This window comes from Pseudoalteromonas sp. SWXJZ10B (assembly GCF_015864475.1).
Classification (GTDB): domain Bacteria; phylum Pseudomonadota; class Gammaproteobacteria; order Enterobacterales; family Alteromonadaceae; genus Pseudoalteromonas; species Pseudoalteromonas arctica.
Window position 1 is genome coordinate 1 of sequence record NZ_JADYXD010000020.1, and the last position, 57,671, is coordinate 57,671.

General features: G+C 39.1%; 53 protein-coding genes, 1 other RNA gene, 1 pseudogene and 1 other annotated feature. Of the genes and pseudogenes, 29 read left to right on the forward strand and 26 right to left on the reverse strand.

Translation table 11 applies throughout. The annotated features are described in order from the left end of the window. Positions 1 to 287: 287 nt before the first annotated feature. The 5 genes from rpsP to tyrA all read left to right on the forward strand — a co-directional run bounded on the left by rpsP (position 288) and on the right by tyrA (position 3,647). Entirely contained in the window at positions 288 to 536 is a 249-nt protein-coding gene (gene rpsP / locus I6F54_RS15605; RefSeq protein WP_002962192.1) for a 30S ribosomal protein S16, read from the forward strand. Between the two features lie 17 nt (positions 537 to 553). Continuing rightward, on the forward strand, positions 554 to 1,090 hold the full coding sequence (rimM, locus tag I6F54_RS15610; protein WP_010554631.1) for a ribosome maturation factor RimM: 537 nt from the start codon (positions 554 to 556) through the stop codon (positions 1,088 to 1,090). Beyond that, positions 1,090 to 1,857 (forward strand): tRNA (guanosine(37)-N1)-methyltransferase TrmD, encoded by a 768-nt coding sequence (gene trmD / locus I6F54_RS15615; protein WP_007581405.1) that lies wholly within the window; start codon positions 1,090 to 1,092, stop codon positions 1,855 to 1,857. Before rimM ends, trmD begins: the two co-directional genes overlap by 1 nt. A 33-nt stretch (positions 1,858 to 1,890) precedes the next feature. Then, positions 1,891 to 2,250 (forward strand): 50S ribosomal protein L19, encoded by a 360-nt coding sequence (gene rplS / locus I6F54_RS15620; protein WP_007581406.1) that lies wholly within the window; start codon positions 1,891 to 1,893, stop codon positions 2,248 to 2,250. Between the two features lie 263 nt (positions 2,251 to 2,513). Further along, positions 2,514 to 3,647, forward strand: a complete 1,134-nt coding sequence (gene tyrA, locus I6F54_RS15625) for a bifunctional chorismate mutase/prephenate dehydrogenase (RefSeq protein ID WP_165729153.1) — start codon at positions 2,514 to 2,516, stop codon at positions 3,645 to 3,647. 127 nt (positions 3,648 to 3,774) lie between these two features. Here tyrA and I6F54_RS15630 read toward each other — a convergent pair whose 3' ends face one another. Further along, positions 3,775 to 4,932, reverse strand: coding sequence for a chorismate mutase (locus tag I6F54_RS15630; RefSeq protein WP_007581410.1), 1,158 nt, complete (start codon positions 4,930 to 4,932; stop codon positions 3,775 to 3,777). Positions 4,933 to 4,976: 44 nt separating this feature from the next. Beyond that, positions 4,977 to 5,094, reverse strand: a sequence feature (Phe leader region). Positions 5,095 to 5,286: 192 nt separating this feature from the next. On the opposite strand from I6F54_RS15630, the gene I6F54_RS15635 reads away from it, so the two are divergent. Continuing rightward, positions 5,287 to 8,301, forward strand: coding sequence for a bifunctional diguanylate cyclase/phosphodiesterase (locus tag I6F54_RS15635; protein WP_021032079.1), 3,015 nt, complete (start codon positions 5,287 to 5,289; stop codon positions 8,299 to 8,301). A 12-nt stretch (positions 8,302 to 8,313) separates the two neighbouring features. Here I6F54_RS15635 and I6F54_RS15640 read toward each other — a convergent pair whose 3' ends face one another. Next, entirely contained in the window at positions 8,314 to 8,643 is a 330-nt protein-coding gene (locus tag I6F54_RS15640) for a translation initiation factor (protein WP_007581414.1), read from the reverse strand. 135 nt (positions 8,644 to 8,778) lie between these two features. Between I6F54_RS15640 and I6F54_RS15645 the strand changes: the two genes are divergently transcribed. The 4 genes from I6F54_RS15645 (at position 8,779) to I6F54_RS15660 (ending at position 12,720) form a co-directional block, all read left to right on the forward strand. Then, a complete protein-coding gene (locus tag I6F54_RS15645) occupies positions 8,779 to 9,084 on the forward strand; it encodes an STAS domain-containing protein (protein ID WP_002962948.1) in 306 nt (101 codons plus the stop codon). Then, entirely contained in the window at positions 9,084 to 10,733 is a 1,650-nt protein-coding gene (locus tag I6F54_RS15650; RefSeq protein ID WP_197142205.1) for a SpoIIE family protein phosphatase, read from the forward strand. Before I6F54_RS15645 ends, I6F54_RS15650 begins: the two co-directional genes overlap by 1 nt. A 56-nt stretch (positions 10,734 to 10,789) precedes the next feature. Beyond that, entirely contained in the window at positions 10,790 to 11,449 is a 660-nt protein-coding gene (locus I6F54_RS15655; protein WP_197142213.1) for a GAF domain-containing protein, read from the forward strand. Positions 11,450 to 11,529: 80 nt separating this feature from the next. Further along, a complete protein-coding gene (locus I6F54_RS15660; protein ID WP_197142214.1) occupies positions 11,530 to 12,720 on the forward strand; it encodes an amino acid aminotransferase in 1,191 nt (396 codons plus the stop codon). 84 nt (positions 12,721 to 12,804) lie between these two features. On the opposite strand, the gene I6F54_RS15665 is transcribed toward I6F54_RS15660, so the two are convergent. Further along, the gene (locus tag I6F54_RS15665) at positions 12,805 to 14,007 is read right to left on the reverse strand and encodes an aromatic amino acid transport family protein (protein WP_197142216.1); all 1,203 of its coding nucleotides are present in this window, start codon (positions 14,005 to 14,007) and stop codon (positions 12,805 to 12,807) included. Positions 14,008 to 14,222: 215 nt separating this feature from the next. Here I6F54_RS15665 and I6F54_RS15670 point away from each other — a divergent pair, with 215 nt between their 5' ends. Further along, positions 14,223 to 15,104, forward strand: coding sequence for a DMT family transporter (locus I6F54_RS15670; RefSeq protein ID WP_165729159.1), 882 nt, complete (start codon positions 14,223 to 14,225; stop codon positions 15,102 to 15,104). A gap of 16 nt (positions 15,105 to 15,120) precedes the next feature. Here I6F54_RS15670 and I6F54_RS15675 read toward each other — a convergent pair whose 3' ends face one another. After that, positions 15,121 to 15,999 carry a flagellar protein MotY gene (locus I6F54_RS15675; protein ID WP_007581990.1) on the reverse strand — a complete coding sequence of 293 codons (879 nt, stop codon included), beginning with the start codon at positions 15,997 to 15,999 and terminating at the stop codon, positions 15,121 to 15,123. Between the two features lie 202 nt (positions 16,000 to 16,201). Between I6F54_RS15675 and rnt the strand changes: the two genes are divergently transcribed. Then, positions 16,202 to 16,900, forward strand: a complete 699-nt coding sequence (rnt, locus tag I6F54_RS15680) for a ribonuclease T (protein ID WP_197142219.1) — start codon at positions 16,202 to 16,204, stop codon at positions 16,898 to 16,900. Here the strand turns inward: rnt and I6F54_RS15685 are convergent. Then, entirely contained in the window at positions 16,884 to 18,509 is a 1,626-nt protein-coding gene (locus I6F54_RS15685; protein ID WP_197142221.1) for a DUF342 domain-containing protein, read from the reverse strand. The genes rnt and I6F54_RS15685 overlap by 17 nt on opposite strands. Before the next feature lie 264 nt (positions 18,510 to 18,773). Here I6F54_RS15685 and ssrA point away from each other — a divergent pair. From ssrA to I6F54_RS15700, 3 genes and pseudogenes are all read left to right on the forward strand, one after another. After that, positions 18,774 to 19,130: a transfer-messenger RNA gene (ssrA, locus tag I6F54_RS15690) on the forward strand. Between the two features lie 180 nt (positions 19,131 to 19,310). Continuing rightward, positions 19,311 to 19,502, forward strand: a pseudogene (locus I6F54_RS15695) (tyrosine-type recombinase/integrase); the annotation flags it as partial. Then, a complete protein-coding gene (locus tag I6F54_RS15700) occupies positions 19,499 to 20,200 on the forward strand; it encodes a hypothetical protein (protein WP_165729162.1) in 702 nt (233 codons plus the stop codon). The pseudogene I6F54_RS15695 and the gene I6F54_RS15700, both read left to right, overlap by 4 nt. Positions 20,201 to 20,577: 377 nt before the next feature. On the opposite strand, the gene I6F54_RS15705 is transcribed toward I6F54_RS15700, so the two are convergent. From I6F54_RS15705 to I6F54_RS15715, 3 genes are all read right to left on the reverse strand, one after another. Then, a complete protein-coding gene (locus tag I6F54_RS15705) occupies positions 20,578 to 21,669 on the reverse strand; it encodes a hypothetical protein (RefSeq protein ID WP_331461809.1) in 1,092 nt (363 codons plus the stop codon). A gap of 156 nt (positions 21,670 to 21,825) precedes the next feature. Beyond that, entirely contained in the window at positions 21,826 to 22,122 is a 297-nt protein-coding gene (locus I6F54_RS15710; RefSeq protein WP_007581994.1) for a hypothetical protein, read from the reverse strand. A gap of 35 nt (positions 22,123 to 22,157) precedes the next feature. Beyond that, on the reverse strand, positions 22,158 to 23,162 hold the full coding sequence (locus I6F54_RS15715; RefSeq protein WP_197142225.1) for a YHYH protein: 1,005 nt from the start codon (positions 23,160 to 23,162) through the stop codon (positions 22,158 to 22,160). A 180-nt stretch (positions 23,163 to 23,342) separates the two neighbouring features. Here I6F54_RS15715 and I6F54_RS15720 point away from each other — a divergent pair, with 180 nt between their 5' ends. After that, entirely contained in the window at positions 23,343 to 24,101 is a 759-nt protein-coding gene (locus I6F54_RS15720; protein ID WP_197142227.1) for a sulfite exporter TauE/SafE family protein, read from the forward strand. A gap of 179 nt (positions 24,102 to 24,280) precedes the next feature. Here the strand turns inward: I6F54_RS15720 and I6F54_RS15725 are convergent, their stop codons facing one another. The 3 genes from I6F54_RS15725 to mnmC all read right to left on the reverse strand — a co-directional run bounded on the left by I6F54_RS15725 (position 24,281) and on the right by mnmC (position 27,499). Further along, complete coding sequence (locus tag I6F54_RS15725) at positions 24,281 to 24,916, reverse strand: NAD(P)-binding oxidoreductase (protein WP_007581997.1); 636 nt, start codon at positions 24,914 to 24,916, stop codon at positions 24,281 to 24,283. A gap of 182 nt (positions 24,917 to 25,098) precedes the next feature. Beyond that, positions 25,099 to 25,422 carry a hypothetical protein gene (locus I6F54_RS15730; RefSeq protein WP_197142229.1) on the reverse strand — a complete coding sequence of 108 codons (324 nt, stop codon included), beginning with the start codon at positions 25,420 to 25,422 and terminating at the stop codon, positions 25,099 to 25,101. Between the two features lie 67 nt (positions 25,423 to 25,489). After that, on the reverse strand, positions 25,490 to 27,499 hold the full coding sequence (gene mnmC / locus I6F54_RS15735) for a bifunctional tRNA (5-methylaminomethyl-2-thiouridine)(34)-methyltransferase MnmD/FAD-dependent 5-carboxymethylaminomethyl-2-thiouridine(34) oxidoreductase MnmC (RefSeq protein WP_197142232.1): 2,010 nt from the start codon (positions 27,497 to 27,499) through the stop codon (positions 25,490 to 25,492). 178 nt (positions 27,500 to 27,677) lie between these two features. On the opposite strand from mnmC, the gene fabB reads away from it, so the two are divergent. Beyond that, positions 27,678 to 28,889, forward strand: a complete 1,212-nt coding sequence (gene fabB, locus I6F54_RS15740) for a beta-ketoacyl-ACP synthase I (protein ID WP_166419201.1) — start codon at positions 27,678 to 27,680, stop codon at positions 28,887 to 28,889. 103 nt (positions 28,890 to 28,992) lie between these two features. On the opposite strand, the gene I6F54_RS15745 is transcribed toward fabB, so the two are convergent. Continuing rightward, on the reverse strand, positions 28,993 to 29,358 hold the full coding sequence (locus I6F54_RS15745; protein WP_008169794.1) for a hypothetical protein: 366 nt from the start codon (positions 29,356 to 29,358) through the stop codon (positions 28,993 to 28,995). Between the two features lie 51 nt (positions 29,359 to 29,409). On the opposite strand from I6F54_RS15745, the gene I6F54_RS15750 reads away from it, so the two are divergent. Then, entirely contained in the window at positions 29,410 to 29,952 is a 543-nt protein-coding gene (locus I6F54_RS15750) for a GNAT family N-acetyltransferase (protein ID WP_197142235.1), read from the forward strand. A gap of 92 nt (positions 29,953 to 30,044) precedes the next feature. Beyond that, a complete protein-coding gene (gene ggt, locus I6F54_RS15755; RefSeq protein WP_197142237.1) occupies positions 30,045 to 31,718 on the forward strand; it encodes a gamma-glutamyltransferase in 1,674 nt (557 codons plus the stop codon). Between the two features lie 48 nt (positions 31,719 to 31,766). Here the strand turns inward: ggt and I6F54_RS15760 are convergent, their stop codons facing one another. The 9 genes from I6F54_RS15760 to I6F54_RS15800 form a co-directional block, all read right to left on the reverse strand. After that, the gene (locus I6F54_RS15760) at positions 31,767 to 32,627 is read right to left on the reverse strand and encodes a Tim44 domain-containing protein (protein WP_197142239.1); all 861 of its coding nucleotides are present in this window, start codon (positions 32,625 to 32,627) and stop codon (positions 31,767 to 31,769) included. Between the two features lie 164 nt (positions 32,628 to 32,791). Beyond that, positions 32,792 to 33,544: a DUF3379 family protein gene (locus I6F54_RS15765; protein WP_007582005.1), complete on the reverse strand. Its 753-nt coding sequence runs from the start codon at positions 33,542 to 33,544 to the stop codon at positions 32,792 to 32,794. Continuing rightward, positions 33,544 to 34,101, reverse strand: coding sequence for a sigma-70 family RNA polymerase sigma factor (locus I6F54_RS15770; RefSeq protein WP_032827217.1), 558 nt, complete (start codon positions 34,099 to 34,101; stop codon positions 33,544 to 33,546). The genes I6F54_RS15765 and I6F54_RS15770 overlap by 1 nt, the downstream gene beginning before the upstream one ends. 61 nt (positions 34,102 to 34,162) lie before the next feature. After that, entirely contained in the window at positions 34,163 to 35,821 is a 1,659-nt protein-coding gene (locus I6F54_RS15775) for a BatD family protein (RefSeq protein ID WP_165741875.1), read from the reverse strand. Next, a complete protein-coding gene (locus tag I6F54_RS15780) occupies positions 35,815 to 37,770 on the reverse strand; it encodes a VWA domain-containing protein (protein WP_197142241.1) in 1,956 nt (651 codons plus the stop codon). Before I6F54_RS15780 ends, I6F54_RS15775 begins: the two co-directional genes overlap by 7 nt. Then, positions 37,770 to 38,756 (reverse strand): vWA domain-containing protein, encoded by a 987-nt coding sequence (locus I6F54_RS15785; RefSeq protein WP_165729175.1) that lies wholly within the window; start codon positions 38,754 to 38,756, stop codon positions 37,770 to 37,772. Before I6F54_RS15785 ends, I6F54_RS15780 begins: the two co-directional genes overlap by 1 nt. After that, positions 38,749 to 39,183, reverse strand: a complete 435-nt coding sequence (locus I6F54_RS15790; protein ID WP_165729176.1) for a DUF4381 domain-containing protein — start codon at positions 39,181 to 39,183, stop codon at positions 38,749 to 38,751. Before I6F54_RS15790 ends, I6F54_RS15785 begins: the two co-directional genes overlap by 8 nt. Positions 39,184 to 39,185: 2 nt before the next feature. After that, positions 39,186 to 40,130 carry a DUF58 domain-containing protein gene (locus I6F54_RS15795; protein ID WP_010554656.1) on the reverse strand — a complete coding sequence of 315 codons (945 nt, stop codon included), beginning with the start codon at positions 40,128 to 40,130 and terminating at the stop codon, positions 39,186 to 39,188. Between the two features lie 3 nt (positions 40,131 to 40,133). Continuing rightward, positions 40,134 to 41,090, reverse strand: coding sequence for an AAA family ATPase (locus I6F54_RS15800; protein ID WP_004335627.1), 957 nt, complete (start codon positions 41,088 to 41,090; stop codon positions 40,134 to 40,136). A 306-nt stretch (positions 41,091 to 41,396) separates the two neighbouring features. On the opposite strand from I6F54_RS15800, the gene fadI reads away from it, so the two are divergent. The 3 genes from fadI to I6F54_RS15815 all read left to right on the forward strand — a co-directional run bounded on the left by fadI (position 41,397) and on the right by I6F54_RS15815 (position 45,497). Further along, positions 41,397 to 42,707: an acetyl-CoA C-acyltransferase FadI gene (gene fadI, locus I6F54_RS15805; RefSeq protein WP_004335629.1), complete on the forward strand. Its 1,311-nt coding sequence runs from the start codon at positions 41,397 to 41,399 to the stop codon at positions 42,705 to 42,707. Then, on the forward strand, positions 42,707 to 44,914 hold the full coding sequence (gene fadJ, locus I6F54_RS15810; protein ID WP_165729177.1) for a fatty acid oxidation complex subunit alpha FadJ: 2,208 nt from the start codon (positions 42,707 to 42,709) through the stop codon (positions 44,912 to 44,914). Before fadI ends, fadJ begins: the two co-directional genes overlap by 1 nt. Before the next feature lie 73 nt (positions 44,915 to 44,987). Then, positions 44,988 to 45,497 (forward strand): GNAT family N-acetyltransferase, encoded by a 510-nt coding sequence (locus I6F54_RS15815; RefSeq protein WP_007580595.1) that lies wholly within the window; start codon positions 44,988 to 44,990, stop codon positions 45,495 to 45,497. Positions 45,498 to 45,533: 36 nt separating this feature from the next. Here I6F54_RS15815 and I6F54_RS15820 read toward each other — a convergent pair whose 3' ends face one another. Continuing rightward, positions 45,534 to 45,920 (reverse strand): MmcQ/YjbR family DNA-binding protein, encoded by a 387-nt coding sequence (locus I6F54_RS15820; RefSeq protein WP_007580596.1) that lies wholly within the window; start codon positions 45,918 to 45,920, stop codon positions 45,534 to 45,536. 194 nt (positions 45,921 to 46,114) lie between these two features. Here I6F54_RS15820 and efpL point away from each other — a divergent pair, with 194 nt between their 5' ends. Beyond that, positions 46,115 to 46,687, forward strand: a complete 573-nt coding sequence (gene efpL, locus I6F54_RS15825; RefSeq protein WP_007580599.1) for an elongation factor P-like protein EfpL — start codon at positions 46,115 to 46,117, stop codon at positions 46,685 to 46,687. 142 nt (positions 46,688 to 46,829) lie between these two features. After that, entirely contained in the window at positions 46,830 to 47,024 is a 195-nt protein-coding gene (locus I6F54_RS15830) for a hypothetical protein (RefSeq protein ID WP_007580601.1), read from the forward strand. Here the strand turns inward: I6F54_RS15830 and I6F54_RS15835 are convergent. Together I6F54_RS15835 and I6F54_RS15840 are read right to left on the reverse strand one after the other, a co-directional pair. Beyond that, positions 47,021 to 49,273, reverse strand: coding sequence for a sensor domain-containing protein (locus I6F54_RS15835; RefSeq protein ID WP_007580604.1), 2,253 nt, complete (start codon positions 49,271 to 49,273; stop codon positions 47,021 to 47,023). The genes I6F54_RS15830 and I6F54_RS15835 overlap by 4 nt on opposite strands. A 54-nt stretch (positions 49,274 to 49,327) precedes the next feature. Beyond that, a complete protein-coding gene (locus I6F54_RS15840; RefSeq protein ID WP_165729178.1) occupies positions 49,328 to 52,051 on the reverse strand; it encodes an insulinase family protein in 2,724 nt (907 codons plus the stop codon). Between the two features lie 192 nt (positions 52,052 to 52,243). Here I6F54_RS15840 and sixA point away from each other — a divergent pair, with 192 nt between their 5' ends. The 3 genes from sixA to I6F54_RS15855 are packed head-to-tail and all read left to right on the forward strand — an operon-like array spanning position 52,244 to position 53,838. Beyond that, entirely contained in the window at positions 52,244 to 52,714 is a 471-nt protein-coding gene (gene sixA, locus I6F54_RS15845) for a phosphohistidine phosphatase SixA (RefSeq protein WP_165729179.1), read from the forward strand. A 24-nt stretch (positions 52,715 to 52,738) separates the two neighbouring features. After that, positions 52,739 to 53,092, forward strand: a complete 354-nt coding sequence (locus I6F54_RS15850; protein ID WP_165729180.1) for a RidA family protein — start codon at positions 52,739 to 52,741, stop codon at positions 53,090 to 53,092. Positions 53,093 to 53,100: 8 nt separating this feature from the next. Continuing rightward, positions 53,101 to 53,838 carry an SDR family oxidoreductase gene (locus I6F54_RS15855; RefSeq protein ID WP_165729182.1) on the forward strand — a complete coding sequence of 246 codons (738 nt, stop codon included), beginning with the start codon at positions 53,101 to 53,103 and terminating at the stop codon, positions 53,836 to 53,838. Between the two features lies 1 nt (position 53,839). On the opposite strand, the gene I6F54_RS15860 is transcribed toward I6F54_RS15855, so the two are convergent. Then, the gene (locus I6F54_RS15860) at positions 53,840 to 54,769 is read right to left on the reverse strand and encodes an AEC family transporter (RefSeq protein WP_007580614.1); all 930 of its coding nucleotides are present in this window, start codon (positions 54,767 to 54,769) and stop codon (positions 53,840 to 53,842) included. Between the two features lie 27 nt (positions 54,770 to 54,796). Then, positions 54,797 to 55,354 (reverse strand): endonuclease SmrB, encoded by a 558-nt coding sequence (gene smrB, locus I6F54_RS15865; protein ID WP_007377742.1) that lies wholly within the window; start codon positions 55,352 to 55,354, stop codon positions 54,797 to 54,799. Positions 55,355 to 55,506: 152 nt separating this feature from the next. Here smrB and prmB point away from each other — a divergent pair, with 152 nt between their 5' ends. Next, positions 55,507 to 56,442, forward strand: a complete 936-nt coding sequence (prmB, locus tag I6F54_RS15870) for a 50S ribosomal protein L3 N(5)-glutamine methyltransferase (protein WP_165725676.1) — start codon at positions 55,507 to 55,509, stop codon at positions 56,440 to 56,442. Positions 56,443 to 56,506: 64 nt separating this feature from the next. Continuing rightward, positions 56,507 to 57,604 (forward strand): chorismate synthase, encoded by a 1,098-nt coding sequence (aroC, locus tag I6F54_RS15875; protein ID WP_008138551.1) that lies wholly within the window; start codon positions 56,507 to 56,509, stop codon positions 57,602 to 57,604. The last annotated feature ends 67 nt before the right edge of the window (positions 57,605 to 57,671 follow it).

Below are 57,671 nucleotides of genomic sequence, written 5' to 3' on the forward strand. Positions count from 1 at the left end.
AGTTAGTTTCCTAACTACGGATTTTGCATGATCGTTTGGATCGGTCAACCGGTCATTTTCTTAACTGATCGGCATTAAGCAAATAGCTCCTTTTTTGTTGAATAAATTATGCATGTAATACACCTTTAACTCTTATTTGTCGTTGAGATCACGGTTTAACCTACTAAACTGCCTTTTTGGTTCACTTCTTACTTGCGTTATTGCCAAAAACTCGTACAATTCCCCAGCTCCCCATTCTGGGGAGTAAATCTTATTAATGAAAACAGTCAATCTTTATAGAGGACGGTATGGTAACTATTCGTTTGCAACGTGGTGGCGCTAAAAAACGCCCTTTCTATCAAATTGTGGTTGCGGATAGCCGTTTCTCGCGTGACGGTCGCTTCATCGAGAAAGTAGGCTTTTTTAACCCAATTGCTTCAGGTCAAGAAGAAAAAATTCGTTTAGATTTACCACGTGTTGAACACTGGGTAGGTCAGGGCGCATCTCTTTCAGATCGCGTAGCTAAGTTAGTAAAAGACGCTCGTAAAGCGGCTTAATAGGCGTAAGTGTAACCATGAGTCAAGAGAACACCTCATCAATAATTGTCGTAGGAAAGCTCGGTGCCCCATATGGTATAAAGGGCTGGCTTAAGGTACATTCATTTACTGATGATCCCGTAGGGATCTTCGATTTCAGCCCGTGGTTGATAGGGCAGCAAGGTAAATGGCAGTCCTTAGAAGTGGTCGACTGGCGTCGCCACAACAAAGGCTTTATCGCTAAATTTGCGCAGGTAAACGACCGAGACGAAGCAATGGCTTATACCCATGCTGAAATCTCAATGGATGCAGCGCATTTACCAGAACTCCCGCAAGGTGAGTTCTATTGGCGAGATCTCATTGGCATGTCTGTTGTAACCGATAAAGGTTATAGCTTAGGCATTGTTGATGACCTGATGGAGACAGGGTCAAATGACGTACTGGTTGTTAAAGCAAACAGTAAAGACGCATTTGGTCAAGCTGAGCGTTTGATTCCTTTTTTAACTGATTCAGTTATTAAAGAAGTTAAATACGACGCAAGAGAAATTACCGTAGACTGGGATCCTGGTTTTTAATGACGCAAACTAGTTCATTATGGGTAGGGGTGATAAGCCTTTTTCCAGACATGTTTGACGCTATTACAGACCAAGGTGTTACCGGTCGCGCAGTAAAAAATGGCTTAATTGATTTTAACTGCTGGAATCCGCGAGACTACGCTTTAGATAAGCATAGAACCGTAGATGACCGTCCTTACGGGGGCGGACCTGGTATGTTAATGATGGTTGAGCCATTAAAAAAAGCGATTGCCGAAGCTAAAAAAGCAGCTGGTGATGGTGCTAAAGTAATTTATATGTCCCCGCAAGGGCGCAAACTTGATCAGCAAGGTGCTAGCGAACTCGCTAACTCTAAAAAACTGATTTTGATTGCCGGTCGCTATGAAGGTATAGATGAGAGAATAATAGAATCATATGTTGACGAAGAATGGTCAATTGGTGATTTTATTTTGAGTGGTGGTGAACTACCTGCCATGACATTAATTGACGCAGTAGCGCGATTAGTGCCAGGTGTGTTAGGTCATAACCAGTCAGCGGAACAAGATTCATTTTCGGATGGCTTGTTAGATTGTCCACACTATACACGACCAGAAACATTGGACGACAAACAGGTTCCTGCTGTATTACTCAGTGGTAACCACCAAGAGATAGCAAAATGGCGGCTTATGCAGTCATTAGGCAGAACTTGGTTACGACGTCCTGACTTGTTGCATAACCTAGCTCTGACTGAGGAGCAAGCGGTATTACTCGCGAAATTTCAGCAAGAGTACCAAAAAGCTTGTGGCTAGAAGACAGTTACACCTAGGAAAGTGAGAAACATAATGGCAAAAGTAAACCAAAATATTATTAAAGCGCTTGAAGATGAGCAGCTTAAAACAGACGTACCTGCATTTGGCCCTGGTGATACAGTGGTTGTACAGGTAAAAGTAAAAGAAGGTGCTAAAGAGCGTCTACAGGCCTTTGAAGGTGTTGTAATCGCTAAGCGTAATCGTGGTCTTCACTCAGCATTCACAGTTCGTAAAATCTCGAACGGTGAAGGCGTTGAGCGTGTATTCCAAACGCACAGCCCTCTTATTGATAGCGTAACAGTTAAGCGTCGCGGTGCAGTTCGCCGTGCTAAGCTTTACTATCTACGTGAGCGTTCTGGTAAATCTGCACGTATTAGAGAAAAACTTAACTAATACGCGCTGTTTATCAACGCAAAAAAACGGGTTGCATCCTTCGGGTTGCAACCCGTTTTGGTTTTAGAATATTATTTTCTCAATTCTCAATTCTCAATTCTCAATTCTCAATTCTCAATTCTCAATTCTCAATTCCTCATTAGTAAAATTTCCTCTTTAGCCTTTTCTCAGTTAGCTGATCCTGTTAGTATTTATCGTATTGATTAGTTTACTTTTATGTAAATTTATATTTACGTTATTTGGTTTTTTAAGGTGGGACGAACGTGGCTGACATAAGTGATTTAGCACAGCTAAGAGAAGGTATAGATGAATGCGATGCACAACTTGTTGCTTTACTCGCTAAACGTAATGGTATTACGCAAAAAATTGGTGAGATAAAACAACAAACAGGCGCGCCTTTACATGCACCTGTCCGTGAAGCAGAGCTATTAGCGGCAAGACGACAAGAAGCAATAAATCAAAATGTAAGCCCAGATCTCGTTGAAGATATACTAAGACGCATGATGCGAGAAGCCTATCAAAACCAACAAGCAAAACTTGCATGCGCAGCGCCAGAGCTTTCGCCAATTGTGATTGTGGGTGGTCAAGGTGCCATGGGCCAGTTATTTGCACAGCAGTTTATTCGCTCAGGTTACGAAGTTAAAATTTTAGATAAAGATCAGCAAAACGATGCTAAAAGTATTTTAAAAGGTGCCAAGCTGGTAATGATTAGCGTACCTATTAATGCATTGGACGCTGTCGTTGCTAAGTTACCTAAACTAGATGAAGACTGTTTACTAGTTGATATTACATCGGTAAAGCAATCGCCTATTAAAGCACTAAAAGCTGCGCACAGTGGCCCTGTGGTTGGTTTACATCCTATGTTTGGGCCTGATATATCACACTGGGTAAAACAAACAGTTGTTGTATGTGAAGGGCGAGAACACCAAGCGGCAAAAGGTTTGTTACAGCAGTTACAAGTATGGGGTTGTCAGCTTGTTGAGCTTGATGCTAAAAAGCATGATGAAGCAATGCAAATTATTCAGGTAATGCGCCATTTAACGACATTTGTGTACGGACAATTTCTAGCAAAACAAAGTCATACACTAGAAGAATTACGTAGCTGCTCGTCACCTATATATCAATTAGAACTGATGATGGTAGGGCGTTTATTTGCGCAGTCGCCTGAGCTTTACTCAGATATTATGCTAGCACAATTTGATGATGTAGAAACCTTACTTGCACAGTACCAAGATACCTTCGCAAGTACATTAGCAAAATTAAAAGCGGGAGATAAAGCAGCGCTTATTGATTCTTTTGCTGAGGCTAAAGTTTACTTTTCTGACTCGACAGAACACTTTTTAACGCAAAGCAGGAGCTTATTAAATAAAGCGAATGATTCAAAAGTTTTAGATTAATATTTGTTATACCGTTTGCTTAAGTATGGGGATTTAATTCGTTAAATTGCTAAAATATTTATGCAGACTGGTACTAGTTAACGAAAAAGGGCCGATATCGGCCCTTTTTGATTTGTAAAATTGCTTATTAAGTATTTACGCTTACTGCCTGTAGTGACTCGCTTTGGTAGCATCCTAAAATACGTACATATTGGGTGTGCTCTTTAAGTTCTTCTAGCGCTTCTTTTACTTGGCTTTCAGCTAAGTTTGCTTCTAGGTCAACATAAAAAACTTCTTCCCACGGATTGCCCGGAGTAGGGCGAGATTCAAGTTTTACTAAATTAATCTTATGCTGCTTAAAAATCATTAACGCATCGGCTAGTGAGCCCGCTTGTTGTTTTGTCGACATGATCAAACTAGTTTTAGTTGGAATTTGGTTAGACACTTGTAGAGGCTTACGTGCAACAACAATAAAGCGGCTATGGTTTTCGCTTTGATTAGCTAGGTTTGATTTAATAACCTCAAGCCCTACGTTTTTCCCCGCTTGTGCAGAGCCAATTGCAGCACTGTATGGTGTGTTCAGAGCTGATTGTAGCGCGCTTGATGTTGAGTCACATGTTTCGTGTTGTAAATCACCTAAGCCCTGTAAAAAGCGGCTGCACTGCGCAAATGGTTGTGGGTGTGCAAATATTTTTGTTAGTTGACTAAGTTCAGTATCGGGGTTGGCGAGTAAGCAATGCTCTACACTGTGAGTTACTTCTCCAACAATAGACACTTGCGCGTGCTGTAATAAGTCAAACACCTCGTTAATACTGCCAGAGCTTGTGTTTTCAATGGGTAATAAACCAAAATCAGCTTGGCCGTTTTCTACTTTACCTGTTATTTCGTCAAACGATGTACAGCCAATTTCAACTAATTTACCCGGGCGGCGGCTAAAATATTTATGGCATGCTAGTTGGCTATAAGAACCCTGACCACCTAAGTAAGTTACACGGTGTGTTTCACTAAGGGCATCTGGATTCAGATTTTTTTGTAACATTGCTTGTTGGTGTAAAACAGAGTCTTCCAAAATAGTTTGAAAAACATTATTCACGTAGTAAGCATCTAAACCTAGTGATTTACCATAACCAATCAGTTTCTCTAAAAGTGCGAGTTCACGTGCTTCATCGCGAATTGGCTTGTTGTTAGCAATTTTATACTCAACCACACCGTGGCTAATACGACGACGTTTAGCTAATAACACGAGTAAATCGGAGTCTATTTCATTTATATCGTGTCTTAGTGCATTTAATACATCATTTGTCATTTTGGTATCCTCATTCCAAAAGTAGGCTGTTATTACACAGCAAAAACAAAAAAGCCTCCCGGTTGGGAGGCTTTACTATTCGATTGATTTTATCTCACAAACAGGGAAGCCTCTTCTATATAAAGAAGCTAAAAAACGAAAAAAAAGTGCGAGAGATAAATATATTCATACAGTTAATGTATGGAGAGTTGCTAACAATGTCAATAAAGATCTAAATAAGCTTAGAGTACTATTTATTTCCCTATATTAGTTTTTATAGAAAGTTTACAAATAATTTATAAATATGAATGCGGATCTGGTATATTTCGTTAACTGGTTCAAATAATAACAATTATTAATAATTAAGGTTGACCCGTGGTTTACAGACGCCCTCCATCGCGTTTTGGATTGAATTCTTTAAGTGTAAAACTATCGCTACTCATATCCGCTATTTGCTTAATAGCTGGGGTATGTGCGGCTGCCTTAATGCTTAAATCTGAAGAGAAACAACTCGTTTTTGAAGAACACGAAGTTTTAAAAAGCTCGACAGATTTATTAGTGAAGCAATTTAATGAGCGCATTAAAACAAAAGTAAATATTGCTCAGCAAGCTAATAACGTAGTAACACAACAACTTTTTCAACCCAATTCACCAATTAATTTAAGCAATAAATCACAGTTACAATTTAATAGTGACGGTACGATTCGAAGTGCCTCTGCTGATGGTTTATCAGCAGCATTTTTACCACAGCAAAATTACTCTCCTTTTTATAAACGCCTATTTAATGATTCTGAGATGCTGTGGCGTATAATTTCTCCTACACTGGTACACGACTTTTTTAACTTTTATCTAATAACAGATGATGATTTTATTCGTGTTTCTCCTCCAAATTGGGCATTAAACGCACCTGCCGACTTTAGAGCAACGAATGGCTCAACCTATAAATCGATTAAAAGCACGCTTGAAACAGTAAGAGAGCCTGCATGGTCAAAAGTCTATTACGATACAGTATGGCGCAAATGGGTTATTAGCTTACTAGTGCCAGTTTATGTCGATAATGAGTTTTTAGGTGTGACGGGGAGCGATATTTCCCTCAACAAACTTATTTCGTTTTTACCTGTTGGTGATAAAGAAAAACACCTACTTGTGTTTGATAGTAAAGGGCAATTGTTAGCACACCCAGATCTAAATCCGACCTTACTAGCCGACTATGGTAGTGATAATAAAGCACTCGCTACTAATGAATTTGTAAACCCAGCGCTGCAGTCGATTATTGACGATGTAATTGCGGTGAAGTTACCTGAATACGCAAATTCGTTTGAAAAAAATGACGAAGCTCATATTATCAATATTCGTAAGATTGATGACTTAGATTGGTACATAGGGGTATATAAAAAGCGTTCATCTACGTTATCTGCATTACAAGATTTAAAACTGAAGTTTTTTGGTCTCTTTATTTTATACGCAATATTAGTTGCCTTATTGCTGCATCAAGCGCTTTATCAACTAGTCCTTCGCCGTTTACATACTTTGGTTTATGCAGTTACAAGTTTTGGCAAAGGTCAATTAACTACAGAATTCCCACCAGAAAACAAAGACGAAATTGGCACGCTTAATGGCTCATTTAGAGACATGACGGTAGAAATTCGCAAACTTATCGATGGCTTAAACCAGAGAATTACAGAAAAAGAAATTGCTGAAAAAGCAGCTAACCGTTTATCTAAAGCGGTAGCATTCTCGGGCACTGGTGTTGTGATCACCGATGAGAATTTTGTAATTGAATACGTAAATCCAAAAATGCTCGAAATGACAGGCTACCCAGAAAGTCATTTTAATAGAGCACCATTACTTAATATTATTGCCTCAGAAATGTCTATTTTAGTTGAAGATATAGACATAGATTTACGCAGCCGTAATTACTGGCGCGGTGATACATTAATTCAAGGCTTGAATAAAGAGCCAATTTGGGTGTCTTTAAGTGTTTCGCCAATTCGTGAAGAGGGCGGTGAAATAACCAGCTATGTAGCATCTGCACAAGATATTTCGTTTGTAAAAGAAAGCCAGCGTAAAATGGAGCAGCTTGCTTACTTTGACACCCTTACGGGCCTTGCCAACAGAACGTTTTTTAGAATGCAATTGCGTAAATCAATGGCATTAGCAGAACGTGGGCACTATGCATTTGCATTGTTTTACTTTGATTTAGACGAATTTAAACGTATTAACGATACATTAGGTCACGATGCCGGCGATCAATTATTAATTGAAGTGGCAAACAGACTTAAAAAACGTTTACGAGCCGAGGACACCATAGCGCGCTTAGGTGGTGATGAATTTGCAGTATTACTCAGTGGTATAGAAAGCCAAGCTCACGCGACTGATGTTGCCAATACAATTCAAAAAACACTGAATGTGCCTATAAAACTAGGTAGTAATGAAGTTATTGTGAGCGCGAGTATTGGTATTACAATGGCTCCGTACGATAGCCTAGAAGAAGATCAGTTATTAAAACATGCTGACTTAGCTATGTATGAGGCAAAAGCAAAAGGGCGTAATACATTCCATTTTTATAGCCAAGAATTGAACGCAGCTGCTAATGAGCGTTTATTTATTGAAAATGAGCTACGTATAGGACTAAAAGAAAAACAGTTTGTAGTTTACTACCAACCTCAAGTTGATAGTCGTACTCATCAGGTCATTGGCTATGAAGCGTTATTAAGATGGTTCCACCCAACTGAAGGCGCAATCCCTCCAGATAAATTTATTCCTATTGCAGAAGCGACAGGCCTTATAGTTGAATTAGGCGAATGGGTGCTTCAAGAGTCTTGTGATTTTGCCGTAAGATTAACAAAGCAAGGCTTAGAAAATAATATATCGATAAACTTATCGGCTCGCCAGTTCAAAGACTCAAGCTTAGTCTCAACACTGAGTAAAATGATAATTAGGACGGGTGTTTCGGCTAAGCGCCTTCACTTAGAGCTGACTGAAAGTATGCTAATGGGAAATGTAGAAGCTGCAATTACACAACTCCACGAGCTTAAAGCCTTAGGTATATCTATTTCTATTGATGATTTTGGTACTGGCTATTCGTCACTCAGTTACTTAAAACGATTCCCGGTTGATATATTGAAAATTGACCGTTCATTTGTAAAAGATATCCCTGAGGATACAAATGATATGGAAATTACTGCCGCTATTATTGCCATGGCGCAAAAGTTAAAGCTAGACGTGGTCGCAGAAGGGGTTGAGACAATAGAGCAGATGCAGTTTTTACAAAATAATAATTGCTTCATTGTACAAGGCTATTATTTTAGTAAACCAATTGCTGAGCACGAACTACCAAAATTGTATGAAAGGTTAAATGAACTCTCAAATAGCGAAGTAAGTAGTTAATAAAATTGCGGGTTAACCACCCGCAATTTTAACTTTAAATTTTAACGCTTCTAAAATGGCTTTTAGTTTATCGCGGTCATCACCTTGCACTTCAATAATGCCTTCTTTTACTGCGCCGCCTTGGCCCATTTTGCTTTTTATAGTTTTAGCTAACTTTTTCAAATCATGATCTTTTGGATCAATGCCTACAACTAACATTACGCCTTTGCCTTTACGTCCTTTTGTTTGACGCTCAATGCGAATAAAACCATCTTTAAAAAGCTTAGCTTCTAACTCTTTTTCTGGTTTTGGCTGGTCAATGCGCCCCGTACTTGTTGAATATACTAAGTGACTATCACTCATACCTTACCTTTATGGATAAAAATTAATTAAATATTGGCGTAAATGATAGCAAATTTGAAGTTGTGTGTTTTTCTTTTTGCTAAATACTTTTAACAGGTTATATTTAGTTCAAAGGAAATATTATTGGAGTTTAATATGAGTTTAACTAAGAATGAATCAGTCGATGGCACTACATTAACAATACAAATCAAAGGTAAATTTGACTTTAATTTAGTGCAATCTTTTCGCCAAGCTTATGCCCAAATGAGCGAAAAAACAGTAAAGGTTATTATCGATTTAAGAGAGACTGACTACATGGATAGCTCAGCACTTGGCATGTTACTTAACATGAAAAAAACAATTGATAGCCAAGTGAAAACTATCGAAATAAGCAATTGCCAACCACAGCTTAGAAAAATTCTACAAATTTCACGTTTTGATAAAAAGTTTGATATTAGCTAATGATACATGTGTTAATTGTAGATGATCAGGCGCTCAATCGCATTTTACTAAGTAAAATGCTTGAGCAAGAGGGTTATGAAATATCAGTGGCTTATAACGGGCTAGATGCACTTAATGTACTTAAAAGAGAGCAAATAGACGTTGTTTTACTTGATGTTTTAATGCCTGTAATGGATGGTTTTGAAGCTGCTGAAAAAATAAAGCAGCAGTATAGTGAAGTTTACTTACCGATTATTTTTATAACCTCCTTAGAAGATCAAGCAAGTTTTGAGCGCTGCCTCGAAGTGGGTGGCGATGACTTTATTCATAAACCATTTGAAAAAGTTATTCTGCATGCAAAAATTAAAGCACATATTCGCACCAGAGAGCTGAGTAAAAAAGCAAACCAACAAAAGAAATTGCTTGAATATCATCATAATCAAATTGAACGTGAACACGAAATAATTGAGCATATTTTTAATAACTCATTAGAAAACCAAGGTAAGTTTAAAGAGTATTTAGATTTTAATTTATCACCGGCCTCTATGTTTAACGGCGATATGTTTTTAGTAGCGCAAAGCCCAATCGGTAATTTGTATTGCATGTTGGGAGATTTTACGGGTCACGGCCTTGCAGCAGCTATTGGTGCATTACCAACTTCTCGTGTTTTTTATACTATGGTACAAAAAGGCATGGCGGTTAACGATATTGCCTGTGAGCTAAATACACTACTGTACAACCTACTACCTGGGCATATGTTTTGTGCTGCAACCATTATAGAGCTTAGTGCATCAGGTAAAAGTGTTTCTGCATGGATGGGCGGCTTACCCGATGCCTACCTAATAGATAAAGACGGTAATGTAAAACAAACATTAGAATCACAGCATATGGCGCTAGGGATTTTAGATGAACAAGAATTTGAATATGAAGTTATTCATTTTGAAACAAATAGTAATACTCGCCTTGTATTAGCGACCGACGGAATTATAGAAACAGCAAACAAAAAAGATATATTTTTTGGGGAAGAACGTTTTTTGCAAACCTTAAAAAGTAAGTCGATGATTAGTAGTGAAGATATAGTTGCTAACGTTACTGAGTTTGCAGATGGTACTAAACAACAAGACGATTTAAGCATTGTTTTACTAAACTGCCTGCCTTTAATTCCTGAGGAGCAAGAGCGAGAAGCATTTTCTACTTTAGCTTTTAATTTATCTTTGAGTTTAAACTCAGAACAAATAAAAAAAACAGACCCCGTTTACGACGTCGTTAATATTTTGAGCAGTGTTGAGGGATTAAATGCCCATCGTTCTAATATATTTTTACTGTTGTCTGAGGCTTATAATAACGCGCTTGATCATGGTGTATTAGGGCTTAACTCCGAAATTAAAAAACAAGAAGATGGTTTTTTTCGATATTACGAATTAAGAGAAGCAGCTCTGGCTAAACTTACCGATGCCATGATTATTATTGATATGCGCTATTGCCCCGACACACTCAGTTTATATTTTATTATTTGTGATTCAGGCCGAGGGTTTAGTAGTAAGCAAGATGAGTTGTCAAAGGTTAATAATGAATTTGGCAGAGGCGTGTCTTTATTAGAAGAAATAGCCGAAAAAGTTACTTATAACGCCAGTGGTAACCAAGTTGAAATGTGCTACAAGTTGAGCTAGCTCTGTAAAAATATCCATGCTATTATTCTCGAAACTTTAGATGTATGGATGGCCAAATGATTTCTTCTTACCTAAAACAAGCACAATTAAGTGCTAATCCTACTTTGATTGCAACAGAGCTTGAAAAGCTTGATCTGCATCTTACAAACTCAACTTTACCTGATGTGCGTTGGGAGTATCAAATACCTGAGCTTGGCGAGGGCGGAGCGTGTAGTTTATTTGGTTACTTACAAGATGAGCCATTCAAATTAACTGACTATCTTAAAGGTGATGAGCAAACACAACTTAAGTTAGCTAATTTACAAAGTATTGTAAGCTACATCGAACAGCAAACAGGCGTTGATTGGTATGGTATTTATCAATCAACTAATACAAGTGAAGGTAAGCAACTGTTAAAATTAGCTTATCATGGTGCGCCTAGTCGCCCGTTGTTTCCTTTAACGCAAGCATTTGCAGCAGGGAGTAATAACGTACAAGTTGCGCTATCTCATCAAGGTCGCATTATTAATAACGTTGAAGCGTATTTATCACAAGGCGGTGAATACTACACATGCGATCCTAAAGTTAAGTCAGAAACTTGTTTACCTTTATTCAACGCAAAAAATGAATGTGTTGGTATTGTAGATGCAGAAGCCTTTAAAAATGATTTTTTTGATGAAAAGACGCTTGCCGTTTTAATTGCATGTTGTATTAAAATTCCTCACTTTCTAGCGTAAATAACGCTAGTCAATATGATGTGCTTTTATGTTAAGCTTAGCTTAACAGCTAACCCCTAAATAACGATAAGAGATAGCCAATGTTCTCAGTATTAAAACCATTACCAACAGATCCTATTCTTGGCCTTATGGCGGCCTATAAACAAGATACAAACCCTAATAAAATTGATTTAGGTGTAGGTGTCTACAAAGATGAGCAAGGCAATACACCGGTTCTTAAAGCGGTAAAAAAAGCTGAAGCGTTTCGTCTTGAAAACGAAATGAGCAAATCTTATATTGGTTTAGCGGGTAATTTAGATTACTGCCAAAAAATGGAGCAGTTACTATTAGGCGAGCATCAAGCATTGCTAGCAAATCGCGTACGTACTGCGCAAGCGCCAGGTGGTACGGGTGCACTTCGTGTTGCAGCTGAATTTATTAAGCGTTGTAATACAGACGCGACTGTTTGGGTAACTAACCCAACATGGGCTAACCACATTAGCTTGTTTGAAGCTGCAGGCTTAACAGTAAAAGAATACCCATATTACGATTACGAAAATAAAGATTTACTGTTTGATGAAATGATCAACACACTTAAACAAGTGCCTAAAGGCGATGTGGTTTTACTACATGCATGTTGTCATAACCCAAGCGGTATGGATTTAAGCGAAACACAGTGGAACACGGTTGCTGAACTTGCAAAAGAAGTTGGCTTTACACCACTTGTTGATATTGCATACCAAGGCTTTGGTGCTTCACTTGAAGAAGATGCACGCGGCTTACGTATTTTAGCTGATGCAGTAGAAGAGCTAATTATTTGTTCTTCATGTTCTAAAAACTTTGGCTTATACCGCGAGCGTATTGGTGCATGTTCACTAATTGCAAAAGACAGCGCAGCAGCTGATATTTCAAACTCTGTAATGCTAAGCGTTGTGCGTAGTATTTACTCAATGCCGCCAGCGCATGGTGCCGATATTGTTAATACTATTTTAAGCAGTACTGAGCTTACACAATTGTGGCACTCTGAGCTTGATGAAATGCGTAGCCGCATAAATGGCTTACGTAGCTTAATTAAAGAAAGCTTAGCAACGAAAGATATTGCGCAAGACTTCTCATTTATTGAGCGCCAAAACGGTATGTTTTCTTTCTTAGGTATTAACAAAGAGCAAATTGCTCGCCTACAAAAAGAGTACGGCATTTACATTGTTGGCTCTAGCCGCGTAAATGTTGCAGGTGTTAGTCATTCAAATATTGAATACTTTTCAAATGCTGTAGCTGACGTTTTTAAATAAACGCAGTTAATATAAAAAACCGCACATCATTTCTAATGATGTGCGGTTTTTTATTATCTAAATTTAAACAATTAGCAGCAATCTTTAACCGATAGCAGGAATAAGCCCCGCCATTTGCATAAACTGCGCAGCAATAATAGTTATGCCACATATAGCTGCTATACCAAGCCCAACATTCCCGCTTTTAACTTGGTAGCCTGTTTTATTTGATGTTGTACGCTGTTTATAAACCATTGCTACAGGCAAAAATATTGCCAGGACGACAAGTGCTATCGCAGCGTACCCTAAAGCCATAATAAAGCCTTGAGGATAAAATAATGCAAAGCCAAGTGGCGGAATAAACGTAATTAAGGCCGTTTTAATTCGGTCTGTTTTATTGTCACCCTTTTTAAATGCATCAGCAAAAAAATCGAATAACCCTAAACTTACCCCTAAAAACGATGTCGCAAGTGCTAAATCAGCAAATAACTTAACGGCGGTTGCCACACTTGGGTTATGCGCAATACTAGCCACGCTAGATACAAACCCATTAAGACCTTGGCTGTTGAGTAAATCAGTTTGACTCATAATACCTTGGCTAAGTAGTTGCCAAAAAATATAAATAACTAAAGGTAGGGCGGCTCCAGCAATCATTACTTTGCGCAGTACTTTTATTTCTACACCAACATATTTAACAATAGAAGGGATAGAGCCATGAAAACCAAACGAAGTAAATATAACCGGTATAGCCGAAAGGATTAATCCTTGCTCTACGGGCATCTCTAATAAGTGTCTACCTTGTACATAAGGGGTAAGCATGTAAAACAAACTAGCTAATACAATAATTTTTATTGTAAATAACACTCTATTTAGTTTATCTACCTTGCTAGTGCCTAGTGTTACCACACTTGCAATAATAATAGCGAGGATCACAGAGCCAAACTGTGGGGCTATATCTACATCAAAGCCTATATTTATACGCGCTTGAAGTTGTGCACCACCACCTGCAATATAAGCAGCGCATAAAGCGTAAAATAAAAAAACCATCGAAAAATTCGCGATGTATTGTCCGCGTTTTCCAAGCCATAATTTAGCCAATGTATTTAATGTTGCATCGCGTGGTGCATATTGGTGTAGCTCTAACATGAGTAGTGCGGTGTAGGTCATTAATAACCAGCTAGCAATTATTAATGCAAGTGCAGTACTAAACCCAAGCCCAGCAGAGGCAATTGGCAATGCCAACATACCCGCACCAATAGTGGTGCCTGCAACAATTAACATGCTTCCAGTTGTTTTATTTTTAAGCACTTAATTACCTTAATTATTATTAATATTGATGCACCATATAACTAGTTGCTCAAATCTCAAATAGTTTTGTAATAAAAGAGCGGTATAAAAATGTAACTTACAATTTACAACTGTATTTATTAAGGGCTTTAGCGTTTAAAAAGTACAAAAACACGGTGGTGAGCGTATAATTTATTCTTTGTTTTATTCATTCATATAAAGCGTAAGGATGGCACGTGCCAGTTAAAGTATCGTATTTTTTAATGGTTCTTATATGGTCTACTACACCACTGGGTATAGTGTGGAGTAGTGACACTGTATCGCCAACACTTGCAGTGTTAATGCGGATGCTGGTGGGGTTATTGTTAGGCGGCTTAATTGTTGCTATTACAAATATTAGAGTGCCTTGGAGTAAAAACGCATGCCTACTTTACTTTTATTCGAGTATAGGTATTTTTGGTGGCATGTTACTAAGCTATATGGCAGCTAAAACAGTGCCTTCTGGTATTATTTCGCTTATGTTTGGCCTTGCACCTATTTTGTCGGGATTGCTTGCTCAACAGCTATTAAATGAGCCTAAATTTAGCCCGATTAAATTAGTTGCGTTAGCGTGCGCCTTAATTGGCTTATATTTTGTTAGTTATAACCAAGTACAAAACTCGCAAACTCAAGGGCTTGGGTTACTTTATGTGTTTATGGCGGTCTGCTTTTTTAGTTTAAGTGGTGTGATGATCAAGCGCGTACAGATTGCGATTCATCCAATGGCAACAACATTTGGTGCCTTAGTTTTTGTAACTCCACTCTTTTTTATTGCGTGGTGGTTATTAGACGGTGAATTGCATATACAAAACTGGAGTGCAAAATCATTGTGGGCTATTGGTTATCTAGGAATATTTGGATCTTTAGTAGGGGCTTTGGCGTATTTTCATGTACTGCAAAACCTAAATGCGAGTACGGTATCACTTACTACTCTTATAACTCCTAGCTTTGCGCTAGGTTTGGGAGCTTGGCTAAACAATGAGTCACTAAGCCAAGAGTTAATAATTGGTGCGGTTATTATTTTAATTAGTCTGGGCTTTTTTCAATTTGGTGATAAATTTTTAAAGCGAAAAAAGTAAACACAAATTAGCTTTACTACATTTTTTCTATTTGAATAATCAAACGACGGTTTTTGTCTCGGCTTAAAATATTATCGTTATTATCAACAAAACGTTTTTCACCTAAACCGGTTGTTTGTACTTTGGCTTCATCAACACCCAAGCTCACCATGTAATCTTTTATAGTTTTGGCGCGCTTGCGCGATAAATCTAAGTTATTCCAGCGTCCGCCATAGCTATCAGTGTATGAGTCAATACTAATGGACTCTATGCTTGCATCATTTTTTAAATACTCAGCAATTTTATCAAGACGTTGTTGCGACGATTTAGTTAATTTACTGCTGTTTGATTGATAGTTCATTACAGTAAACGAAATATCTTCAAAGCTGTACGGGAGTAGCTCATCACGGCATTGTAAAAAAGCCCAGTAAGCTTGTTTAAAGTTTACGCTCGATATACCAACGGCAATTTTATCGGCACTGTTTTGCCAGTCTTGATAATAAAAAGTAGGGTAGTAGCCTTTTTCAAGCTCGGTAAGCATTTCCCATGCGGTTTTATTGCCTAGCTCGCCATCAAACTTTTTAAGTAATTTCATGTTTGCAATATCGCGAGCGGGCAATCCTGCACGCCATGTAGGTGGCACTGCTTTTAAACCTGCAATTGCGTAGTTATCTGGGCGTACAACCATATCTAAATTAAATGTTAAGTTTTTATTTTTACTTGCTGAAGCTTTAAAAATAGCTTCGCCGTAATAAGGAACTTCATGATTTAATTGGCATTGTAAGCGCGTTGTTTTAACGACTTCCCAGTTGGAGTTGTCTTGGGTTGCTGTGTATTGGCGCATAGCAGCTTGCGAGTGAGTACTGTAAAGCACCGCACTTATACTAAGGCTAATAAATAACAACTTATACTTCATGGTGCTCTCCAGCTATCCGGGAATGCCAATAATTTGGCAAATTTATGACTGCAATGATTAGTTTGTTCTCTGTATAACTAACCTATAAGTTAAAGCAAGTTATGTGCCTACAATTTTAAAGCAATAAATACTTAAATCCCCTAGCCTAGGGGGCATCAATTTTGACATAATAGTCAGCTTACACGTATAAACAAAGAAGACTATGGCAAATACTGAGCAAACACCTTTCGCAAAACGCTTTCGTGGATTTTTTCCTGTTGTTATTGATGTTGAAACTGCAGGTTTTAACAAAGAAACAGACGCCTTACTAGAAATAGCAGCCTCTGTTTTAAAAATGGATGACGAAGGATTGCTCAGCATAGATCATACTGTTCATTTTCATGTTCAGCCATTCGAAGGCGCTAATATAGAACAAGCCGCCATCGACTTTAATGGTATAGACCCGTTTTCACCATTACGTGGCGCAGTACCTGAAGATGAAGTAATTAAAGAAATATGTAAAGTAGTACGCAAAGCGCAAAAGGCTGCTGGGTGCCAACGCTCAGTTATTGTGGCGCATAATGCCGCATTCGATCATGGCTTTTTAAATGCAGCAATAGAGCGTAATAACATTAAGCGTACGCCATTTCACCCGTTTGTAAGCTTCGATACAACGTCTTTAGCAGGTTTAGCGTTAGGGCAAACTGTATTAGCAAAAGCATGTAGAGCGGCTGGTATCGAGTTTGATAACAGCCAAGCGCATTCAGCGCTTTACGACACAGAACGTACAGCTGAGCTTTATTGTTTAATAGTAAACCGCTGGCAGCAATTAGGTGGTTGGCCATTAGCGCCGCTAGATGATTGCGACGCTGAAACTGAAACTGAAACAAAAAATGACGAAGACGCTAAAACGTCTGAGTAATTTTACCCTCAGTTAGCTTAACTAGGTGGGGCGGGTAAATACGCGAAAATTGTTTAGAATCTTTCGCTATTTTAAGCTCCACACCAGGGTGCATTAATTCGTTTACTTTTAAACGGCTACTGGCAAGTAATTGCGTTATTTTTTGCTTAATAAGTAGTTTTTGACGATTAATATGGGCAGAGCGTATTTTTATATGTTGTTCATTTTCAGTTATCTTATTCATGAATTGCTGGCGCTGAGCTGCCCCCGCAATTTTACTCGCTTTTTCACGAGCTTGTTGTAAAGCCGCTACTTTGGTTGCAAGTACTTTTTCAAAATCGGTTATTTGTGTTTGCTTTTGGCGAAGCTCAAACCAGAGCTGTGCTAAAAATACGCGCGTTTTAGTACCGGCTGGCGCGCCTAGTTCACCTGTTTCAATGCGCATAGCATCTAAAATATTACCGCCAATAATTTTACCTCGCGGGTCATTTGCTTTGCCTACACGTATTAATCGCCTAGCACTCAAATCACAATGCAGAGTTTGGCGTTCAATAAATAAATCTTGTTCGGATTTAATGTCGCAGTACTGGGCATAACCAATCGAAATAGTTCGCTGAGCGGTTATACAGCACGTAAATGCTTCCTCGCCTTCACGTTTTCGGCCAATTGCGCCAAGCATAATGGTTACCGCACTTTTACTTTCAACAGTTCCTGATTCTACAAAACCAAGTACCGTAATATCACCATTGGCTTTTACACGCATGCCGTCTTTAATATCGCCAGTAATAATTACGCTACCATCAAAATCAACATGGCCTGTACTTACATCTACGTTATCAAAGCATAAAACGTCATCTACACGCATACCACGGGGTAGGGCAACGGGCACACCTTTGCAGTCGGCAATAAGCATATTAGGATTATTAGGATCTACTTTTGTACCTTCGAAAGGCTGGAGTTGGTGATCTTTACCTGGTTTTGCACTAATTGAATCGCCAAATACCGTATAGCCTTCTTCTCCAGGGGTCGCTGCAATACGCTGCATTAAGGGAGTGCCAGGTTTTACGGTGATAATAGCGCCAAGGTTTTTCATATCAACCTTACCGCCTTCTTTAGCTTGTGGGCTGAGTACTCGGTCTTGAGCTGTTGAGCATAAACGCACAAATTTAGCATCGCTGCCTTCTTTTGGATTGCGCCCATGTGCAATTATGGCACTGTAAGAGCTTCCTGCTGGTTGCTCAAACTGCTGGCCTAAAAAGGTATCAAGCGCACGAGGACTTATTCCTTTTTTAACACCTGCATCAGCAAGTGCTTTTTGCGCGCCTTCCATAGACAAAAGTGCGCCACCTTTAGCGGTAGTTAATGTTGCTTCTGCGACCATATTTTTTTCATCAATATTAATGACAAGCGACGCATCTACAGCTTTAGCAACTACAAGCGATACTTCCTGATAATTTTTAGTTGGCGCAAAAAGCTTTCCAATATTGGCAATTACAACTTCGTACTCACTAAACTCAGATTGCTCTAGCATTTGCGTTAACTGAGTACTCGTAACAGGAAAACCACTATCAATAGGATGACTTACTAAAGAGACAAACCCTGTACTTTTATCAAATGAAAAAACCGACATTTATAAATTCCTTAAATTATGCCTGTTATTATTTTTATTTTTTTACAACTAAAGGTTTAGAAATGACAAAAACCTTAACTCCTTATTTGAACACAGGTTAAACACATTGTTAAGTAAATGTTTATATAGGCTTGCACAAACTAAATTTTGGTTACTTAATGCGCGATTGGCACATGCAATTAAAATAAAGCGTTACTAGGCCTTGAGTATCAGTACTTTACTCAGTTATACTGTTTGCACGCTCTGAATTGAGTTACTAATTCAGGGGCTGATTAGGATTCGACGGAATTCAAGAAGCCCAAGGTGCATGTCGAGGTGCGGTTTGCCTCGTTAAACAGCCGCAACCTAAAGTAATCGCAAACGACGATAACTACTCTCTAGCAGCTTAGGCTGGCTAGCGCTCCTTCCATGTATTCTTGTGGACTGGATTTTGGAGTGTCACCCTAACACCTGATCGCGACGGAAACCCTGGCCGGGGTTGAAGCGCTAAAACTAAGCGGCCTCGCCTTTATTTACCGTGTTTGTCCGGGACTTAAAGGTTAATTAAATGACAATACTAAACATGTAGTACCGACGGTCGAGGCTTTTCGGACGGGGGTTCAAATCCCCCCAGCTCCACCAATAAAGGTTTTTGAAATCGTTATTCGAAAACCATAAGAAACCCGCAAATTTGTTAATCCAAATTTGCGGGTTTTTTTATGCTTATAATTTAATTATTAATGATCGTTTAACGTTTGTAGCAACTAAGCTTTAGCTGTTATTTCAGCGTCTTACAGTACAGTAAATAAAACAGATATTAATCTGCCAAACGGGCAGTTTAGCCATGTATTAAGGCATACCTTTACGAGTCACTTTATGATGAACGCAGGTAATATTTTAGTCTTGCAACAAATACTGGGTCATGCAAAGATTGAACAAACTATGGTTTACGCTCATTTTGCGCCAAGCCATTTAGAGGATGCTATTAGATTAGGCCCAAGGATTTGTGGATGAGTGATGATAAAGTATTTATTAGGTACGAAAAAGAAATTGATGATTGCTATGATGAGCATGACCATTATTTAAAATATAGAAGTGGAATTGACGAGAGTGAGTTAAAAAATTCAGAAGCATCTGATAAAGCTATATTAACAATTTCAAGCGTAGCAATAGGTCTTTTGTTTAACTACAGTAAAAATTATAGTTCTATTGATAACCATATCAATAACTTATTATTGATATGTGGTTGGTTTTTTATAGCCGGCTCAATGACATTAGTAATAATTAGCATGTATTTTAGTGGGGTAATGCTATCAAGAAATAGAAAAAGAATTGACTCAATTTTAAGAGAAAGATCGAACTTGATTAGAAAATTATATGAATATGAAGAAGTCGGAAAAGAAAGCAATTTTAAAATAAAGAAAGTAAAATTAGATAAAATCAAATTTAAAGAACCAAAAGTTTTGGGTTTTTTTACAAGAATATTCCACTATAGTTCGCCAATTTTTTTGATTATAGGAATCTTATTAGTAGGAATCTACTTCGCGTTCAATTTAAGTGAATCTAGCAAAACAAATGGTCAAGTAAAACCTACATTAAACAAAGTTATAAATACAATTCATACTATTAATAAAGAGGAAGTAAATAATGGAAGAACAAGATCGGAGAATACAAACACCACCACCACCTCCTCCTCCAAGGAAACCAAATAAACAAAATAATCAAAAAGGAAATAGCAATGTCAGATAAAAGCCAAAATCCTGTTGAAAGAAGCAAAAGTAGTGTGCCACCACCACCACCACCAAGAATGCCGCCTCCTCGAAAAGAGAGTAAATAATTTGTCCAATTTATGTCGATAAATAAAAGTTAAAGTAAGTCTCGACTAGATTACAGTAGAATCTAATATCTCCTTTTTAACTAAATTTTTGTTTTTAATAGGTTGTTTTTCGATTTAACTTTGTGGACGGGGCTCCCCCCTCCCAGCTCCACCAATAAAGGTTTTCGAACTCGTTATTCGAAAACCATAAGAAGCCCGCAAATTTGTTAATCCAAATTTGCGGGTTTTTTTATGGAATTTATAAAATAAAGTTTAAGAATGTCTTATAGCGCGTAGCTTCATTTTTATTGCAATCACAAACAGGCTAAATAACGACAGCATACTTATTAACAACGTTAGGTTAAGTATGGGGTTACTTGGCTCATCGGTGGTGACAGGAGAGTTGTTTGTAGTTTGCGAGTTTTGATGTTGCCTAATATAGCTTTGGCTGATCCAATCTACCGCGTTTATCCATTGTACTTTGGCGGGATCAGTATTGTTTAGCATCCCTATTGCGTGCTTATCGTTATCTAAGCTTTTTGAAAGTTGTATCAGTTGCTGCCAAAATTCATTTTTAGGGCCTAGGTCGTCTATTTCTTGTAGGTGCTGTTGTAATTTATCACCCCCCATCGTTTTTATATCAGCTTGTCCTGTACTTTGCGCGTAGCTATTTATTAGTGATGAAAAGCGACTAAAGTACTCATTACTTTTTTGCTGTGTAGGGTTAGCTGTTTGATCGTTTGTTACTTTTTGTGTTGGTTGATTTAGGCTATTTTGATCAATCAAATATTGTTTATAGTTTTGGTAACTTAAGTTGTTTGTAGTTGTGTTATTTAGAGTGTCAAAGTTGTTTTTAAGTGCATTAACACTGATCACTACACCTACTAAGGTAATAATACAAAGTGCGCAATAGCAAAAGTACAATGCGCTTTTTAAAGTGTTACGCAGTAGTTTATATTTATTATAACTTTGCTTAATAGCTGCAGCTGTATTTGGGGCTTCGTCTGTATCTAGGCGTTCGTTTTGTATTGAGGTACTTTTGTCGTTAGTACTTTCACTAATGTGTTTATCTGTATTTTTACTGTGCTCAGTGAGTGCTATTTGATTATTTTGAGATTGAGAGATTACAGTAATGAGTTGAGGTTCTACTTTAGTAATCAAACCTAGCTTTTTAAGTGAGGATTCTGTTTTAACAGCATCAATACTCGATAAGTCTTTTTTTAAAGCGTAAGCTTTTCCATCAAATAACTGAATAACAATATTATGAGGAATATTAAGAAGTTGGCTGAGTTGTTCTTGGGCAGAGGTAAGGTCAGTATTTTGATATAACTGACCATTAAAAACAATTTTAAATGTAGCGCTCACGTTAGTACCTTGCTTGTGTAATTCCATTTTTGGAATTTTATTTTTATTATTTAATACACAAAGCTAACTTAACAGATAAAGGGTATGCTTTCTAATGATTTGCGATTAAAAAAGCCCTAACAAACAGCGTTAAGGCTTTGGCGTGTAGCTGTTACTTTATCGTTTAGCGAGTGATTTTACAGATTGCTTTTGATCACTTGCTGGTTGGGTTGCTTTGTCTATTAATGTTTCAAGTGGTTTATTTCGAACGCACATAAGTACTTTGTTCATTGCTTGGCATGTGCCTGTCGCTTTTTTATCATGGCTTGTGTAGCTGCAATCTTCATTAATGGCTTTTGCTTCACATGCTTCCCAAGGCGCGTTTGAACCGTGGCCTGCATGGCTTAGCGCTGAGCATGAGGCAGCAAGTAAAAAGCCAGTGGTTAGTGCTTTTATCACGTTAAATATTTTCATTAGTATCTCAGTTAATTATTTGGCCAGAATGCGAGTTATCTTGCGGTAGCACCTTTAAAACAACCAATAAACATGTTTTCAGATACATCGGCTGCATGGTAGTGGTAACCGCGTGTATCGTCGGTGTGGCCTCTACATTCGTCTAAATCAGTGGGTTCTAATCCATCTTCGTTAAGCATGCCAAATATACCAAATCCATCGAGTGCATAACCCATCATGGCGGCATGACCGTCTGATTGAATTTGTGTTTGGCTACAACCTGCTTCACCGTGGTAGTGATAGCCTGCTACTAAGTTAATATGGCCAGCGCAATCATCAAAGGCTGCAATAGTGTATGCGCCTAAAATAGCCTCAACAGGCGCGGGTGCAGCAAGTACAACACCATTGAGAGCAACACCTACATTGGCGTTACCAATACTGCTATTTTGAGTGGTTGCAACAGGCGTTATAGGAATTAAAAATGATTCTGATATACCGCCATCAACATAATCAATAGAGCATTCTACGCAGTGGTTTTGGTATTGTTCCTCTACGTTTGGGCGTGCAGCGCCATCACACGATTCTTGTGTGTCGGTTACATTTACAAGGCCTGTACCTTCGTCGTATAGCTGCCAATGACTATCGTTATATAATGTAGGTAGATTTAAAATAAAGTCTCCGGTTATATCGTAAACCTCACCGGTGCCATCAAACCAAATACCGGCTTCGTCTGCTGTTGAGGTGATATTTTGAGGGCAAAATACACCAATCTCGTAATTTGAAGGCGCACCTGCAATATCAATTTTGTAGCATGAGGCTTCATCACCATTACTTAGCGTACATGTTTGAGTGGTAATTGATGAAATGAGCGCATCGCTTTCAAAGTTAAAAGGGTCGACTTCTACAACAAAATCGGTTGAAGTATCTGTTGTAGTTCCCTCATCGGTGGTTGTTTCAGTTACAACGCTACTTTCAGTATCGCTACCGTTACAGGCAGTTAAACCCAGTGCAAGTATGCACACTGCAAGCGGTGTCAAAATTGGTGTGTTAAATCTTCTCATCAAAAATATCCGGTAATGAAGTTGAATGTATAATATTTGTTAAATGTGCAAACAAAGTGCAAAAACAATGCAACATTGTACATTGCCTCAGATTGGGGCTGATAATTTTGTAAATGCGCAATATTTTTTATTATTTAAAATACTGCGCCTTTAAAATATTTAAATAGGCAGTGGAGTTTTATGGACTTTTTATTTCCCGGCAGCATGTCTTTATTTTTGTTTTTATTGTTAATAATCACGGCAGGATTTACCTCTTTTATATCTGCTGCATTTGGCGCTGGTGGCGGGTTAATGCTGCTTGTAGTTATGGCGTCGTTTATGCCCATGGCAGTTGTTGTGCCTGTGCATGGTTTAGTACAGCTTGGCTCTAATGCAAATAGGTTTTTACTCAGCTTTAAGCATATTGATAAAAGCATGTTTGTATATTTTGCGTTAGGCGGCTTAGTAGGGGCGGGGTTATCAAGTTTTGTTATTGATGATATATCGCTTGATGCTATGAAGTTAGTGGTCGCTATTTTTGTTATTTATTTACTGTGGGGTAAAACGCCACCTATAAAATTAACCTCTAAGGTGTGGCGTATGGTCGCCGGTGGAATAACTACTTTTATTTCTATGTTTGTGGGGGCAAGCGGTCCACTTGTTGGTAGCTGTTTATATATAAATAATTACGAAAAGTTAAAATTTACGGCAACGTTTTCGAGCATTATGAGTGTGCAGCATTTATTAAAAGCGATAATTTATGGCGCTGTTGGCTTTAGTTTTTGGCAATGGATACCGCTTGTAATTGCCATGGTAATAAGTGGCGCTGTAGGAACTTGGTTCGGAATTAAATTACTTAAAAGGATGTCTGGGGATAAATTTAAGCATATTTTTAGGATAGTTTTAACGTTATTAACGCTACAACTTGGTTGGCAAGGTATAAAAATATTACTCCACTAATTTGCTTAGTGGAGTAAATTTAATTTTATTAAGCATAAATTATTTAAGAGGATTAAATAATTCATTGCGCCAAAAAGTTACTGATATAGAGCGACTATACTGTAATTTTTTGCCTTATCGATGAATTACATATTCTTTGTAATAATTGTTCATACGTTTAATTAAATTGGTATTAAAGCTTATTTAACAGCGGCTTTAATTGGCTTGTCGCCATCAAACAACTTAAAAATGCGGTTACTAATAAATGAGTTGGTCGCAATATGTAATAATGCATTAGCTACGTTTTCGCGGCTAATTTTAGCTTCTGAACGATCACTTGGTTGCTGCGTAGTTACTTGCATTGAAGCACTATCGTCAGTCAATGTACCAGGGCGAACAATGGTATAATTTAAACCACTGTTTATTAGGTGCTCGTCAGCCATATGCTTAGCAACTAAGTAAGGTTTTAAATCACCTTGAATCGAATCTGGATCGTCAGCACCAATTGAACTGACCATAATAAAGTGATTAACGCCGTGCTCTTTAGCGAATGTAGCTGCTTTTGTTGCAGCCCATAAATCAATGAGTACAGTTTTATCATCGCCTGTACTTCCACCAGAACCAGCAGCAAAAATTACTTGGTCACAGCCTTTCATTGCATCACCAAAATCGCCTTCAAGATCTTGCTCAACAATAGTTAAAAAAGAGCTGTTTAAATCGCTTAACTTATTTTTGTCGCGCACTAATGCCACAACATTTTGCTCATTTTCTAAAAGTAGCTCAGTTGTCATTTTACCTATTTGTCCGCTTGCGCCAATAATTAGGGTCTTACTCATAATTAACTCCTTCCAATAAATAGTAAAAGTAATGTGCTTACAAACAGACCTTGGGGTAGGGGATTATTTTTAAAGGGTAAAGAAGAGTTTAAATGAGCTAATTTCAAAAAATACTATAATTAAAATTCAATACTTAACTGAGCATTAAAATTAGCTGCTTTTGGCGTGTTTTTTAGAACTTTTTATTCAACCATTATACTCACTTCGGTCACATAACTACGGCGGTATAGACTAATACGGACTTTATGTTCTTGGTAATTATAAAACAAAGTGCGATATGTACTATTGCCATTTGTTTTTGAAGGTTCACCTAATTTTTGCTGATAAAAGCGAGTGATATCAGAAATTGAATCGGTTAAATAACCAGTACGTACCATTGGGTATTCGCTTGCTACATCCATCGTTGTAACAAATTCTTCAGGAAGTGGGATTTCAGTGACGTTTTGGCTAAGTGCATTAAACGATAGAGTGCATAGCAATATTATTAAAAATGCTAAAGTTTTCATTAGAGTCCTTTGAGTAATAAATTCCTTTTATTGGTACTTATTTTACCTCAATAAGCACCAATGTCATTTAAATTTTATTACGAATTAAGTCTCGCACTATAAACCGAGCAGGGTGAATCGCTTGGCTTACACGTTCGCTTAATGGGCGGGGCTCGTTATTTAAACAACTTACGAGATGATCAGCACTTAGCGGTGCGCTGCATAAAGCGCGTGCACCAAAACCGGTAAAGATGTGTAATCCTTGTTGTGGTTTATTAAGTTGCTCATATTGGTAGCGTTTACCTAAACGTAGATTAGCAAAGGCCATTATGTAATCACTTTGCTCGCACCATTGCCCTGCCATTGGTAGGTGATCTATAAATGTGCAGCGAACAGCCGCTTTTGCCGAGGTTATATTGCCAAGGGTAGAGGCAAATTCACTTTGTTGGTAAAAGCTAAGTAGTTGCTCTTGGTTTAATTGGTTGTCGAGCGCTGTAACTTGGCGGCTTTTAGTGTTTTTTTCAAATGTGGCACCCATGCAGTGATGATCTAAATAAGCCGGCGTAAAATACCCTTTATGGCATAGCACTGTTTTAAGTTTGCGTGATTGCTCACTTGCCTCAATATGTGAAACCTGACCGCGTACGCCCACTATAGGTAGCGCTTTTGTTTGCTCAAATGCATCGCTGTGCTCACCTGCACAAATAATTATATCGCTAAAAGGGCCTAGCTGCTCATCATTCGTTAATAAAAACCAACCGCTATCAGTTTTTTTAAGCTGCTTTATATTGCAGTTAAATAGGCTTTTAAATGGGTTTATGCTATTTGCAGCGCTTAGCATAGCGTTTACTAATTGCGGCGGGTTAACCCAGCCGCCTTGTTCAAAAAACACGCCTGAATAACCTGTCGTTACGCCGGCTATTTCATCGCCTTGCTCTGCGGTTACGTTACGCATTAGCTGGGTTGGCCACAGTTGCTTTTGTGCTAAGTTTTCGTGCTTATCAGCGAGAGGTTTTTTCACTGCGTGTTGTAATACGCCGCACCAATCGTAATCAAAATTAAAACCACTGCTAAGTAAGTTGTTATATAGGCGTTTTGCGTATAAAAAGCTATGTGCAAACAATTCACTGTGCGGCGAGTTTTTAGCTTGTAGGTGAGGGTAAATAGCGCCTTGCACATTGTGCGATGCCCCCATTGCAGGCTTTTCATCTTGGCAGAATAATTGGCTGGTTATGCCTCGTTTAGCCAAGCTGTATAAAATACAGCTACTGGCAATACCACCGCCAATGACCGCTACATTTTTTAAAGTACTGCTATCTTGATTAAAATAAGCGGGGGTTGATTGAGCGTTATTAACATGTTTAAGTTGGCCAGTAAGCATATCTTCTTTTTGATTAAAATTTTTGGCTTTTTTAGTACTAAAGCCAGCCTCTATTAATCCTCGTTGAACAAAGTCAGCGGCAGTAAAAGTCGATAAGGTTGCATTAGCTCTTGTTATATCAGCCATGGAGTTAAATAAACTTTGCTGCCACATATCAGGATTTTTACTTGGCTCAGGCCCATTTAAACACCAAGCATCAACAATTCCTGTTTGCGGACAGCTCATTGCTTGTATTGATTCAAGCGCATCACCAAAGTATAAATCGAGAACAACACTGCCATTATTAAATTCGAGCCGGTGGCATCCTTCTAAATTAATTGGGTAGTTTACTGTTAATTGCTCACTAAAATAACTTAAGGTAGGCCAAGCGGTTAATGCTTGTTTTAAGTCTGTTAATGTTAAGGGATTCTTTTCAAACGAAATATAGTGTAGGCGTTTTACGCTTTTTTCACATTCATTTTGAACTTGCATCCGCTCAAGGTGGTCTTTAAAGCGTTGCCACGTATTTAAAAAGTTTAAACCGGTGCCAAAACCGGTTTCGGCAATAACAAAATGTGATTGGTCATGATTTTGTAATCGTACATCTATATTATTTTGCTCATAGTACACATAATGCGATTGAGCTAAGCCATCGTCATTAGAAAAATAAATATCACCGGAGTCATTAGTCAAAGGTGTACCTAAATTGTTAATGTGACTATGTGCGTTCTTAATCATAATTTTTTAAATTTATAGATATATTTTTAATTATTTTACGGGTTTTCTTTGTAATAGTCTGGCGTTATTTATAAGCTAGCAGTTCAGAGTACAAGTGTACGCTAGAAAGCTGACCACTTAGGTGATTAAATTCGCGTAAAATAGAATGCAATTAAGTATTAAGCTAAGGGAATTACCCATGAGAAGAGCTGTAATTACAGGTATCGGTGTTGTATCAAGCATTGGTAACAACAAAGAAGAAGTATTAGAATCGTTAAAAACGGGCAAAAGCGGCATCGCTTTTAACCAAGAATTTGCCGATTATAAGTTACGTAGTAACGTATCGGGTAAAATTGATATTGACGTTAAAGCACATGTTGACCGCAAAGCAATGCGCTTTATGGGCGATGCTGCTGCATATTCTTATATTTCGATGACTCAAGCAATTGAAGACTCAGGTTTGACTGACGACCAAGTATCAAATGAGCGCACGGGTATTATTGTTGGCTCTGGCGGTGGTTCGTCTAAATGGCAGGTAGAAGCTGCTGATATTTTACGTGAAAAAGGCGTAAAACGTGTAGGGCCTTATATGGTTCCACGTACTATGGCGAGCACTACATCTGCTTGTTTAGCAACACCCTTTAAAATTAAAGGTGTTAACTACTCAATTAGCTCTGCATGTGCAACATCTGCGCATTGTATTGGTAATGCAGTAGAACAAATTCAATTAGGTAAGCAAGATGTTGTATTTGCTGGTGGCGGTGAAGAACTACACTGGACATTGGCAATGGAATTTGACGCTATGGGCGCACTTTCTACTAAGTACAACGAAACACCAGAAAAAGCGTCTCGTACATACGATGCAAATCGCGATGGTTTTGTTATATCTGGCGGCGGCGGTATTGTTGTAGTTGAAGAACTTGAACATGCACTTGCACGTGGCGCGCACATTTACGCTGAAATTGTTGGCTACGGTGCAACATCAGATGGCTACGACATGGTTGCTCCATCTGGCGAAGGTGCTGCACGTTGTATGCGCCAAGCTATGCAAGATGTAGATAGCATTGATTACTTAAACACACATGGTACATCTACACCAGTAGGCGACGTTAAAGAGCTTGGTGCGATTCAAGAAGTGTTTGGTGGTAAGTCACCAATGATCAGCGCAACTAAAGCAATGACAGGTCATGCCCTAGGTGCTGCGGGTGTTCACGAAGCTATTTTCTCATTATTAATGCTAGAGCATAGCTTTGTAGCGCCTTCAATTAATATTGATGAGCTAGATGAGCAAGCGGCAGGTTTGGATATTATTACTGAGCGTCGTGATGTTGAGTTAAATACTGTAATGTCTAATAGCTTTGGCTTTGGTGGCACAAACGCGACTTTAGTTATGAGTAAGTACAAAGGTTAATTTGAGCTTATAAGCCCTAAATATGTAAACACATATCAGGGCTAAATAGCTTAAAACAAAAAAGGAAAGCCGAGGCTTTCCTTTTTTATTATCGAAAGTTAAATTAACCTTCGTTATGTTCTTTACGCGCTTGCTCAATTTCGTCAGCAATTTCTTGCGCTTTCTGCTTAGTTTTTTCAGTTAACTCGCCAGCAGCTTCTTTGCTTTTAATCCATGCATCAACCGCAATCTCTTTGCCGTCGTCGTACATGTCTAAGCCCATTGTTTTACTTTGCTCTAATAGCTCGTTTAAAGACTCATCATTTTTAAGATCGTTAGTTGTCTCTTTAACGTCGTTCCATGCATCACCAAGCTTTTCTTGCATTTGTGCGCTTTTATCTTTTGCATCTTCTTTTACTTCGTTGGCATCTTCACAACCAGTTAATGTAATTAAAGTGCCTAATAAAGCTAAACCTGCTAATTTATTCATGTGCTATCTCCTTTAGAGACTGATAATTAATTCGAGGCAGACTATACAACAATGAAAATGAACGCCCCCGTAACAAAACGATTAAATTTTAAATTAATGAGTGAGCACGATTGGCCTCAATTATTTGAACTCGACCAAAACCCCGCCGTAATGCAGTATTTAACGCGAGGTGTACCTACCTCTTTAGAACAAATAAAAAATGAGGGAGTGCCTCGTATGCTCGCATATAGAAATGAGCTAAAAGGCTGGGGGCTGTGGAGTATCACTCTAAAGCAAACCAGTACATTTATTGGCTGGGTATTAATAAGACCTATGGATTTCTTTAGTGATGCACCAAATTACAGCGATATTGAAATAGGTTGGCGCTTTAAAAAAGCGAGTTGGGGGCATGGTTATGCAACCGAAGCGGCTTTAGCATTATGTGATGAACTCATTAAGCAAGATGGCGTTAAGGCGATAAGTGCAACGGCACTAAAAGATAATACGGCCTCTATAAATATAATGAAAAAGCTAGGTCTGCAATTTATAAAAAATTATACACATACAGATGAGCAAGGCGACTTACCTGCGGTGCTTTATTCAAAAAACGTTTGAAGATGATTAAATATCAACAGTATAAAGATTGACCTGTCCTTAAGTGACGTGCATTAATATGGGCAACAAAAATAATTAATTAAGGATGTTGTATGGGATTGTTTTTTTCACCACGTAAATTAATCGTCAAAAGTGTACTGGTTTTACAGTTCACTACTTTTAGTGTTTTGGCGCAGCCTTTAGCGCAAAGCGCGGTCGCAATGCCAGACTCGTTCAGTTCCGATGCTGCTAAAAGTATATTAGAGCAAGGCGGTAATGCTGTTGATGCGGCTATTACGGCACAATTTGTACTTGCAGTGACGCTTCCTGAAGCCGGAAATATTGGCGGCGGGGGATTTATGCTTATTCAAAAAGATGGTAAAGGCGATTTTATAGATTATCGCGAGACAGCACCAACAGCGGCTCATCGTGATATGTATTTAGATGAGCAAGGTAATGTTATTGCAAACAAATCAATATATGGCATTCACGCAAGCGGTGTACCTGGCAGTGTAGCGGGTATGTGGCTTGCTCATCAAAAGCATGGCACTTTAAAGTGGGAAACACTAGTACAGCCTGCTGTAACGTTGGCTGAGCAAGGGTTTGTAGTTCCGCCTAAGTTAGCAAAAGGTGTTAGCCATTATATAGCCCATCTAAAAGAGCAAAAAATAAATGTAAACTTTGAAAAATATTTTGCTGATGTAAAAGCCAATAAAGTCTTTAAGCAACCCGAGCTAGCGGCAACGCTAAAGCGTATTCGTGATAACGGCCAAGATGGATTTTATAAAGGCGAGACTGCAAATATTATTGCTAAATTTATGCACCAGCATGGTGGTATTATTAATCAAGATGATTTAAAAAATTATACCGCTAAATCACGTGCGCCTATTAAAGCTAGTTGGAATGGTTATGAAGTACTTACTTCGCCACCGCCAAGTTCAGGTGGTATTGCTATTTTACAGTGGCTCAAAATGTATGAGTTACAAAAACCAAATGCAGGCTTAGCGCATAACTCGACTCAGTATGTGCACTTACTTTCTGAAATAGGTAAACGTGTATTTGCAGATAGAGCAGAGTATTTAGGCGATCCTGATTTTTTTGATGTACCAGTAAACGCGTTAACTAATATTAACTACCTCAAAGAGCGCAGTAATGGCATTTCGTTAACCGCTATCTCGACTACCGAAAATATTAAACCGGGCCTTAAAGAAAGTGAGCAAACTACGCACTTTTCAATCGTTGATAAAATGGGTAACGCTGTAGCAAATACCACCACAATAAACTTAGGGTTTGGTAGCGGTGTAGTTGTTGAAGGTGCAGGGTTTATTTTAAATGATGAAATGGACGACTTTAGCGCCAAACCAGGCGTTATGAATGTGTTTGGTGCAATAGGCGGTAAAGCTAATGAAATACAGCCACACAAGCGTATGTTGAGTTCTATGACGCCTACAATACTACTTAAAGACAACACCGTTAAAATGGTGACAGGTTCGCCTGGTGGCACAACCATTATTAGCTCTGTGTACGAATCTATCTTAAATGCGATAGAGTTTGATATGAGTGCAGAGCAGGTTGTAAATAGTCCTCGTTTTCATCATCAATTGTGGCCTAAAAATATAATTAGAACGCACATTGGTTTAACCGATAGCGTAAAAGCAGAGCTTACAAAAATGGGTTACACCATAGACGAGAGACACTTTGGTGACTTACACGTTATTATTAATAAAAATGGGCAATTAGATGCTGCTTCTGAAGCATCAGGGCGCGGTAAATCAATTGTTTTTTAAATAAAAAAACACCGCGCTAAAAAGCGCGGTGTTTAAAATAATAAAAGCTTATTGAGTATCAATTAAATCTTCAACACCCACTATTAGCCATGGAGCATCGTCTGAAATTAGACGCTCTAAGTGCCAAGTTTCTAAAATAGGCTGTTCTTTTTTATCGCCTAAATCACGGTACTTACCTTTAAAGCGAACACTAACCTGCCACGATTGCGCATTTGTATCTGCACGCACAAGTTCGGCATCAATAAACATTACTTCAGTGTCTACACTCTGTATAGCTTCACGCTCAGCTTTAAATTCGGCAACAAGTGCAGGGCTTAAGTATTCAGCCATTGTGGTGTAATCAGCATTATTCCATGCAGTTTGTAGTGTATGGTAATGACTACGGGCACCTTGCAAAAAGCCATTAACGTCAAAGTTAGGTGGTAAATTAAAAGGGACACTTTCATCTTGTGGGGCGCTGTTAGCAAAGCCTGTACTTGTTGGTTGCTCGATAGGTGCTTGTTTAAAAGCATTTTGCTGAGCACTTGTACCTGCACTGGCATTTGCAAGTTGTGGGGCACGATTAGTACGTAAAAAGCCTGTTACTAGCTTAAATAAAATAAATAGTCCGCCAGCTAATAAAATCATTTCTAATAGCTGAAAACCTTCAAAATCGTCGCCTAACATTGCTGCAATTAAGCCACCCGCTAAAAGACCACCCAACACGCCTGCCATAATGCCTTTTTTATTTGATGTGGCTTTAGGCGCTGCTGTTGGGGTTGTTGTATCTGCTTTTTGTTTTTGTGCTGTTTGTTGTGTTGCAGGAGTTTGTCCACGTTTGCTACTGCCAAACTTTTTACGTGCGTGTGCATCAAAACTGGCAGTACATAATAATGCCAATAATGAAAAAATAACGATGATGTTCTTCATGAAATTCCCTAATTAAAATCGAGCCGCGATTATAATTTACTTTCTTAAGGAATTTAATTAATTACTTTAAAAATCAGAGGTTTTGAGTATAAAAGAAAAGGTTTATTGGTGGGTATATAATCAAAAAACCGCTTAGTAGGAACTAAGCGGTAAATTTGTTTATTTTAAAGCCAACGAATAGCGCCAGTAACGCGTTCGTTATAAGTATTTAGAGGTGCTCCAACACTTGCCACTAAAATAGTATCTGCTTGTGAGCCTCGGTTAATATGACCTTCAAAGCGCTCGTCTTTGAAATTATCATCGCCAAAACCAAATGATTTATTTTCAGAAGGCACTATAAATACCGTCATAGGACCAAAGTCAGACTCAAATATCAAATGTAGCCCTTTTTCGCCTTTAAAATCACAAAACATAGCGTAAGTTACATCACCAGGAAGCTCATCAAGATGACCACCTAATACTGCAAGCTTGTCGTTAACGCTTTGTAGGCTAATGGGCTCTTTTTTATCAAGCGCACTAATTTCGTAGTACACATGGGCAAGCGCATGCTCACCCGCTTCGTGTGCAATATTTTGCTCTGTACTAAAAAAGAAGGCACTAATAGCCACTACAAAAGATGCAGCTAATGCAAGATGCACGCGGTCAAGCTTAAAACGCGAGCGGGCATCAACTACATTTTTTCCTGTTGCTTGCTCTTCTTGTAGTGCTTTTTCTTTTAACGATGTGTTTAAAAGAATGCGGTCTGCAAGGTTTTCAGGCACAGGTATATCTAAAGAGTCTTGAATAAATTTATCAAAATCTTTCATATCGTTAATAAAACTTTGTCGCTCTGGGTTATTGTTAGCAAACTCCATGAGCTCCTTGTCAATGTCGTTTGGCTGCGCAATAGTGCGGCGACGAAACTCAAGTTCATCCATTATTTTGATGCCCCTTTAAGTTGTTCATCATCACGGCTTAAAGCCTCTTTAAGTTGATTTCGGGCACGGTATAAACGAGTCATTACCGTGTTTTTATTTAAATTAAGTATGCCTGCGATCTCTTCGCCAGAGCAGCCCATTACAACTTGTAGTAATAATGGCTCTCGGTATTCATCAGATAGCAGGGCAATCTGGCGTTGGATAACCGTTTGCTCCATTTCATCATCTAATGAATGGCTGGTTTCATCAACAAGCGTATCGTTTTCTACGTCGCTGTAATCAAACTGTTTACGTTCAAATCGGCGCGCATTTTCTCTTCGTAATATAGTAAGCAGCCAAGGTTTAGCTGCCTTTTGATCAAGTAAAGAGTCGAGAGAACGCCACGCGCGTAAAAACGTTTCTTGTACTAAATCATCTGCTATGTGCGGATCACGGCATAACCAATAAGCAAAGCGATAAAGCTCTTTATTGTAAACGTGGACCAAGGCTTCATAACGCTTTTGTTTCTCTGCCATATCGATTAAGACCTGATTGTTTGATTTTTTCTTTCCAAGCATAAGCACTTTTTTAATTAAAAATTATTATTTTTTGCAAAAAAAGACCTGTTTATAGTCGTTATTAATCATAAAGGTCTTTTAATACAGCTTGTTGCGACTTTGATGCTTGAGTTTGATAGTTCTCAAGAATTTTAATAATAGCATTAAGATCCGTGTTTGCGCCTTTATTACTATAAAGTTGTGCCTGCAATTGGCTAATGAGGCCATTAAGCTCGCTGCTCTTTACGCGATAGCAAAGCTCATCAATAGCGCCAACATTTTTGTGAGTCACCTTTACAGAAAAACTATTTAATGCGGTGTAAAAAGCTTTCACATCGTGTGTTTTAGCTAAAGCTTTAAGCTCATTCAAGTTTGGCTGAACAATACGCCCACTATTAATCTGTACTTTTTCAGTCGTATTTTTAGAAGAACGGGTAACTAGATAAAAAATTACAGTACCAATCCATAAAATATATCCTAAAACGGCAACTACAATTAACCAAAGAGGAGTATCTCTTTTAATTTCAATGTTTTGTGTGCCTAGATCTTCATTCGATATATTTTCAATAGCAGATGAATTATTTATATTTGGCTGCGGATTTGCCACAGCTGTATTAGCCGCAGTGCTACTAGGCGTTACCGTTATAGTGCGCTTTGGTAATGTAGCTACGCTAATACGATTCATTTTAGTGTTAAACCAAGGCAGTTTTATTTCAGGTAGGGTATAAGTACCTGGTTTTTGCGGCAGTAATGCATACGATGCGGTTTGCTGCGATACAACTCGTCCGTCACGTACTGCATTGTTATTTTCTTTTTTATCAGGGTAGCTGCGTATGCCATCAATGGTAGGCATAGAGATTTCAGGTAATTGCTCTTTTGTAACTCCAAGCGCAGTAAGTGTAATAGTACGTGTTATAGGCGTACCTACTTCTACGGTGTTGTCGTTAGGTTGCCATTCTTCATCAAGACTAACCAGCTCGCTTGGTAACCATGCACCTTTATAATCACTCGGAATTGGTTTAATTTCTATTTGCTGATCGTCGCCAAGAGCTGATACTTCTAATTGACGATAATTTTGTTGTACTCGCCCTTGAAAAGCGGGGCCTGCAATAGTGTACGCACCACTTTTTTGTGGCTGAATCAAATACTCGCGAGTAATAACAAGGTAGCGTTTACCATCAACAAGCTCATAGCTTTCAGTTTGCTTACCCAATTGGGTTAGCTGAGCATCTTCCATACTTGGTGTGCTTAAGCTGCCATCAAGCAGCTCTTTCGCAAGGTAAAGCTTAATAGTGTAAACACCGGCTTCTTGGACAAACAATGAATTACTCGAGAGCGACGTTTTTAAAAATATTTCGTTATTTTTATCTGCATCAACTGAGCGTTTTGCCACTTTTAATTTAATAGGCTGTGAGGTTAACCCTGCAACGCTAAATGCCGGAATAGTGTAATCACCCTCTGCACGGGTCATTAATTTAACTGACCACGTGGTTTGTTTATTAATGCTGCCATTAATAATGTTGGTACGAGAACTTAAGCTTGTTGGGCCTACCACAAAGTCTTTTAACAGCGATGAGGTGTCTGGTTGCTCGCCTTTAACTGTATCGTCTACGGATATATTAAGCATAAAAAACTCACCCGCTAAAACAGGGTTTTTATCTACGCTGGCTTCTAACTTGGTGGCAGCCCACGAAGGCATCGCACTTAATAGCAATAAACAGCAAAATAATCGCATTACCATGATTTTTCGACTCCTGTAGGGCGACGTTTATATTGTCTTTTTTGGGCTTCTAATTGCATTTTATTCCGTAATAAAATAGCCGGATCGTCCGGAACTTTTCTGAGTAATTGATTAAGCTGTTGGGCTTTTTCTTTTTCTTCATTAGTGAGTTCACTTGCTTGGGCTTGCATAGCTTGTTGCTGAGCATTTTGTTTTTGCTCATCAGTGGCTGGTTGCTCATTTATTGCTTGTGGCTTACTTTGTTGCTGCTCGTCTTCTTTAGGCTGGTCAGCGTCTTTATTTTGCCCTTGCTCACTTTGTGGCTGAGCTTGCATATCTGGTTCATTTTGCTTGTCTGATTGCTCGCCAGGCTCACCTTGTTGATCTTTTGATTGTTCAGACTCTTTATCTGATTCTTTATCTGATTCTTTATCTGATTTTTCATCGCTTGAGCTTTGACTTTCGTTTTCGCCTTTTTCAGAATCGCTTTTATCACCATTTTGCTGTTGATCCTGTTTTGACTCATCAGAATTTTGCCCTTGGTTTTGCTCATCTTTTTTCTGACTATCATCTTGGTCTTGAGAGTCGTCGCCGTCGCTTTGCTTATCTTGCTGGTTTTGTTGCTCTTGTTGATTTAGTAATTGTTCAACTAAAGCTTGGTTGTCAGCTGCTTGTGTAAAGTCGTCTTGTAAGGTTTGGGCTTGTTTGTAGGCTTCAATGGCGTCCTCAAGCTTGCCAGCTTTGGCAAGGGCATTACCGTAGTTGTATAAACCGGTAGCCGACTTATCACTACTAAACTCATTAAGTGCAGCATCAAAACTACCTTGCTGGTAAAGCGCAGCGCCTTTTAACTCACTTGATTGAGCCTGTGTTGCAGCATCGTATTCTTTATTATTGTAAGCCTCTAATGCACGTTGATCTGCATTTTGCAAAAGAGTAGGGAGTTCTACGGCATACGCATTTTGCTGCGGTAAAAAGCTAAAGGCTAAAAAAGCCCCCAGCAAGGCAGCGCGTCTAAATAAATACAAGCCAAATGGCAATAACAGTAACAGTCCGTATATACCGGCATCTATTCGCCAAAGTGCATGGCTTTGTTTTTCGTCTTTTAACAATTCGCTTTGCGCGCTTGGAGCAAATATATTTATGTCGTTATTGCTAGGTTGGTAACTGGCAAATTTACCGCCGCTGCTTGATGCTAAATTTTTAAGCTGAGTGGCATTAAGTGTAGGTACTACAATTTGGCCGTATCTGTCTTTCAAAAAACCACCTTCAGGTAATTTTATCGGTGCGCCTTGAGCGGTACCTACACCATATATATTTAATCTATATTGGGTGTTATTGGTAAAGCTACTCACGTCGCTTTGTTCTTGTTGGTCAATACCGTCGGTCACTAAAATAATGTCGCCATCAATATAACCCGCTTGCGTTAATAGCTCTTTGGCCATATCAAGACCGGCTAAAACGTTTGAGCCTTTGTCTGGCATTATTTCAGGGCTTAAGCTTGGAATTAAATTACTGAGTGTTGTGGCGTCGTTTGTTAGTGGCGATATTATATAGGCCGTGCCTGCGTAAGCTACAAGCGCGGTATCACCTTCTTTAAATAGCTCAATCATATCAAGCGCTTTAAAGCGTGATTGCATTAAACGATTTGGTAAAATATCGGTGCTGTACATTGAGTACGACATATCCATAACAATTACACGGGCACTTTTACTTTGAAATACAGGAACTTGTTTTTTCTCAAAGCTAGGCCCAGCACTAAATAAAATGCCAAGGCTGCAAAACAAAGCAACTAACCAAAGTGGTTGGCTGGCTTTAGTGTTTGCTTCGCTCATTATAAATTGTGCTAAATGCGGTGCAATTAGCTGCTCACTAGTCGTTTTTTTATCCTTAATTAAGGCGACAAAAAATAATGCCACAGCAGGTATGAGTAACCATAAAAGAGCGGGGCGAATAAATTCAAAATCCATTAGTTTGGCTCCTTTAATGCACGCAGTGTACTAAGCATTACTTTTAAGCTAATAAGTAAAATAGCGATAAGTAACGGGTAGTAAAATAATGAGCTTTGTGGGCGAAATGTTTGCTCGTCAGCGCTAATAGGTTCAAGTTTATCAAGCTCTGCGTAAATTTGTTGAAGGCCTGCTACATCTTTGGCTCTAAAGTATAATCCGCCAGTTTGCTCGGCAATCTTTTTAAGTAAGCTTTCATCTAAATTACTGCCACTAGAGCCACCCATATTAAAGAGGCTAAAACCGCGCGGATTATCTGAGCCAACGCCAATGGTGTACACTTTAATACCTTCTTCGCGGGCTAGCAGTAAGGCATCTTCTGGGTTTAGGTTACCAGCGGTGTTTTGTCCGTCGGTTAATAGCACCACAATACGATTACTTTCATCTTTATTGGCAAAGCGCTTTACCGAAAGACCCAATGCATCACCAATGGCTGTTGCGCGTCCCACTAAACCAATTTGCGCTTCACTGAGCATTTTACTTACTGTTTTAACGTCGCGCGTGAGGGGGGTTTGTAAAAATGCGGTGTCGCCAAATAATATCAGCCCAAGCCTGTCGCCTTGGCGCTGCTCTATAAAATCACTGAGTACGGCTTTTACCATGGTAAGGCGGTCAACATATTGGCCATTGTAAGCCATGTCTTGCTCGGTCATAGAGCCTGATAAGTCAACAGCTAGCATTATATCGCGGCCTTCGTTTGGCAATGAGATTGGCTCATCTAACCATGTTGGATTGGCAGCGGCAGTCACAAGTAATAACCAAATTACCCACTCAAAAGGATTTAAACGTCGTGCGAGTGGCTCAATACTTTGGCTGGTTAAATTGTGCTTTGCAAAACTGGGTATACGTAAACGCGTACTGGCATTACTTGCTGCGGGTTTTAATAGTAAAAGTAATAAAGGTAAGGGTATTAATAAAAATAACCATGGCCAGCTAAATTCAAACATGTACTGACTCCTTTATTTTAAATTGCTTAATACCTTGGCGAAATTTTTCGCACAGTGTTGTATCTTTTTGGCTGGGATTATATAGGCTTAGTATTTCTTGTTCTGTAAAGTTCAAACCGGTGAGTGTATTAAGTGTTGTGCACCATTTAGAGGTAGATTGCGCAGCAAGGCGCTTGTCGTAATATTCAATCACTAAACGTTTTAAAATAATATGCAGTTGCTGAGGATTTTGCTCACTTTGGCTTAATTGTATTGCGTAGCGTTTAGGCTTTTTAAATTTATGTTTTTTGTAAAATATATAAATAGCCGCGCACAGTGCTAAAAACAGCAGTGCAATAATAACCCACCAAGCAGGGGCGAGTGGCCACCAATTAACTTGGTTTGGCGCTATTATATCGTGCAGGCCATCGAGTGGATTGGTTTGCATGGTTATTTTCTCACTAATTGCAGCTCAAGCGGTGTTGCTGCATTGAATGATATTAAATTAAGACCCGATTTAGTTAAGCGATTAAAGCGCGTACTAAATGCTTGCTCAGCATTTTTAGCAAAGCGTTCTCTAAAGCTGTTATCCATTAATGGTAGGGCAAAGTCTTGACCATTTGCATTAACGGTGACTGCTTGCTTAAACGCAGGTAACTGATGCTCAAATGGATCGCTTATGTGGCAACCAATCAGCTCGCAGTGGCGGCTTAATATTTCGAGTTGCTTAAAGCTGGCATCATCCAGAGCATTAAAATCAGACACTAAATACACTAAGCTGCCTGGTTTTGCTAAATGGTTAAGGCGCTTTAGGTTATCGCTAAAGTTGTTAGGGGCTGTTTTATCAATGTTGTTGAGTGCTTGCTGGTGGTTGTCGCATAAATTATGACAAAGCTTAAGCACGGCTTTTTCACGGGCGCTGGGCTTTAACTCCAAATGCGAGTGCTGATTAAACACAATACCGCCAATTCTATCGCCGCGCTGACATGCCGACCATGCAACAAGAGCGCTTATATGCGCAGCTTGCACCGACTTTAACAGTAACTTTGAGCCAAACAGCATTGAGTTTGAAAAATCAGTGAACACAAACACAGGGCGTTCTTTTTCTTCTTGAAAGAGCTTTGTGTGAGTTTCGCCGGTACGCGCAGTAACTCGCCAATCAATAGAGCGAATATCGTCACCTTGCTGATAATGTCGGACTTCGGCAAATTCCATTCCCCGGCCTTTGTGCGGTGCAAGGTATTGCCCTGTTAAGGTATTTTTTATTTTTACCTTAGGGGCAAGTTCAAGCAATTGCGCTTTGGCTTTGTAATACATCAGCTCTTTGAGTGCTAAATTAACACCGTGGCTATGGCTCTGTTTGAGCCATGCTTGGGATTCTAATTGTTTTTGCATAACTTATGGTACGGCTACAAGTTCAACTATACGGCTTATTACTTGATCTTTAGTAATGCCATCGGCTTGGGCTTCGTAACTTAAAATAATGCGGTGACGCAGTACGTTATGCACAACAGCTTGAATGTCATCAGGTGCTACAAAGTCACGGCCTTGAAGCCATGCATGAGCACGAGCACATTTATCAAGTGCTATTGTTGCACGCGGACTTGCACCAAACTCAATCCAGCTACCTAGTTGCGCATCTAATTTAGCGCCTTCACGGGTGGCAATAATAAGTTGTACTAAATATTGCTCAAGTGGCTCTGCTAGATAAAGGCCTAATATTTCTTTACGAGCTGCAAATAAATCGCTTTGACTAATTTTTTGCATTACTGGTTGTTGCTCGTTAAGCGCTTCGCCACGTGTTAAACGTAGTATATCAAGCTCATGCTCTGCGCCAGGGTAGCCAATACTTAGGTGCAGTAAAAAGCGATCCAGCTGGGCTTCTGGTAACGGGTAAGTCCCTTCTTGCTCTAGCGGGTTTTGTGTTGCCATAACTAAAAATAGTTCGCTAAGCGGATAGGTGTTTTTACCCACGGTCACTTGGCGCTCTGCCATGGCTTCTAATAGTGCTGATTGTACTTTGGCTGGTGCACGGTTAATTTCGTCAGCTAAAATTAGGTTGTGAAAAAGAGGACCTTTTTCAAATACAAACTCGCTAGTTTGTTGGCGGTAAATATCGGTGCCTGTTACATCAGCCGGTAATAAGTCTGGCGTAAACTGTACGCGCTGAAACGATCCTTCAATACCTTTAGCAAGTGCATTAACTGCACGTGTTTTTGCAAGCCCAGGAGGGCCTTCTACTAATAAGTGACCATCAGCTAAAATAGCAATAAGTAGCGCTTGTGTAAGCTCTGGCTGGCCAATGATTTGTGTATCTAAGTACGTTTTTAATTGTGAAAATGCGTTAGCTGCCATAATAAGTGGACTGTCCTCGTCAGCTGGGTTTGTACCTAATAGTGTTAGGTGATAAATACTGACCTATTTATAAGGTTTATAATTGGGTAACTCAAGAGTTAGACTGTATTTTTTAAAATAGTTCGTTATTTTTTAACGATTTTTAGCGTACCACAAAACTTTGTAAATGCGTCTAAAAAAGCCTATTGTGATAGTCGTAATTAAACACTGTTTATATAAATTTGTGTTTTTCTATTGGCTTTAGCACACGGGTTGTTTAGAATCGAGGAAAACAAACAGGTCAGACCTGTCAGCGGGAGAGCATAAATGTCTGAGCAAAACATACTAAAAACACCAAAGGGCGACCGTATTGCCATAGTTAGCGGCTTACGTACACCTTTTGCAAAGCAAGCAACAGCGTTTCACCATGTACCAGCACTTGATATGGGTAAGTTGGTGGTTAACGAAATGCTTGAACGATTAAATTTCAATAAGTCAGAAATTGATCAACTTGTATTTGGTCAAGTAGTACAAATGCCAGAAGCGCCAAATATTGCACGTGAAATTGTATTGGGCACAGGTATGCCAGTATCGGTTGATGCATATTCTGTATCGCGCGCATGTGCTACCAGCTTTCAGGCTATTGCTAATGTAGCTGAGTCTATTATGGCGGGATCTGTAAGTGTAGGTATTGCAGGCGGCGCAGATTCGTCATCAGTATTGCCAATCGGTGTAAGTAAAAAGCTAGCAGGCAGCTTAGTTGATTTAAATAAAGCGCGTACGCTTGGTCAGCGCTTAAAAATATTTTCAAAACTGCGTTTAAAAGATTTATTACCAGTTCCACCTGCGGTTGCAGAGTACTCAACAGGCCTTTCAATGGGACAAACTGCTGAGCAAATGGCTAAAACACATAATATTAGCCGTGAAGATCAAGATGCATTAGCACATCGTTCTCACTCACTTGCAACGCAAGCATGGGCTGATGGAAAGTTAAAAGATGAAGTAATGACGGCGCATTTACCGCCATATAAAAGCTTCATTTCAGAAGACAATAATATTCGTAAAAACTCAACGGTTGAAGGCTACGCTAAGCTTAAACCGGTGTTTGACCGCCAGCACGGTACAGTTACCGCAGCAAATGCAACACCATTAACAGATGGTGCAGCGGCAGTGCTTATGATGAGCGAAAGCAAAGCAAAAGCATTGGGTTACGAAATACTAGGTTATGTACGCAGCTTTGCATTTTCAGCAATTGGTGTAGAAAAAGACATGCTAATGGGCCCAGCTCATTCAACACCTATTGCACTAGATAGAGCGGGTATTACCCTTGCTGATTTAGATTTAATTGAAATGCACGAAGCGTTTGCATCGCAAACACTTGCCAATATGAAAATGTTTGCTTCAGACAAATTTGCACAAGAGCATTTAGGTCGCAGCAAAGCAATTGGCGAAATTAACATGGATAAGTTTAACGTTAACGGCGGCTCTTTAGCATATGGTCACCCATTTGCAGCAACAGGTGCACGCTTAATTACGCAAAGCTTACACGAGCTTAAACGTCGTGGTGGCGGTTTAGCATTAACAACAGCGTGTGCTGCTGGCGGTTTAGGTGCAGCCTTTGTATTGGAGAGCGCGTAATGACAGATTCAGTATTTAATTTAGCGGTAGATGAAAATAAAATCGCCGTGGTAACGATTGATGTGCCGGGTGAGAAAATGAATACCCTGCGCAGCAGTTTTGCCGATGATTTAAAAGCATTACTAGAAGACGCTAAGTCGCAAAATGTAAAAGGCATGGTATTTATAAGCGGAAAAAGCGATAACTTTATTGCTGGCGCCGATGTGAAAATGCTCGATAGCGTTCAAAAGCGTGAAGATGCTTTAGCTATTAGCGAGCTATGTCATCAAGCGTTTTTTGATATGACAAAACTGCCATACACAACAGTAAGTGCGATTCATGGCGCTGCATTAGGTGGTGGTTTAGAGTTTGCTTTAGCATGTGATTACCGTGTTGGTACCGACAGTGATTTAACAAAAATTGGCTTACCAGAAGTACAACTTGGTTTACTTCCAGGTGGCGGCGGCACCCAGCGCTTAACCAAAATTGTTGGTATTCAAAAAGCACTTGAGTGGATGCTAACAGGTAAACAAATTCGCCCTACGCAAGCTAAAAAAGCAGGCGTGCTTGATGATTGTGTACCGCACAGTGTGCTGCTAAAAGTTGCAAAAGAATTTGCCGCGAAGAAAAAGCCACAAGCAAAAGAGCCAAAGCTCGACAATATTAGTAAATTACTAGAGTCAAACCCGTTTGGTCGTAACTTTATCTTTAAAAAAGCAAAAGAAAACGTACTTAAAAAAACAGGCGGGCACTACCCAGCACCACTAGCTATTATTAAAGCAGTGCGAGCTAGTGTAGAGCTTGATGAGCTAAAAGCGTATAAAACAGAAGCTGAAAGCTTTGCAACACTTGTAATGAGTGACGAATCGAAAGCGCTTCGCGGTATTTTCTTTGCAACGACTGAAATGAAAAAAGAGTGGCGCAATGATGACGCACCCGCAATAAGCAAAACTGCTGTTTTAGGTGGTGGACTAATGGGCGCAGGCATTGCGCACGTAAGTGCTGTTAAAGCTAAAGTACCGGTACGTATTAAAGATGTAGCAGAGCAGGGCATTAGTAATGCAATGAGCTACACCTATAAAATTTTAGATAAGCGTCTTAAGCGTCGTATTATGTCTAAAGCTGATGTGCAGTTAACGATGAACCGTATTACAGGTACAACTGACTACAGTGGCTTTAAACACATTGATTTAGTAATAGAAGCGGTGTTTGAAGACCTTGCACTTAAGCAAGGTATGGTTGCAGACGTAGAGCAGCAATGCCAAGCAAATACAATTTTTGCAAGTAACACGTCATCATTACCAATATCGCAAATTGCAGCGCAGGCAGCACGTCCTGAAAATGTAATTGGCTTGCATTACTTTTCACCAGTGGAAAAAATGCCATTAGTGGAAATTATTCCACACGAAGGTACGTCTCAAGAGACCATTGCCCGCGTTGTTAACTTTGCACGTAAGCAAGGTAAAACGCCAATTGTTGTAAAAGACATGGCCGGTTTTTACGTCAACCGTATTTTAGCGCCTTACTTAAACGAAGCTGCTAACTTAATGTTAGCAGGCGAGCCAATTGAAAAGATTGATGCAGCGCTTGTTGAGTTCGGTTTTCCGGTAGGCCCGCTGGCTCTACTTGATGAAGTAGGTATTGATATTGGCTCTAAAATTGCCCCAATTCTTGAAAAAGAATTAGGCGAGCGTTTTAAAGGCCCTGATGCATTTATGCGTATGATTGATTCAAAACGCCTTGGCCGTAAGTCTGGTCGTGGTTTTTATGAATACGATAAAAAAGGCAAAAAGGTTGATGAGTCAGTTTACGAACTATTGGGTGTTACCCCGGCTCCACGTTTAAACAAGAGCGAAATTGCTAAGCGTTGTGTATCGCAAATGCTTAACGAAGCAGTACGCTGTTTAGATGATGGCATTATTGCCAGCCCACGTGATGGCGATATCGGTGCAATATTTGGTATTGGTTTTCCACCATTTTTAGGTGGCCCGTTTAGCTATATGGATAAATTAGGCGCAAGTAAAATAAGCTCTGATATGTCTACATTAGCTAACAGCGATGCTAACTTTGCACCATGTGAATCACTGGTAACAATGGCAAGCTCTGGTGCTACTTTTTATAACGCAACACATGTTGAGGTTGTAGCTCCTGAAGTACAAAGCACTGAGTCACAAGAGCAAAGTGTAACTGAGCCTGAAGTTACCAAAGAGATTGAAACGAAAGAATAAAGTTTCTGCTATCTAAAAAAACCGCATTTAAATGCGGTTTTTTTATAGTTTTTATAAATAAATGAGGAGCTTAATGACATTATTTACACAAAGATTGAGCATATACCAAATGGAAGAATCTGATTGGCCTCTTTTTCTTGCGCTTCATCGCGATCCTCAAGTCCTCAAGTATTGTTTTGATATGCCAATGGAGTCACTGGTAAGAAACCGCTTTGAGATACGCTTGCCTAAGTGGAATGCTAAATCACGTCATCCCCTGTGTTTACTCATTATTAATAATCAAACAAAACAACCTGTGGGTGTTACAGGTTTTGCCTATGACGGAGAAACCGCAGAGCTTGGTTATTTATTATTGCCAGAGTATTTTAATAAAGGCTACGCGACAGAATCCCTAAGAGCTGTGATTGACTGGGCTTGGAAAGAATGTGGTATTAGGCAGTTTAAAGCAGTCGTAACGCGTGGCAATATTGGTTCTGAAAAGGTGCTTGGTAAGTGCGGTTTAACCCATACCGATACACTTTTTAAAGTGCATACAATAGGCGAAAAGTTATATGACGATTTAATTTATACGCTTAAGGTGTAGGGTTTTAATGGGCTAGTAGCCTAGCCCAAAAAGTGTTTACAAGTGAAGTGAAATAGCTTTTCGGTCTTTTTCTGGCATGTTTTCTACGACTAAGTTAAATGAGTTATCAATCATTCTCTCAATTTCACCTTGTGGAATTGTGCCGTCTAAAATTACTGTGTTCCATAAGCGTTTATTCATATGGTAACCAGGGATCACTGCCGGGAAAATATCACGCAATGATATTGCTTCATCAGGATCGCACTTTAAGTTAAGCCACCAAATAACCTCACCATCATCATTAGTTTGACCGTCATTGCCAATAGCAAGAGTCGCAAACATTTTATGATTCACTTTATATACATCAACCTCTTGCGCAAATGGTTTTGTAACCTGAACAAGTGGTTTTTTAACTAAATACTCATGTACTTTTTTCTGGTCCATGATCCATTCCTTGAAGTCATACTCGGTAAAGCTACCATAGCAGTTTTTTTCACATTTGATTATATGTATTTTAGTATAAATTAAAATTTTACAAGCTAATACAACATGTAGCGTAAAACCAACGTAATTTTAGTTGAACAAAATCCAGTTCGTGGTATGTTTCTGGCAATCAAAAAAATAATAGGAATTCACACATGCCAAAGGCGAGTGATGTTAAAAAAGGTACTGCTATTGACTTCAATGGCCGCGTTTTAGTTGTAAAAGATATTGTGCGCTCTGTGCCGCAAGGTCGTGCTGGTGGTAGTTTATACCGTATGCGTTTATACGATGTGGTAACCGGTGGTAAAGTTGACGAAACATTCAAAGACAGTGACATGCTAACGCTGGCTGATTTAACACGCCGTGAAGTAATGCTATCGTACATTGATGGTGACGAGTATGTGTTCATGGATAATGAAGATTACACGCCTTATAACTTAAGCAAAGATGCTATTAGCGAAGAAATTTTATTTGTTAATGAAGAAACACAAGGCGTACACGTAATTGTTATTGATGGCGCGCCAGTAGGGCTTGATTTACCGTCAAGTGTTGAACTTGTTGTTGAAGAAACAGACCCATCTATCAAAGGTGCATCTGCGAGTGCTCGTTCAAAACCTGCACGTATGTCTACTGGCTTAAATATTTCTGTGCCAGAGCATATTTCAACAGGTGACCGTATCCGTATTAATACTGTTGAACACAAATTTATGGGTCGTGCTGAAAAGTAACGCGTAAATTATAATTTTAAAAGCCGAATCTGTGTTTAACAGCTTCGGCTTTTTTGTGCGCGCGGGGGATTTGTTGCTTTAAATTTAATCACGTTAGCGTTAGAATAAGTGCCGTATTTTTGAGCAACTTTAAAGGGTAATTTTGTTTATAGTTTTACTAAGCAGTGCATTTATAGCTTTAATGTATTTAGAAGCCATTAAAAAAGGTATGCCAATTAAGCGATGGCTTATTTTAGGCGGTTTACTTGGGCCTGTGGCCTGGTGCTTATTTAATCTACATTATCGCCGTGCTTTAGTAAGAAATGTAGGTATAAATGCGTGTATATGGCGCCCTTAATTTATCGACGCCACATTTTTATTTTTTCTAATTAAGCTTGGGGCTGCTTTAGTTTGTTGCTGCTTTAAAAATTCAGTAAATTCACTTTTTGATAGTGGCTTAGAATAGTAATAACCTTGTACTGTTTCGCAATTAAGCTTTTTAAGTATATCAATTTGATGAGCTTGTTCTACACCTTCAGCAACTACATGCAAATCAAGGTTATGCGCAATAGTGACTATTGAGTCGACCATATTACGCCCACGTTCGTTGGTCATGTCATCTATAAATGCTTTATCTACTTTAAGTGTATTAAGCGGAAATTGCTTTAAATACGCTAATGATGAATAACCAGTACCAAAATCATCCATTGCTAAATGAATACCTCGGGCACTTAACGAACGCATAATTGCAATGGCTTCTTTAGGGTCGTCCATTACAGTACCTTCTGTTATTTCAAGCTCTAAAAAGTAAGAAGGTAATTCGTTTTTTTGCAAAATAACGTCAATACGAGAAGTTAAATCGGGGAGGCTAAATTGCTTTGCTGATAAGTTGACAGCTACTCGGCCGCTAAATAAACCGCTATCTAGCCATTCTTTTACGTCTCTGCAGGCTTTGTTTAATACCACTTCACCAATTTCAATTATTTGGCCAGTTTCCTCGGCTATAGGTATAAAAACTCCCGGACTAATAATGCCTTTTTTGGGTGTAATAAAGCGCACTAATGCTTCCATTCCGGTTAGCTTGCCTGTGCGAATATTCATTTTTGGTTGGTAGTACACTTCAAAATGGTCTTCTTTTAAACCAAAGCGCATGAGGTTTTCAATTTGCAGTCGTTTAACGGCTTGACGGTTCATCGTGTCGTTAAAAAATAAGTAGCTGTTACCTTTCTTTTTAGCATGATACATCGCGGTATCTGCATTTTTTAAAAGCAGTTCAGGCGTATTACCGTCTTCTGGAAATAATACAATGCCTACACTTGAGGTGATTGCCAGTTCGTGGCCAGCCATTTTAAATGGTGTAGCAATGGCTGCTAAAAACTGTTTTGCCATACGTGTAATTACATGTATGTCGTTAGTGTCAGACATTACAAGAGCAAACTCATCGCCGCCTAAACGATAAAATACATCATTTTCGCGGGTTAGTTTATTTAAGCGCATTGCTAGTTTAGCTAATAAGCTGTCACCTAGTTGATGCCCTAACGAGTCATTTATTTTTTTAAAGTTATCTAAATCGAATACAAGCAAGGCGTGATGCGAGTTGAGCTTTACTAGCTTTTGCAAATCAGTAAAAAATAAATTTCGGTTAGGCAGACTAGTTGTGCGATCTCGATTCGATAAGTTATGTAACTGCGATTCGGCTTTTTTACGCTCTGTTAAATCTGAATAAACAACGACATAATTAGTTATTTGATTTTGATCGTTTTTAATTTCATCTATCGATATTTCTATAGGCAATAAAACACGCTCACTATTACGAAGCTTCACTTCTTGTTGGATATGTTCGCGCTCTTTTACTATTTCAATAATTCTGTTTGTGTAGCTTGGCTCATACCCAGATAGGTTGAAATCTTTTCCTAAGTATTGCTCGCGTACGCCACCAAACAAGGTTAAAAAACTCGGGTTTATATCAACCAGTTTAAAGTTTTTATCGTAAATTGCTAAGGCGTCAGTGAGTGATTCAACACATTTAGCAAAAAGGTTTAAGCGCTCTTCCGTTGATTTTAACTGTGATATATCGCGAACGGTACCTGTCATTCTAAGGGGTGATAAGTTGGCGTCTTTTTCAATTATTTTTCCGCGATCGAGTACCCAATGCCAACGACCAAATGTATCTTTGATTCGGTAGGTGGCTTCAAAAAAAGCAGACTGCTCTGCAAAGTGTACTTTTAACAAGTGCTCAACGTTATTAATATCGTGAGGGTGAATAAGGCCTTTGTTTGGCGGAAACCCCATTAAGGTAGTCGAATCCATTAAGTACTTATCGTTAATACGAATAACTTCGCCTGTTTTTATGTTCCAGTCCCAAAGTGTATCGCCGCTACCTTCTACAGTACTTTTAAGGCGTTTTTCCGAAAGACGGAGTTGACGGCGTGAGCGTCTAAGTTTGTGGATTACAAATAACAGGTAGGGCAAAGCAAGCGCTATAATGGCGCTTGCTAGTATAAGTATATTGTCGGAGTTGTAATTAAATGATGACTCAAAGGCAAAAAGCTCAAATGAGTAAGCAAGTACTACAAGCATGCTTAGTTTTATTATTATTTTTATCATTTTTTTATTACTTCTAATTTACAAATGATAATTTAAAACAAGCTAAACCTAGTGTCAAAGAGATTGAGAGTAAACGGGCATATTTTGAGATTTATTGACTTTTGCCGAGCTTAAAAGCTCATATCTTGGTCTATTATCATCAAATAGGCTTAGTGCATAAACTTTTAGTTCTTTTAGGGTTAGCGCATTTAAGGCATCTAAAAGTCGTTGTTGCATATAAAATTCATGATCTCTGTTACCAATAGCAAGCCATAACCGTTGTGAGCGCAGGCGCAGGTTTTTATCTTTTTCTGCAATATGAGTACTAAGGCCGTGTTTTTGCTGTTGCCAATCGTTTTCATCAAGTGCATCAATATTATCAAGGTAGTTTTTAATAAAACGGTTATGTCGATGCAATAATGTTTTTGCATCAAACTTAGGTGACTGCACATAAAATGCTATACCAGCACGCGTGTTAAATGGTGCATAACCAGCGCCTACTAAATAACCAAGTTGCTGTGTAGTTCGTAATTCATTAAAGTAATCTTGATTAATTAAATGATTTAACGCCATCATTTTTACTTTTTCGGCCACGCAATCCGTTTGCGCTTGATAGTAAATAACCATTGCATGGTCGTTACAAGGAAGCTCTAACTCGTAGCGAGTTACTTTTTTAATTTCAAAAAGAGGGCGTCTTAAATCTTCAATTATGGTTGCGTTTTTTAAGTGATTTGCGACCTTTTTTTGAAAGGCTATTGCATCACTTTGCTGCCAGTTACCATGTAAAAATGATTCAACATGTAGTGCTTTAAAAAAGTCTGTTCTGAACTCATTAAATTGCTGAAAACAGGTGTTTTTTAATGCCGATGCAAGCTCCCCAGGTTGTGGGTTCCAAGGCATTATTTTTGCGCCTAAAATGCTAAATAACTCACTGACTGGTTTGTTTTGGTTGCTATTGCGCCAATGCCTTACAAGCTGTTTTTTATATTCAGCAAAGCGTTTTGCACAGATCTCTACATTAAATAAAGCATCTATTAATTGATCAACAAGCTCTAACTGGCTAGATGAAAGCCCCGCGGTATGTAGAGTTAATCCACCTTGATGCGAGGTTAAGTGGTAGCTAAGTCCCGCAAGTTCTGCTGGATAAAATTGCTCGCCCACACTATCCATAAATAAATCTGTAAATAAGCGGGTGAGTGCCATATGTTTTACATCTTTTACGGCAAAATCAGAATCCATGGCCAAATAAAAATGGCCTTTAGCAACACGAAATGTGTTGTCTTGTTTAAACCAAAAGTCAAAACCGGGTTCTTTTACTAATAACTCGGGTTTTGTTTGTGGTTTTACGACATCAAATAACACCACTTCTTTTGTTAAATAAGGATTAGCTGTAGGTAGCAGCATTTCGCTCAACGGCTTATTTATCTCGCTAAGGGCATCAAGCCAACTAGGTGAAATATGTTCTACTTTATATGGTGTGTTGTACCATGCCGTTTTATGTTCAGGCTCTACATCTGGATGTATAAGTACGATGCGCATATTATGTGGCGTTAACCACTGCATGGCCATTTCGTGGGTCGCTTTTTTAAAGCCTTCCATTAAATAGTCGCCTTGCACGTAATTTGCTTCATCGTAATGCTGCATATTAATGCTTAAATTACTGACCCAATCAATTAAGCGTGATTTTTCTTGGTTATCGAATGCTATTTGTAATAGATTTTTTTTATCTTGATATAAGCGCGGCAATTTTTCGGTGTTATCGTTAATTAAACAAATGTATTCAAACACCATTTCAATAATATCTTCAAAGTATTCAATACCCTCATCGGTAAGCGCTAAGCTAATATTAAAATCTTTAAAGTTGCTGCCATTAATACCACCGCCAGCAGAAAGTGCATTGATCCAGCCTTGTTCTTTTAAAATAGAATAAAGAGAACCAGCGCCTTCATAGCCAAGTAAGTGGGCAATAAAACTTACTGTTTTATGGCGATAAAAGTCGTCAATATTAGGCATAGCAAAACTTATAATAAGTTTTTGCATATGCTTATGTGGCTCAATATGGAGTATTTTTCCTATGTCTTGTTTACGATAAAGTGGCTCACTGATCTCTGGCTTTTTAAGGTTTTTGTTGCCGTTAATTGCGCCAAAGTAAGTTTGAGTCCAGCTTTGTAGTGTGTCTAGTGTTTCGTTTGCGCAAATAACTAAAGTCATCCACTGAGCTTGGTACTGGCTATTAAAAAAGTCACGAAGCTCATCACTAATACAGCGCTCTCTGTCAGCTAAGGTTTGTAGGTTTCCTACAGAAAATTTAGCAAATGGATGAGCTGGATTTACCGTTTCTTTGTGGGCTTGATAAATACGGCGACCGTCGTCTTTTATTTTTAGTTTAAACTCGGCTTCAATTGCGTTACGTTCTTTTTCTGTTTCGGCTGAATTTAAAAGAGGCGCAATAAAAAAGCGGCTAAATTGGGTAAGTGCTTGTTCAAATTCTTGATTGTTAATATCAAAAAAGTAACAGGTATGCTCAGTGCCGGTCCACGCATTGGTGTTGCCGCCAGCTTGCGAAACAAAATTATTAAAACTACCTGAATCTGGATACTGGTCAGTGCCTAAAAAAAGCATGTGCTCTAAAAAGTGTGCTAGGCCTTGCCTATCAAGAGGGTCGTCAAAATGTCCGGCGTTAACTGCCATTGATGCTGCCGCTTTTGTAGAATCTTTATCTTGCACTAATAGTACTTTTAGACCATTGTCCAGTGTAAAGGCGCGGTATGCTCTGTTATCATTGCGGCTGATATTCAAATGATGCTCCTGAAACTAAACGTTTACTTGTTAACAACAGATGATGGCTTCAGGAAAGCGAAGTACAGCTTAAAGATTTACCTGAATCTCATGAAAGAACTATTTTAGAAATAAATAGATTTATATTGTTAATATAGCTGACAAACGGGCAAACTGGCTACTGTTTTATATTCTTTAATCGGTTGATTTTTTATGAAAACAATCCTAATAATGCGCCACGGCGAAGCAACACCCATGCAGGCTGATGATGCAGGTAGAAATTTAACCCAAGCAGGGCATGATGAAGCTGAAAAAATGGGCCTTTGGCTCAGTAAAGCACATTACCCTGATGCACTGTTAGTTAGTCCTTACATTCGAGCACAGCAAACAGCTGCAGGTGTGGCTAAAAATAACGTATTTAAATTTAGCGAAACCACGTCTGATATAATTCCCGAAGGCAAACCTCAAATTGCTGCTGACTACATCGAAACACTTATTGCTACTCACACCCAATGCAATACATGGCTTATAGTGGCACACATGCCTATTGTAAGTTACTTAGTGGACCAATTAAGCCCTGGCAATATGCCCATTTTTAATACGGGGGCTGTTGCTGTTATTAGTTACGATGAGCAAACCCAGCGTAGTAGTTATTTAAGTATAAATGCCCCAGAAAACGTTTAAATATAAATAATTGAGTAAAGTAAAATGACAATAGAACGTTTACAAACAGGTGCGCGCATGAGCCGCATTGTAAAACATAACGGCACTGTGTATTTATGTGGGCAGGTATGCGCCGACGCGCAAAAAGATATCAAAGAACAAACTCAAACTATGCTTGATAAAGTAGAGGCATTGCTTGATGAAGCGGGAAGTTCAAAAGAACATATGCTTAGCGCGACTATTTATGTAAAGAGCATGGAATACTTTGCTGATATGAATGCAGTATGGGATGCATGGGTACCCGAGGGTTGTGCACCAGCACGTGCCTGTGTGGAAGCTAAAATGGCACGTGATGCACTGCTTGTTGAAATTTCAGTAGTCGCAGCTTTAAAAGAATAATAGCTTTAATGACTCGCTCCCCCGTTGTACTTATCACAGGCTCTAGTCGAGGTATTGGCGCAGCTACTGCACTATATTTTGCAAAGCATGGTTATGATGTTTGCATTAATTATAAAGCTGATTTAGCTAGTGCGAAGCTAGTAGCCGATCAAGTCAGAAGCTCTGGCGTTAGGGCTCAAGTTATAAAAGCAGATGTGTCGAAAGAGGCAGATGTTTTGGCGTTATTTGACTTTATTGATAAAGAGTTAGGTCAACTTGATGTACTAATAAATAACGCCGGTATTTTAAAACCACAAATGCCTTTGTTAGAAATGAGTGCTGAGCGCATAAACGAAGTTTTGACTACAAATATTACCAGTGCTTTTTTATGTAGTCGTGAGGCAATAAAGCGAATGGGAAATGGCGGTAGTATTGTTAATGTTTCATCGGGGGCCGCTAAAACGGGCTCTCCTAATGAGTACATTGATTATGCAGCATCTAAAGGTGCAATGGACACATTTACTATTGGCTTGGCAAAAGAGGTGGCAAGTAAAGGTATTCGTGTTAACTCTGTTAGACCTGGGCTTATTTACACTGATATGCATAGTGATGGCGGCGAAAAAAATCGAGTCGATCGTCTTAAAAGTAAATTACCCCTTGGCAGAGGCGGTACACCCGAGGAAGTTGCTGCAGCAATTTACTTTTTAGCTTCGGAGCACGCTTCTTTTACAACGGGTAGTTTTGTTGATGTAGCCGGCGGTTTGTAAGCTAAAGTAATAAAGCTAGCCAAAACGTAAAGCTAATAACACTTAAGATAGTAGAAAGTACGACAGCCCCAGCAAGAGTAGCTTCATGCTGCTTTATTTGACTCGCAATAAGATAAGCATTTACGCCAACAGGGGACGCACTTAAAAGTACCAATACATTAAGTATTTGCGTGTCTAGCTTAAATACATAGGTGCCTACCAATAAAACTAACGCAGGCAATAAAAATATTTTTAAAATTGATGCTATTAACGCGGGTTGCCAATTTGCTGCTATTTTATAAAAAGCTAAATTAGCACCAAGTACAAATAGCGCACAGGCAATTGCTGGTTTAGCTAATAGATCCAAACTATTTGCTAAGTCGGTGAATAGTGTTACTCCTAAAATGTTTAATATAAGCCCGCATCCAATACTCAGTACTATTGGATTTAACACCATACTTTTTCCAAAGTGCGACCACGAAAATTTATCGCTGCTGCCTTTAGCGCCTATTAAAAAAGTAAGTGCAAATAACAATGTGCTATGAAAAGTAATGATCATAAACGCAATGGCTATCATCTCTTTGCCAAGCGATGCAATAACAATAGGAATACCCACTAACACCATATTTGAATAGCTAGAAGCAAGTCCAAAGACGCCGTGTTGTTGGTAATTTTTTAAATACTTTTTATTTAAATAAAAGCGGTCAATTAAAATACCCACCCCAAATACACTCAGAACCGGTATGTAAAAACTCAAAAATGCAAAAAGGCTAATGCTTTGCTGTAAGTTAATTTGCGACATATTTAACAATAAAAAAGCAGGCAAACTAATATAAAAAGTAAATTTACTTAAGCCTGCAATATGCTGCTTTTCGAAAAATTTTAATCGGCAACAGCTGTAACCAAACGCCACAATAAAAATGAGCGGAAAAATAATTGAAAAAATATGCACGAAGTTACATCCTAGTAATAGCTAAAGTTAGCGTCTAAATTCATCACTTTGCGGTAAATTAATTAGTATGAGTACTGCGCCTCTACCACCATATTCGAGAGGGGCTTGGTGCATCGCTATTACGTCAGGGTGCTGTACTAAGTACTGAGGCACTTTGTGCTTTAGTACGCCGCCGCCAATACCGTGCACTACACATGCACAATAGTAATGCTGCTTTTTACATTCGTGAATGAGTCCAGCGAGTTCATCTTTAGCAAGTTCTTTATTTAAGCCATGTAAATCTAGCGTCAAATCGGGTGCAAAGTCACCACGGCGAAGCTGTTTAGCTAGGAAGGTATCTTGGCCTGGTTTTACATATTTAACCGTGCCGTGGGTGTCTATATCGGGAATATAAACGTCTGAGAAGAAAAATTCAGATTGAGCCTGCTTTTTTTGCTGGGCAAATTGCTTAGCTTGTGACACCTTAGGCTTTGTATCAAAACGATGAGTATCTTGTTTAAATACTTTGGCGCCTGTGATCGTTTGACGAAATAAGCTTATGTCGTCATTGCTTAGGGACGAATGTGATGGAGTGTCTTTTTTCATAACTATTACCTAAACAAAAAAACGTAAAAACGCAGCGCAAAAGGCGGTACAATACTTAAATGAGGGGCAATTGTAATTTGCCCAGCGCAGATAGGCAATGCAATCGTCTTAAAGACTCAAAACAGTCAGTAAGCTAATACAGGTAAAAATATATGAGCGATTTACAAATAGAAGAAGCAACACTCGAAGAAGCCGTTGCAGAACTGTCAACTTTACATGACTGGTTACGTTGGACTACAAGCCAATTTGCAAGTAGTAGTATATTTTTTGGACACGGTACAGATAACGCATGGGATGAAGCTGTAAGCTTATTACTGCCTGCGCTTAGCTTGCCTGTTGATGCGCCAAAAGAATTAATGCACGCGCGTTTAACAAGCACAGAAAAAAACCGACTTGCGGGTCTTATTGCAGAACGTATTAACGACTGCACACCAGTACCTTACTTAACAAACATTGCATGGTTTGCGGGTATGCCATTTTATGTGGATGAACGTGTACTTATACCTCGCTCACCGTTTGCTGAGCTTATCAGCAACCGCTTTACACCCTGGCTTGAAGAGCCACAATCGGTTAACCGTATATTAGATTTATGTACAGGTTCGGGTTGTATCGCAATTGCACTTGCGCAAGCTTTTGAGCAGGCACAAGTTGATGCGGTAGATATATCGTATGAAGCGCTTGAAGTGACAGACATTAACATTAACGATTACATGTTAACTGATCGTGTGTTACCTATTCAGTCTGATGTATTTAGCGGTGTACCAGGTCAAAAATACGACCTAATAGTAGCAAACCCACCATATGTTGATGCAGAAGATATGGCTGACTTACCACGTGAATTTCATCATGAACCAGAGCTTGGGCTTGCATCAGGCCACGATGGTTTAGATGTAACCCGTACTATTTTAAGTGAAGCGAGTGAACACCTAACTGATAACGGTTTGTTATTTGTAGAAGTTGGTAACTCTATGGTACATATGGATGCACTGTATCCGGGCGCGCCGTTTGAATGGATTGAATTTGAACAAGGCGGCTTAGGTGTATTTGTAATTAGCAAAAAGCAGCTAGATGAGTATTTTGCAAAATAAGTAAAAAATGAATAGCCAAGCCGTGTGCTTGGCTATTGGTAGTCATTAGGAATGAGGAAAGTTAATGGCAGGAAATAGCATTGGACAGTTATTTAAAGTGTCCACCTTTGGTGAGAGCCACGGCGTTGCATTAGGCGGCGTTGTTGATGGTACTCCCGCAGGTCTTGAAATCACAGAGGCCGACTTACAAATTGATTTAGATCGCCGAAAACCAGGCCAAAGCCGTTATACAACGCAGCGCCGTGAAAGCGATCAAATAAAAATATTAGCAGGCGTTTTTGAAGGTAAAACCACAGGTACTAGCATTGGTTTATTAATTGAAAACACCGATCAACGTTCGCAAGATTACGGCAAAATTAAAGATGTATTTCGCCCAGGTCATGGCGATTACACGTATTGGCATAAGTACGGCCTGCGCGATTATCGTGGTGGCGGCCGTTCCTCTGCACGTGAAACCGCAATACGCGTAGCGGCAGGCGCTATCGCTAAAAAATACTTAAAGCAATTTCATGGTATTGAAGTTAAAGCATGCTTAAGCCAGCTAGGTCCTATTAAGGCGGAAACGTTTGATTGGGACGAAGTTGAAAATAACTTATTCTTCTTCCCTGATGCAAGTAAGCTTGAAGCGCTTGACGAATATATGCGTGACCTTAAAAAGCAAGGTGACTCAGTTGGCGCTAAAGTAAAAGTAGTGGCAAGCAACGTACCAGTAGGTCTTGGTGAGCCAGTATTTGACCGCCTTGACGCTGAACTTGCACACTCATTAATGAGTATTAATGCAGTTAAAGGCGTGGAAATTGGTGATGGCTTTGATGTAGTTGAGCAAAAAGGCTCTGAGCATCGCGACGAGCTAACCCCTGAAGGTTTTACATCAAACCATGCAGGTGGCGTACTTGCGGGTATTTCGACAGGGCAAGATATTATTGCTTCTATTGCGCTAAAACCAACGTCGAGTATTACCATCCCAGGTAACAGCATTAATACAAGCAACGAAGCGGTTGAGATGATCACCAAAGGTCGTCACGATCCGTGTGTGGGTATTCGTGCAATCCCGATTGCTGAGGCAATGATGGCTATTACATTAATGGATCATTTACTGCGCCAACGCGGACAAAATCCACATGTAAACCACGAACACGGGCCAATTAACGGCTCTGTGTAAGTATTTATAATTATAAAAAACGCGGACTACCGCGTTTTTTTATGTCTGTAATTTAGTTTAAAGCCTT

Excerpts from the sequence above, each read along its gene's own strand:
- rnt (WP_197142219.1), top strand. The coding sequence starts at position 16,202 with ATGGCAAATACTGAGCAAACACCTTTCGCAAAACGCTTTCGTGGATTT.
- I6F54_RS15795 (WP_010554656.1), bottom strand. The coding sequence starts at position 40,130 with ATGCAAAAACAATTAGAATCCCAAGCATGGCTCAAACAGAGCCATAGC.
- I6F54_RS15650 (WP_197142205.1), top strand. The coding sequence starts at position 9,084 with ATGATACATGTGTTAATTGTAGATGATCAGGCGCTCAATCGCATTTTA.
- I6F54_RS15785 (WP_165729175.1), bottom strand. The coding sequence starts at position 38,756 with ATGTTTGAATTTAGCTGGCCATGGTTATTTTTATTAATACCCTTACCT.
- efpL (WP_007580599.1), top strand. The coding sequence starts at position 46,115 with ATGCCAAAGGCGAGTGATGTTAAAAAAGGTACTGCTATTGACTTCAAT.
- I6F54_RS15815 (WP_007580595.1), top strand. The coding sequence starts at position 44,988 with ATGACATTATTTACACAAAGATTGAGCATATACCAAATGGAAGAATCT.
- I6F54_RS15765 (WP_007582005.1), bottom strand. The coding sequence starts at position 33,544 with ATGGATGAACTTGAGTTTCGTCGCCGCACTATTGCGCAGCCAAACGAC.
- I6F54_RS15775 (WP_165741875.1), bottom strand. The coding sequence starts at position 35,821 with ATGGTAATGCGATTATTTTGCTGTTTATTGCTATTAAGTGCGATGCCT.
- I6F54_RS15800 (WP_004335627.1), bottom strand. The coding sequence starts at position 41,090 with ATGGCAGCTAACGCATTTTCACAATTAAAAACGTACTTAGATACACAA.
- I6F54_RS15685 (WP_197142221.1), bottom strand. The coding sequence starts at position 18,509 with ATGTCGGTTTTTTCATTTGATAAAAGTACAGGGTTTGTCTCTTTAGTA.
- rpsP (WP_002962192.1), top strand. The coding sequence starts at position 288 with ATGGTAACTATTCGTTTGCAACGTGGTGGCGCTAAAAAACGCCCTTTC.
- I6F54_RS15655 (WP_197142213.1), top strand. The coding sequence starts at position 10,790 with ATGATTTCTTCTTACCTAAAACAAGCACAATTAAGTGCTAATCCTACT.
- mnmC (WP_197142232.1), bottom strand. The coding sequence starts at position 27,499 with ATGATTAAGAACGCACATAGTCACATTAACAATTTAGGTACACCTTTG.
- I6F54_RS15780 (WP_197142241.1), bottom strand. The coding sequence starts at position 37,770 with ATGGATTTTGAATTTATTCGCCCCGCTCTTTTATGGTTACTCATACCT.
- smrB (WP_007377742.1), bottom strand. The coding sequence starts at position 55,354 with ATGAAAAAAGACACTCCATCACATTCGTCCCTAAGCAATGACGACATA.
- I6F54_RS15770 (WP_032827217.1), bottom strand. The coding sequence starts at position 34,101 with ATGCTTGGAAAGAAAAAATCAAACAATCAGGTCTTAATCGATATGGCA.
- I6F54_RS15855 (WP_165729182.1), top strand. The coding sequence starts at position 53,101 with ATGACTCGCTCCCCCGTTGTACTTATCACAGGCTCTAGTCGAGGTATT.
- I6F54_RS15760 (WP_197142239.1), bottom strand. The coding sequence starts at position 32,627 with ATGAAGAACATCATCGTTATTTTTTCATTATTGGCATTATTATGTACT.
- fadJ (WP_165729177.1), top strand. The coding sequence starts at position 42,707 with ATGACAGATTCAGTATTTAATTTAGCGGTAGATGAAAATAAAATCGCC.
- I6F54_RS15645 (WP_002962948.1), top strand. The coding sequence starts at position 8,779 with ATGAGTTTAACTAAGAATGAATCAGTCGATGGCACTACATTAACAATA.
- I6F54_RS15850 (WP_165729180.1), top strand. The coding sequence starts at position 52,739 with ATGACAATAGAACGTTTACAAACAGGTGCGCGCATGAGCCGCATTGTA.
- I6F54_RS15630 (WP_007581410.1), bottom strand. The coding sequence starts at position 4,932 with ATGACAAATGATGTATTAAATGCACTAAGACACGATATAAATGAAATA.
- I6F54_RS15660 (WP_197142214.1), top strand. The coding sequence starts at position 11,530 with ATGTTCTCAGTATTAAAACCATTACCAACAGATCCTATTCTTGGCCTT.
- I6F54_RS15640 (WP_007581414.1), bottom strand. The coding sequence starts at position 8,643 with ATGAGTGATAGTCACTTAGTATATTCAACAAGTACGGGGCGCATTGAC.
- fabB (WP_166419201.1), top strand. The coding sequence starts at position 27,678 with ATGAGAAGAGCTGTAATTACAGGTATCGGTGTTGTATCAAGCATTGGT.
- I6F54_RS15745 (WP_008169794.1), bottom strand. The coding sequence starts at position 29,358 with ATGAATAAATTAGCAGGTTTAGCTTTATTAGGCACTTTAATTACATTA.
- I6F54_RS15710 (WP_007581994.1), bottom strand. The coding sequence starts at position 22,122 with ATGAAAATATTTAACGTGATAAAAGCACTAACCACTGGCTTTTTACTT.
- ggt (WP_197142237.1), top strand. The coding sequence starts at position 30,045 with ATGGGATTGTTTTTTTCACCACGTAAATTAATCGTCAAAAGTGTACTG.
- I6F54_RS15715 (WP_197142225.1), bottom strand. The coding sequence starts at position 23,162 with ATGAGAAGATTTAACACACCAATTTTGACACCGCTTGCAGTGTGCATA.
- rplS (WP_007581406.1), top strand. The coding sequence starts at position 1,891 with ATGGCAAAAGTAAACCAAAATATTATTAAAGCGCTTGAAGATGAGCAG.
- I6F54_RS15720 (WP_197142227.1), top strand. The coding sequence starts at position 23,343 with ATGGACTTTTTATTTCCCGGCAGCATGTCTTTATTTTTGTTTTTATTG.
- I6F54_RS15835 (WP_007580604.1), bottom strand. The coding sequence starts at position 49,273 with ATGATAAAAATAATAATAAAACTAAGCATGCTTGTAGTACTTGCTTAC.
- aroC (WP_008138551.1), top strand. The coding sequence starts at position 56,507 with ATGGCAGGAAATAGCATTGGACAGTTATTTAAAGTGTCCACCTTTGGT.
- I6F54_RS15675 (WP_007581990.1), bottom strand. The coding sequence starts at position 15,999 with ATGAAGTATAAGTTGTTATTTATTAGCCTTAGTATAAGTGCGGTGCTT.
- sixA (WP_165729179.1), top strand. The coding sequence starts at position 52,244 with ATGAAAACAATCCTAATAATGCGCCACGGCGAAGCAACACCCATGCAG.
- I6F54_RS15730 (WP_197142229.1), bottom strand. The coding sequence starts at position 25,422 with ATGAAAACTTTAGCATTTTTAATAATATTGCTATGCACTCTATCGTTT.
- I6F54_RS15820 (WP_007580596.1), bottom strand. The coding sequence starts at position 45,920 with ATGGACCAGAAAAAAGTACATGAGTATTTAGTTAAAAAACCACTTGTT.
- fadI (WP_004335629.1), top strand. The coding sequence starts at position 41,397 with ATGTCTGAGCAAAACATACTAAAAACACCAAAGGGCGACCGTATTGCC.
- prmB (WP_165725676.1), top strand. The coding sequence starts at position 55,507 with ATGAGCGATTTACAAATAGAAGAAGCAACACTCGAAGAAGCCGTTGCA.
- I6F54_RS15750 (WP_197142235.1), top strand. The coding sequence starts at position 29,410 with ATGAAAATGAACGCCCCCGTAACAAAACGATTAAATTTTAAATTAATG.
- rimM (WP_010554631.1), top strand. The coding sequence starts at position 554 with ATGAGTCAAGAGAACACCTCATCAATAATTGTCGTAGGAAAGCTCGGT.
- trmD (WP_007581405.1), top strand. The coding sequence starts at position 1,090 with ATGACGCAAACTAGTTCATTATGGGTAGGGGTGATAAGCCTTTTTCCA.
- I6F54_RS15790 (WP_165729176.1), bottom strand. The coding sequence starts at position 39,183 with ATGCAAACCAATCCACTCGATGGCCTGCACGATATAATAGCGCCAAAC.
- I6F54_RS15700 (WP_165729162.1), top strand. The coding sequence starts at position 19,499 with ATGAGTGATGATAAAGTATTTATTAGGTACGAAAAAGAAATTGATGAT.
- I6F54_RS15725 (WP_007581997.1), bottom strand. The coding sequence starts at position 24,916 with ATGAGTAAGACCCTAATTATTGGCGCAAGCGGACAAATAGGTAAAATG.